Source organism: Allostella sp., assembly GCF_041913585.1.
Classification (GTDB): Bacteria; Pseudomonadota; Alphaproteobacteria; order ATCC43930; family Allostellaceae; genus Allostella.
The window spans coordinates 1-54776 of the sequence record NZ_JAYSFE010000001.1; the positions used below are offsets into that span (position 1 = coordinate 1).

Here is a 54776-nt window from a genome sequence, read left to right on the forward strand (position 1 = left end):
CGTCGTGCAGCCGGCGGATCTCGAAGCGCATCTCCTCGCGCAGGTTGGCGTCGAGATTGGAGAGCGGCTCGTCGAGCAGCAGCACCGACGGCTTGACGACGATCGCGCGGGCGAGCGCCACGCGCTGCTGCTGGCCGCCCGACAGCTCCGCCGGGTAGCGCCCGGCCAAGTGCCCCATCTGCACCACGTCGAGGATCTCGCCGACGCGGCGCCGCACCTCCTCGGCCGGCAGCTTGCGCAGCTTGAGGCCGAAGGCGACGTTCTCGGCGACCGTCATGTTCGGCCAGATGGCGTAGCTCTGGAAGATCATCGACATCCGCCGCCGCTCGGGCGGCAGGGCGGCGCCCGGCTGCGACACCACCTCGCCGTCGAGCTCGATGCTGCCGGCGGTCGGCTCGATGAAGCCCGCGATCATCCGCAGGGTCGTCGTCTTGCCGCAGCCGGAGGGACCGAGCAGCGACACGAACTCGCCCTCCTCGAGGGCGAGATCGACGCCGTCGACGACGGTCGTCCGGCCGAACGCCTTGCCGAGCCGGTTCAGGACCAGACGGGGCATGTTCATTCCCTCCGCAGCATGAAGTCGCGTCCCACCAGCTTCATGCCGACGCCGACGAGCGCAAGGGTAATCACCATCATCAGCCCGCCGAGCGCCGCCACGACCTCGAAGTTGCCGGCCTCGCTGAGGTCGTAGATGAGGACCGCCATGGTCAGGGTCTTCGGTCCGACCAGGAAGACGGCCGCCGAGAGCTCGCGGGCGGAGACGATGAAGACGAGCAGCCAGCCGCCGAGCAGGCTCTTGCGGATGAGCGGCGCGGTGATCCGGGCGATGGTCCGGATGCGGCCGGCGCCGAGGATGCGCGCCGCCTCCTCCATCTCGGGATGGACGGTGCGGATGGCGGCGGTCGAGTTGGCGTAGGCGATCGGCAGGAAGCGGGCGGTGAAGGCCAGCACGATGATGAGCGCGGTGCCGTAGAGGGCGAGCGGCGGCGAGGCATAGGCGGCATAGAAGCCGATCGCCATGACGATGCCGGGAATGACGAAGGGCGCCATGGCGAGGAAGCCCAGCGCGCCGGCGAACGGGACGAGACGGCGGCCGGCGATGTAGGCGACGAGCAGCGCCAGGGCGACCGCGAAGGTCGCCGCGAGCCCGGAGAACAGGATGGTGTTCCAGATCGACTGGATCGCCATCTCGTGCCGGAACAGCAGGTACTCGTAGTTCCTGAGCGTCAGGTTGTCCCAGCGGAAGCCCCGGCCCCAGCCCTTGGCGAAGGACGCCTGCACCAGCACCAGCATCGGCATCGCCACCGCCAGCAGGCCGACGAAGGCGCACCATCCGAAGAGCGCCCAGCGCCAGCGGCCGAGCCGGATCGGCCGGCGCTCGCCGCCCTTGCCGGTCTGCGACACGAAGCCCTTGCGGCTGAGCAGCAGGCGCTGCGCCAGGATCATGACGACGGTGACGAGGAGCAGCGGCATGGCATAGGCCGACGCCACCTCGACCCGGACCGGATACTCGAAGAACTGCCAGAGCTGGGTGGTGACGACGTTGATGCGGGCCGGGATGCCGATGATGGCCGGCGTGCCGAAGAGCGCGATCGTCTCCAGGAAGACGACGATGGTGCCGCCGAGGATGGCGGGCCAGACCAGCGGCAGGGTGATCTTCCAGGTGGTCGCCAGGTTGCCGGCGCCCAGGATGTTGGCCGCGTCCTCCATCTCCGACGACACGAGATCGAGGGCGGATTTCACGAAGATGAAGATGAGCGGGAACGAGTGCAGCGCAATGACGATCGCCAGCCCGGGAAAGCTGTAGACGTTGACGAGCGGCGTCTCCAGACCGGTGAGCCAACGCCACGCCTGGTTGACGAAGCCGGCATTGGGCCCGGCCAGCAGGATCCAGCCGATGGCACCGAGGAAGGGCGGCAGGATGAAGGCCCCGAGCACGGCGATCCACACCACCCACTTGCCCGGCATGTCGGTGCGCGACACCGCCCAGGCGAGCGGCACCGCCAGGGCCATCGATACGGCGGCCGCCAGGAGGCCGAGCAGCAGCGAGTTGGCCAGCGCGTCGAGGTAGCGGGCGCGGCCGTAGGCGGTGAAGTAGTTGGCGAAGGTGAAGGCGCCGGTGCCGCGCGTCTCGAAGCTGACGACGAGGAGCTTGCCCATCGGGTAGGCGACGAGGACCAGCAGCACCGCCGCCAGCCCGATCCACAGCAGGCTGGCGGGCTCCAGGCTCCGCAAGCGGCTGGCGAAGGTGAGCGGCCGGCCGGCGGCGGCCGTGGCGATGCTGTCGGTCATGGACGGTCCGCGTCGTCTGCGGGTGGACGGGCCGGCGCCCGCGGGGTGCGCGGATGCCGGCCCGAAGGACTCAGACGCCGAAGATGTCGCGCCAGGCTTCGCGCATCTCCGGCACGCCGGTCTCCGCCTCTTCCATGGTCGGCATGATGAGCTTGATCTCGTTGAGCGGGCGCCCGCCGACCGGCGGCGCCACCTCCGGCCGCAGCGATTCGTTGAAGAACCGGGTGATGACCCGCGAGTATTCGGGGCCGGTCGCGAACTCCATGAAGAGCTTGGCGGCGTTGGGGTGCGGGCAGTTGGCGATGATCGCCGTCGGCGCCGGCGTCGCCACCGTGCCGTCGGTCGGATAGATCAGCTTCAGGGGGTTCCCGCGCGAGATGCTGAGCAGGGTGGTGGCGGACGGGATCGCGATCCCGACGGCGCGCTCGCCGCCGTTCATCAAGGTCACCGGGTCCATGCTGGAGCGGCCGATCTGCGGCTTGTTCTTCTCCAGCTTCTTCAGGTAGTCGATCCCATAGAGCTTCTTCATCATCAGGGCCCAGATCCCGATGGCGCCGCTGTAGCCCGGATGGCCGATCGCGATCTGGTCCTTCCACTTGGGATCGAGCAGGTCGGTCCAACTCTTCGGCGCCTCGGCCTCGCTCACCTTCTGGGTGTTGAAGCCCATCAGGTAGAGGCCGAAATAGCAGGTCTGGAACATGTCGTCGGCATCGCCGCGCCGCGCCGCGTCGATCATGCCGTCGGCGTTCTTCGGCCGATACTTGGTCAGCAGCCCTTCCTTCTTGAGGAAGGCATAGTGGCCGGAATCGGTCGAGCTGAAGATGTCGCACTGCACGGTGCGGGCGCGGAAATCCTGCGACAGGCGCTGGAAGGCGACCTGCGAGGTGCTGCGGATGACGTTGGCCTTGAGGCCCGGATAGCGCTCGCCGAAGGCCTTGCCCACCGCCTCGCCCGGCTCGGCGCTGAGCTGGCCGGAATACCAGGTGACCTCGCCTTCCTTCTTCGCCGCCTCGTAGAGCTGCTTCTCGTGCGCGCTCATCTCCTGGGCCCGGGCGGGATGCCCGCCAAGCGCGCCGAGCGCGCCGATGGCGGCGCCGGCCTGCAACAGTCCCCGTCTGGTGATGGTGGTCATGGTGGCGCTCCTCCTGTCTCGGGTGACGGGCGGATGCCGTTGCGACCCCCCGCGAAGGGAGCACGGTCGGCACCTCTGCCCGGGTGCTAGCGCCCCCGGAACACGGGGCGGCGCTTTTCCATGAAGGCGCGGCGGCCCTCCTTGTAGTCCTCGCTGTCGAAGCAGGCGCGCTCCAGCGCCGCGTTGCCGGCCACGTCGCGGCGCGACGGGTCGAGCAGCGCCTGATCGATCATGGTCTTGGCGGCGCGGATGGTGAGCGGCGCGTTCTGGGCGATCTCGGCCGCAATCCCGGTCACGGTCGCTTCCAGCGCCTCGGGCTCGACCACCTCGTTGACGAGGCCCATGGCGAGCGCCTGATCGGCCGAGTAGAGGCGCGCCAGGAACATCACGTGCTTGGCCCAGGACGGACCGACGAGCTGGGTCAGCCGGTCGAGCGATTCCTGGGCGTAGGAGACGCCGAGCCGCGCCGCCGGGATGCCGAACCGGCTGTCGGCGGAGGCGATGCGCAGGTCGGCCCGCATCGCCATCGCCATGCCGCCGCCGACGCAGTAGCCGCGGATCATCGCGACCAGCGGCACCTGCAGCGCCTTGAGCGCGCGGCCGGCCGCCGCCGAACGGGCGTGGTAGGCCTCCTCCGCGGCGGCGTCGGCCCGCACCTTCTCGAATTCGCTGATGTCGGCGCCCGCCGTGAAGGCCTGGTCGCCGGCGCCGCGCATGACGACGACCCGGATGTCGGGATCGGCCGCGAAGGCCGTGCCCGCCGCAGCGATGCCGTCCCACATCTCCTGCGAGATGGCGTTGCGCCGCTCGGGCTGGTTGAAGATCAGCCAGCCGACGCCGTCGCGGCAGAGGGCGATGATCTTCTCGGTCGGAAGGGCGATGCGCGTGCCGCCGTCCATCTCAGGGATGCCTCCTGCTGCCGGTGCCGGGCCGGGTTTCAGACGACGCCCTCGGCGCGCAGGCGCGCCACCGCGTCCCGGTCGTAGCCGAGCCCGGCCAGGACCTCGTCGGTGTGCTGGCCGGCGTCCGGGGTCGGCCGGCGGATGCGATCCTCGAGCCCGTCCAGGTTGATCGGCGTGCCGACGATCCGCTGCGGACCGAGCCGCGGATGCTCGACCGGGCGGGCCAGCCCGAGATGCCGGACCTGCGGGTCGTCGAACGTCTGGTCGATGGTGTTGATCGGGCCGCAGGGAATGCCGGCCTCGTCGAGCACGGCGATCCAGTGCAGGCTGGGCTGCTCGCGCGTCACCGCGGCGATCGCGTCGTTGATCGCCTTGCGGTCCTTCGACCGGCCTTCGCCGGTGTTCCAGCCCGGCCGGTCCTTCCATTCCGGCCGGCCGAGCGCGTCGCAGAAGCGGCCCCACAGGCGCGGCGAGGAGGCGGCGATGGTGATCGGACGGTCGGCCGTCGGGAAGACGCCGGTCGGGATCGCCGTCGGATGGTCGTTGCCGGCGGGCTTGGCGACCTCGCCGGCGAGCAGCCAGCGCGACGCCTGGAAATCGAGCATGAAGACCTGCGCCTCCAGCAGGCTGGTGTGGACCCACCGGCCCTCGCCCGTCTCCTCGCGCTGGAAGAGCGCCATCATGACCGCCAGGGCCAGCAGGTTGCCCGCCGTCAGGTCGGCGATCGGGATGCCGACGCGCAGCGGCCCCTGTCCCGGCTCGCCGGTGATCGACATCAGGCCGCCCATGCCCTGCGCGATCTGGTCGACGCCGGCGCGGTGGCCGTAGGGCCCGTCCTGCCCGAAGCCCGAGATCGAGGCATAGACGATCCGCCGGTTGACCCGGCGCACGCTCTCGTAGTCGACGCCGAGGCGGAACTTCACCTGGGCGCGCATGTTCTCGACGATCACGTCGGCGTCCCGCGCCAGTTCGAGGAAGATCGCCTTGCCGCGCTCCGACTTCAGGTCGAGCTCGATCGCGCGCTTGTTGCGGTGGAGGTTCTGGAAGTCGAAGCCGTCGCGGGCGCCGATCTCGCCGACCGACTTGCCCGGCGGCTCGATCCGCACGACGTCGGCCCCCCAGTCGGCGAGGTGGCGGACGCAGGTCGGACCGGCGCGGGCGACCGTCAGGTCGAGCACCTTCAGCCGTCGCAGGGGCAGCCCGGCATCGACCCGGCCTTCGCCGGCGAGGCTCGCCTCGTCCATCGTCCCTCCTTCGCCGACCGCTGCAGAAGCGGCGCCGGGCCTGCCGTCTGTCGACAATCGAAGAGGGCTGTCCCCGGCCGTCTTCCTGTGGTTTCGGCTTCGTATTCTGTTAGCCTATCAGCCGTGTCGAACGATTGTAAACAATCCGTCCGCGCGATTGCGCCGGCCGGCAGCCTCGCCGCCGACGCGGGTGTCGCCGGCCGCGAGGGCGTCGCCGTGGCGACCGCCGCCCGGGTGCGGCAGGCGCTCGAGGCGATGATCCTGGGCGGCGAGATCGCGCCCGGCGAGCGGCTCAACGAGATCGCCCTGTCGCGCCGGTTGGGGGTGAGCCGCAGCCCGGTGCGCGAGGCCGCCCGCGCCCTGGAGCGCAGCGGGCTCGTCACCGTCATCCTTAACCGCGGTGCCTTCGTCCGCGAACTCGCGGTCGAGGAGGCGATCGACACCTACGAGGTGGCGACGCTCCTCTTCGCCCAGGCGGCCCGGCGGCTGGCGCCGGCGGCGACCGCCTCCCAGGCCCTGGAACTGATCGGGCTGGTCGAGGCGATGGAACGGGCGATCGCCGCCGTCGACCGGGAAGCCTTCTTCGAGCGCAACAGCCACCTCCACCGGCGGGTCGTCGAGATGGCCCCGAACCGCGAGATCGAGCGCGCCTATCTCGACTACACCAAGCGGCTGCGCCTGCTCCGCCGGCGGTCCTTCGAGCCGGCCGAGAACATGGCCGAGTCCAACGCCGAGCATCGGCGCCTCGTCGATGCGATCCTCGCCGGGGACGGGGAGTCCGCCCGCGCCCGCGCCGAGGAGCACGGGCGTGCCGGCCGGCGCCGCTTTCTTGCGGCCATCGCCTACCACCAGCCGGCCGCCCCCTCCCGCACCGGTTGAGGCGGAAATGCCCGCCGCGCCTTGCCTTTGCCGCATTCGGCTGGCTTGATCCCCGGCCGCACCGCCCGGCACCGCCGGGCCCGAATCCGTGCCGCACCGCCGAGGACTCGATGCGCAACTTCCTCCTGCCCTCCGGACGCCGCTCCGTTCTGGCGATGGCCTTCGCCGCCCTGGTGGCGGGCGCCGCCTTCCCCTGGACCGCCTTCGCCCAGGTCGCCGCCGCCCGCCTGACCCCGGAGCAGCAGGCCGACATCGCCCGCGTCGAGACCTACCTCTCCGGCGTGCGCACGCTGCAGGCCCGGTTCGTCCAGGTCGCCTCGAACGGCGCCTATGCCGAAGGCACGTTCTACCTCTCCCGACCCGGCAAGCTGCGCTTCCAGTACGACCCGCCGACGCCGCTGCTCATCGTCTCCGACGGAACGGTCGTCTACTCCTACGACACCGCCCTCAAGCAGACGACGCAGATCCCGGTCAACCTGACGCCGCTGTGGTTCCTTCTGCGCGAGCGCATCGCGCTGTCGGGCGACGTGACGGTGACGAAGTACGACCGCCAGGCCGGCGTGCTGCGCATCGCGCTGGTGCAGACCAAGGATCCCGGCGCCGGCTCGGTCGAACTCGCCTTCCAGTCCGAGCCGCTGGCACTCCGGCAATGGACGGTCACCGACGCCCAGGGCATCACCACCAACATCGCGCTGGCCGAGACGCGCCAGGACGTGCGGCTCGACGGCAAGCTGTTCGTGTTCGACGAGAACATGCCGCAGGGGGTCCAGCAGCACCAGTGATCGCGCCCGCGGGCGGTCGCGCCCGCCGCTCCGTCGCGCCGACGGTGGCCATCGCCTTCGTCGGCATGGTGGTCCTGGCCGAAACCGCCGGGCCGTCCGCGGCGCGCGCGGACATCGCGCCCTGCGACCGGCTGGCCGGGCTGCCGCAGCCCTGGCTCGGCCACGGCGAGACGCCGCCGCCGCGCGCCGGCCCGTCCTTCGCCCGCATCGAGGCCGAGCCCGCCGTCACCGCGTGCCGGAGGGCCGTCGACGAGCGACCCGACCATGTCCGCGCCCGTTTCCAGCTCGGCCGGGCGCTCGACAAGGCCCAGCGCTGGGACGAGGCGGTGCAGCACTACCGGCGCGCCGCCGAGGAATCCTACGCCCCGGCACAGGCGAGCCTCGGACTGCTCTACGAAGACGGGCGCGGCGTGCCGGAAGATCCGGTGACGGCAATGCGCTGGTACCGCCTGGCGGCGATCCAGAGCTATCCGCCGGCCGACACCGCGATCGGCCTGCTGCATCTGGAAGGCCGGGGGACGCGCCGCGACGAACGGGAGGCGGCGCGCTGGTTCCGGCAGAGCGCCGAGCGTGGCGACCCGGTGGGCCAGCTCATGCTGGGCCGGCTGTTCCAGCAGGGCCGGGGTGTCGTCCTCGACGAGGTCGCGGCGGCCGACTGGATCGGCCGCGCCGCCCGCCAGGGCGACGCCGAGGCGGAAACCGCCTTCGCCTTCCTCCTGCAGGAGGGACGGGGCGTCCGCGCCGACCCGGCGGAGGCCGCCCGCTGGTTCCGCCGGGCGGCCCTGCAGGGCGATGTCGCCGCGCAGAGCCAGCTCGGCTGGATCCACGAACAGGGGCTGGGCGTCGCCGTCGACGAGGCGGAGGCGGCCCGCTGGTACCAGCAGGCGGCGCGGCGCGGCGCCGCCGACGCCCAGCGCAACCTCGCCTGGCTCTACCAGCAGGGGCGTGGGGTGGCCCAGGACCTGGGACAGGCCGCGCGCTGGTACGAGGCCGCGGCGGCCCAGGGCGACGCGCGCGCCCAGGTAGCGCTGGCGTGGCTCTACGAGCAGGGCATGGGGGTGCCGGTCGACGAGGCGGCCGCCGAGCGGCTCTATCGCGCCTCGGCCCGCCAGGGCTTCTGGCAGGGCCAGAACGGACTCGCCTGGTTCCTCGCCATCCGCGGCCGCGACCTCCCGGAGGCCCTGCGCCAGGCGCGGGCCGCGGCAGCCCAGCAACCGGGGTCCGGGGACGCGCTCGACACGCTCGGCTATGCGCTCTTCCGCAGCGGCCGGCTTGCCGAGGCACAGGCGACGCTGGAGCGGGCGGCCGGCATGGAGGCGGTCGAGCCCGCCCGCATCCGCGAGCATCTGGGCGACGTCTACGCTGCCCAGGGCCGCCGGGACGATGCCCGGCGGGAATGGGAGAAGGCGGTCGCCGCCCGGCCGGCGGCGACCCAGCTCCTGCGGCTGCAGGAGAAGCTGCGGACGCGCTGACCCCGCGCCCGCTACTGCCGCAGCATCCAGCGCGACCAGCGCTCCTTCACCGCCTGGCCGTTGTCGGCCCACCAGGCGAGGTCCGTCCAGAACTGCCGCGACAGGTTGTCCGGGCTCGTCGGCAGGAACGGGATCATCTTGGGGTCGGTGAAGCGCGTCGCGTCGAGATTGAGCCCGGGATAGCCGATGACATTGGCGTAGCGGCCCTGCGGCTCGGCCTCGGCGGCCAGCGCCAGGAACTTCTGGCCCCAGTAGGCGTCCTTGGCGCCGCGCGGAATGCCGAACGCCGACTCCTTGATGGCGCCGCCGGTCCACTCGATGGCGAGCGGCGCACCCTGGACGATGGGGGCCTGATAGCGGCCGTTCCAGGCGGTGCCGATCACGGCCTCGCCGTCGATCAGGATCTGCGCCGACTGGGCGCCGGTCGTCCACCAGACCGCGACGTCCTTCTTGAGCTGGTCGAGCTTGCGGAAGGCCCGGTCGACGTCGAGCGGATAGAGCTTGTCGGCCGGCACGCCGTCGGCGAGCAGCGCGAACTCGAGGTTGTCGACCGGCGAGTTCTGCATCGTCCGCGGGCCGGGGAAGCGCCGGACGTCCCAGAAGTCGGCCCAGTTGCGCGGCCGCGCCCCTTCCTTGAAGACGTCGGAACGGTAGCCCATCACGGTCGAATAGACCGACTTGGGAAAGACGTACTCGCGCTTGCGCAGGTGTTCGGGGAAACGCGAGAGGTCGATGATGCCGAGGTCGAGCCGTTCCAGCAGGCCGGAGCGCTCGGCGCGGATCGCGTCCTCGCCGCCGATCTCGGTCACGGTCCACTCGACGTTGCCGGACTGGACCATCGCCCGCAGCTTGCCGGCATCGACCGGGCTCGTGTTCACGACCTTGATGCCGTAGCGCTTTTCGAACGCGTCGTAGAAGAACTGGCGCATGGCGCTCTGCATGGCGCCGCCGGAATCGTTGACGACGATGCGCGCCGGCTTCGGCGGCTCGGGGGTCTGCGCCCAGCCGGGGGCCGCCGTGGCCGCCAGCAACAGGGTGGCGATGATGCAGCGGGTCGTCATGCCGGTCCTCCTCGGGTTCGCGTGGGCCTCGGAATCGGGTGCTACCGCCAGCGCGCCTCCACCCGGTCCCAGCTCCCCGCCCGCGGGTCGGCGGCGGGATCGGCGAGCAGGCGCTTGGCGATCTTGTCGGACGGCGTCTTCGGGAACGCGTCGCGATAGGCGAGATAGCGGGGCACCTTGAAGGGCGCGAGATTGGCGCGGCAGTGCGCCAGGATCTGCTCGGGCGGCGCCGCGTCGGGCCGGAGGCCGGGCCGCAGCACGACGTAGGCCAGGACCTCCTCGCCGCGGACCGGATCGGGCACCGGCACGGCCGCCGCCTCGGCGACGGCCGCGTGGCCGGTCAGCACCGACTCCACCTCCCGGGCGGCGATGTTCTCGCCGGCCCGGCGGATCATGTCCTTGATGCGCCCGACGATGAAGAAATAGCCGCGCTCGTCCTGGCGGAAGAGGTCGCCGGTGCGGAACCAGCCGTCGCGGATCGCCGCCGCCGTCGCCTCGGGCTTCTTGTAGTAGCCGGCGAGGATCCCGGGCCCGCGGATCTCGAGCTCGCCGACGGCACCCGGCGGCAGCGGCCGGCCCGCCTCGTCGACGATGCGCGCCTCGCGGAAGGGCGAGGGCATGCCGCAGGAGCCCGACCCGACCATGTCCGTCGCCTCGATCGGCATGAACATGCCGGACCCGATCTCGGTCATGCCGTAGGCCTCGCGCGCGACCAGGTCGAAGCGCTCCTCGAGAGCCGCGTGCTCGGCCGGCGGCAGGCCGTAGACGTTGACCCGCACCAGTTCGTGGTCGCGGTCGCGGCGATCGGGCGGCTGCTTGGCGACGACCGCCGGCAGCAGCGTGAACTGGATGCGGTGCTCGCGCACCCAGCCCATGAAGCGGGACGCGCTCTGGCGCCGGGCGACGAAGAGCGTCGCCCGCTGCCACAGCGCCATCACCAGCAGCCATTGCGGGTCCATGTAGAAGAAGGGCGTCGACGCGAGCAGCCGGCGGTAGATCCGCCCGTCGCGCCGGGCGTTCACCAGCCCGGCCGTCAGCCAGTAGCGCTGCGTCAGCATGCAGCCCTTGGGCAGCCCGGTCGTGCCGGACGTGTACTGGATGTTGAGGAGGTCGTCGGGCGCGGGGACGGCGGACGGCGGCCCGGCGGGCGACCCCGCCGCGACCAGGCCCTCCCAGGACGGATGGCCGGCCGGTGCGTCGCCGACGACGACGATGCGCTCCGGCGCCAGCCCCGGCGGCGGCGGGTCGAAGGCCGCCAGCAGCGCCCGGTCGACCACCGCCCAGGCGACGTCACCGTCCGCGGCGACGTAGGCGATCTCGCGCGGGGTGTAGGCGAGGTTCATCGGCACCATGACGGCGCCGAGGCGCGCCAGCGCCAGCCAGGTGACGGGGAAGGCCGCCCGATTGGGCAGCATGACCGCGACATGCGTGCCATGGCGGATGCCGGCCCGGGCGAGCCCGTCGGCGAGCCGGCCGGCCCGGTCCCGGAGCTCGGCGAACGTCAGTCGCTCGCCGTCTTCGAAGAAGTCGAGCGCAACGCGCTCGGGCGCATCGGCGGCAGCGGCCTCGACCAGGGGCCAGAGACCGTGCGGCAGCGGCTCCGCCTCGATCGCCCGTCGGCGTTCCGCCAGCGGCGGCACCGGCTCGCCGAGCACGGCAGCGCGGCTCATCCGTTCAGGCCCTTGCGCGCGTGGCCCGAGAGCTCGGGCGGGGTCAGCCGCTGGTGCTCGATCGGGGTGACGGTCGTGCCGGTCGCGCGGGCCGCCAGGATCGGCGGATCGAGCACCGCGCCGTGCGAGGTCGCCGTGCCGATGCCGTAGGTGCGGGCGACGACATGCGCCTCGTAGGACCGGCGCCGGGACGTCCGGCCCACGGCCAGCAGCCGCGCCGTCACGCGCACGAAGTCGCCGTGATAGACCGGGGCGAGGAACTCGACATTGTCGAAGGCGCGCATCAGCCCGCCGTCGCCGTCGAGGAGATAGGCGAGCTTGGTCCCCGCCATCCCGAACAGCTCGACGATCGTCCCGAGCGAGACGACGCCGTCGGCGTAGTGGCTGTCGACGCGCACCTCCACCTCCGCCACGAACCGGTCGAGTCCCGATGGGTTCATCCTGCCTCGCGATGAAACGTTTGTTGTTTGAAAGCGTGCGATGAAACGTTTGTGCCGTCAACCGGCAAGCCGGGCGCCCGTCTCCGGCGCATTCCGCCGGCGGCTCACCCGTCCTCGCCGTCCTGCCAGTAGACGCCGAACTCCTCGCGCCGGCGGAACTCCGCCTCGACCTTGTCGACCAGCGGCTGGCCGCCGTTGCGCACCAGGAAGGCGACCAGCGCCTCCAGCACCGCCAGGGTCGGGATCATCGTCTGATAGAAGCTGGCCCCGGCGGTCGGAACGAGGAACACCTGGTCCGCATCGCCGGCGATCGGCGACCACGGCCCGTCCGTCAGCGCGAGCAGCTGGGCCCCCGCGCGCCGGGCATGGCGGACCAGCCGCACCGCATCGCGGGCATAGGGCTCGTAGCTGATGGCGACCAGCAGGTCGTCCGGGCCGATGCCGTCGAGGGCGTCGATCAGGGTGCCGTAGCCGCCCGCCAGCAGCACCGCGTCGCGCCGGAAGGTCCGCAGCACGTAGTGGAAATAGAGGGCGGCGGCATGGTTCGCCCGCAGGCCCAGGACATAGACCGTCCGCGCCGCGGCGACGCGCCGGGCGGCGGCCTCGACCGCGGCACCCGGGATCGTCTGCGACAGTTCCGCCAGCTGGGCGGCGTGGAGGTCGCAGGCCGCCCGCCAGACGGACTGGGCGCCGCCGCGGCGCGGACGTTCCTGCAGCCGCCGCGCGCCCGACGAGTAGCGCGCCGCGGCACTGTGCAGCCCGTCGCGCATGACGTCGCGGAACGCCTTGTAGCTGGCGAAGCCGAGCTGGCCCGCCAGCCGCACCAGGGTCGCCGGGCTGACCCCGGCCCGCCCCGCCAGCTCGCGCAGCGGATAGAGGGCGATCGAGGCCGGCTCCTTCAGCACGAAGCGGGCGGCCGTGCGAAGCTGCGGCGGCAGGTCGGCGGCGATCGCCTCCAGTCGGTCCTGGACCGCGGCGGCGTCCGTCACCGCGCCCGCTCCGTCCGGACCGCGTAGCGCGGCGCCGGCGCGCCCATCCCGGCGATCTCCAGCGCCATCTTGTCGAGCAGCGCCCGGGCAAAGTCGGCGCGGTCGCGCGCCGCCATGACGAAGGCGCCGGGTCCGCCGATCACGTCGCGCTCGTAGTATTCGACGAGCCACGGCCGCCCGTCGGGCCCGACCCGGTCGTTTTCGAGCACGGCGAGCGCGTTCACGGTGATGCCGGCCGCCACCGCCGCGTCACGGGCGGCCGGCGCCGGCAGCCGGCTGCGCATGTCCGCATTGTCCCCGGAGATGTCGATCACGCGGCGGCTCGGCTGACAGCCGCAGCCGGCGAAGAGATGCGTCGCATGGTCGAGCGCGTCGCCGATGGCGTTGTAGCTCTGCGGCGACCGTGGCGCCGCGGTGATCGCCGCGGCCAGCGCCTCCGCCGACCGCCGGTCGGCGACCATCGTCCAGCCGACGACCGTCTCGGGCCGCCCCGGCGACCCCCACTCCACATAGGCGACGGCGATCCGCCCGAGCGGGCCGTCGGCGATGGCCTGGAGGATCCGGGGGTTGGTGAGGGCGGCGGCGATGCCCTCCCGCTGCAGCCGGAACTCCGCCTCGTCGATGCTGCCGGAGGAGTCGGCGGCGAGCACGAGCGCGGTGTCGACCGGCTGATCGGCCCGGACGGCCGGCGCCTGGAGCAGGGCGGCCGCCATGGCCAGCGCGGCCCATCGATCGATCGAGAACTGCATGGAATGGCTCCCCAGGCTGGCCCGTTCCGTGCAATGATACCGTCATTCCCGGGTGCCGGCGGTTCGCTATTCGCCGGCGTGTCCGCTTTCTGGTGCCCACTTTCCGGTGATCGAGATCGGCGCATGACCCTGCCTGCCAGTCCGCCCATCGTCGGCATTCCGTCCTGCATCCGCTTCGTCCGCTACGCCAGCTTCCATTGCGTCAACGAGCGCTACGTCGACGTCATGACCTGGGTCGGCACGCTGCCGCTGCTGATCCCGGCCGCCGGCCCGTCGATCGACCTGCACGAGGTGCTGCGGCGGCTGGACGGGCTCCTGCTGACCGGCAGCCCGTCCAACGTCGAGCCGCACCTCTACGAAGGCGGCGAGAGCGAGACGCCCGACCTGCACGATCCCAAGCGCGACGCCACGACCCTGCCACTGATCCGCACCGCCATCGCCGAAGGCGTGCCGGTGCTGGCGATCTGCCGCGGCATCCAGGAACTGAACGTCGCCCTCGGCGGCAGCCTGACCCAGCGGGTGCAGACCCTGCCCGGCCGCTTCGACCACCGCTCGATCCGGTCGCCCGACATGGACCGCAACTACGGGCCCGCCCACGCGATCCGGCTGGAAGCCGGGGGGCTGCTGCACGGCCTGCTCGGCGTCGAGGAGTTCGTGGTCAATTCCCTGCACCAGCAGGCGATCGACCGCGTGGCCGCGCCCCTCCGGGTCGAGGCGACGGCGCCCGACGGCACCATCGAGGCGGTGTCGATGCCGTCCGCGCCCGGATTCGTGCTCGGCGTGCAGTGGCATCCCGAATACAAGCCGCAGGAAAACCCCTACAGCGTCCATATCTTCCAGGCGTTCGCGGACGCGGTCCATGCCCGCGCCCGGCGTCGCGTGCCGATCTCCGCCCGCGCCGCCTGAGCTTCGGCAGATGCGGGCAGGAGCGGCCGCCGAGTCGCGAGGTCATGCCGCGTTTGCATGACAGATTTGCAAGAGTCGCGTTGGACGCCCGGCCGCCAGTCCGCAATAAATAGCCGTGTAACGCGATCCTCTCTCCCTGTTGGTCGCGACACGGCGAAGGGCGCGGCGCCCCCCCTGCCACGCCCTACCTCCTCGCCCCCCGAACGCCCGGCCGCCCCCGGCCGGGCGTTCTTGCGTCCGGGCCATCGCGCGCCCCCGTCCGGCCGATGCCAGTCCTGCGAATAGAGGGTCACCCGCCGATCCCGGCCGAGCCCGGCAAGACGCTGCTGCAGGCGGCCCTGGCGGCCGGCATCGCGCTTCCCCACGGCTGCCGGTCCGGCCTCTGCGGCGCCTGTCGCGTGGCCCTCCTCGATGGCGAGATCGACCATGATCCCCACGCGCCGGCCGCACTGACCGCGGCCGAGCGGGCGCGCGGACTGATCCTCGCCTGCCGCGCCCGGCCGCGCGGCGATGTCCGCCTCGCCCTGCCCGACGCACGCCCCGAGCCGCCGCCACGACCGCGGCGCTTCGTCACCCGGGTCCTGGCCGCCGACCGCCTCGGCCCGCAGGTGCTGGGGCTGGCGCTGGTACCGCCCCCCGGCGGGCTCGCCTTCCGCGCCGGCCAGTACGCGACGCTCTCCTTCGCCGGGGCCGCGCCGCGCGACTTCTCGTTCGCCGGCCTGCCGGGAGACCCGGCGCTCGTCTTCCACCTGCGCCAGTCCCGACGTCCCGGCACCGCCGAGACCGCGGGCCGGCTGCGGCCCGGCGATGCGGTCACGGTCGAAGCCCCCTTCGGCACCGCCTATTTCCGGCCCGCCGACCCGGCGCCGCTGCTGCTCGTGGCCGCCGGCACCGGCCTCGCCCCCATGCTCTCGGTCGCCCGGGCGGCGCTGGCCGCCGACCCCGATCGCCCGGTCACCCTCTTCCGCCCGGCACCGCCGCCGGGCGACCGCTACGGCGTCGACGACCTCGCCCGGCTCGCGACCGGCCACGCCCGGTGCGCGCTCCGCGAGACCGACCCCGCGGCCCTGGTGGCGGCCGTCGTCGCGGCCGCCACCGGGCGGCCGACGATCCATGCCGCCGGGCCGCCCGAGATGGTCGCGGCGCTCCGCCATGGGCTCGATGCCGCCGGCCGGCGGCCGGCCGCCCTCCGGGCCGACTCCTTCACTGCCGTCGGCTGAGCCGAGCGCCCTTGCAGTGCCCGGCGGAGTGGGCGAAAAGACCGCCGCCCCGCCCGAACCCGGAGACCGACCGATGCGAGCTTCCCGCAGCCTCGACGCGCGCGACCGCCTGATCGTGGCCCTCGACCTGCCGAGCGTCCCCGAGGCCGAGGCGATGGTGCGCCGCATCGGGCCGGCCGCCCGCTTCTACAAGGTCGGGCTGCAGCTCCTCTTCGCCGGCGGGATCGACCTCGTGCGGCGTCTCGTCGGGGAGGGCCACCAGGTCTTCATCGACGCCAAGTTTCTCGACATCCCGGAGACCGTGCGCAAGGCGGTCGAGAGCGTGGCCCGGCTCGGCGCCACGTTCCTGACGCTCCATGCCGACCCGAGAACCTGTCGCGCCGCGATCGAGGGACGCGGCGATTCCGACCTCCGGCTGCTCTTCGTCACGGTGCTGACCAGCGTCGGCGACGAGGACCTGCGGCGCGAGGGCTATGCGCGCGGCCTGGCGGAACTGGTCCTCGACCGCACCGACGCCGTGCTGGCGGCCGGCGGCGACGGCGTCGTCGCCTCGGGCGCGGAGGCGGCCGCGATCCGGGCCCGCGCCGGCGATCGCCTCGTCATCGTCACCCCCGGCATCCGGCCGGCGGGCAGCGCCGCGCAGGACCAGAAGCGGGTCGCGACGCCGGCGGGTGCCATCGCCGCCGGCGCCGACTACCTGGTCGTCGGCCGGCCGATCACGGCCGCGCCCGACCCCGCCGCCGCCGCCGAGGCGATCGTCCGCGAGATCCGCGCGGCGTGAGCGCCTGCGGGCGCCGCTGGCGTCCGCCCGCATCTGCCCTTAGATTGCGGCGCCCGCGAATTTGCGGTGCCGACGCCGCCGCCCGCACGCCCCGAGGAGTTCCATGGCCTCCTACGCCATCCCGCTCTGGACCCAGCCCGCCCTGCCGATCGTCGGCACCAGCGACCTCTTCCCGGTCCGCCGCATCTACTGCGTCGGCCGCAACTACGCCGCCCATGCGCGCGAGATGGGCCACAATCCCGACCGCGAGGAGCCGTTCTTCTTCATGAAGCCGGCCGACGCGCTGCTGCCGAGCGGCAGCGTCATGCCCTACCCGCCGGCGACCAAGGACATGCACCACGAGATCGAGATGGTCGTGGCGCTGAAGAGCGGCGGCGCGAACATCCCGGTCGAGGACGCGCTCGGCCATGTCTACGGCTATGCCGTCGGGCTCGACATGACGCGCCGCGACCTCCAGGGCATCGCCAAGACCGCCGGCCGGCCCTGGGACATGGGCAAGGGCTTCGACCACTCCGCCCCCTGCACCGCGCTCGTCCGCGCCGCCCAGATCGGCCACCCCGACAAGGGCGCGATCTGGCTCAAGGTCAACGGCGTCGAGCGCCAGCGCGGCGACCTCGCCGACATGATCTGGAACGTGCCCGAGACGATTGCCTACCTGTCGACGCTGGTGACGCTGGCGGCCGGCGACCTCATCTTCAGCGGCACGCCGGAGGGCGTGAAGGCCGTCGTCCGCGGCGACCGCCTCGAAGGACACGTCGACGGCGTCGGCGACCTCGACATCACCATCGGCTGACGGGCGGCCGGCCTCCCCGATGGCGCTCACCGTCGCGACCTGGAACATCAACTCGGTCCGCCTGCGGCTCGACCTGGTGCTGCGCTTCCTCGCGGAGCAGCGTCCCGACGTGCTCTGCCTGCAGGAGACCAAGGCGATCGACGACGCGTTCCCTGCCAAGGCCTTCGCCGAGGCGGGGTATCGCCACCGCATCATCCGCGGCATGAAGAGCTACAACGGGGTGGCGATCCTGTCGAAGCTGCCGCTGGAAAACGTCGGCGGCCATGTCTGGTGCGGCAAGGACGACTGCCGGCACGTCTTCGCGACGCTGCCGGGGGGCATCGAGCTCCACAATTTCTACATCCCCGCCGGCGGCGACGTGCCCGACCCGGACGAGAACCCGAAGTTCGCCCACAAGCTGGCCTTCCTCGACGAGGCCCGCGACTGGATCCGGCGGGAGCGCCAGGGCGGTCGGCCGATGATCCTGGTCGGCGACCTCAACATCGCGCCGCTCGAGCACGACGTGTGGTCGCACAAGCAGCTGCTCGACGTCGTCAGCCACACCCCGATCGAGGTCGAGAAGCTGACGGCGATGCAGGAGGCGGGCGACTGGGTCGACGCCGTCCGCCACTTCGTCCCGGCCGACCGCAAGCTCTATTCCTGGTGGAGCTACCGCGCGCGCGACTGGGACGCCGCCGACAAGGGCCGGCGCCTCGACCATGTCTGGGTGACGCCGCAACTCGCGGGCGGCCTGCGCGAGGCCGCCATCCTGCGCGCCGCCCGTGGCTGGACGCAGCCCTCCGACCATGTCCCGGTGGTCGTCACCCTCGATCCGGGCGTCGCATGACGAGCCAGCATCGCTATCCGGCCGAGGCCCTCTGGGCCGACTATGCCCGCGCCGGCGCCGGGCTGCTGGCGACGCTCGGCCCCCTGCTGCTGGTTCCGGTGGCAGGCTGGATCGCCGGCGTGCTGGCGGCCCTGGCGCTCCTCTTCGCGATCTTCGCCTGGCGGACCCTGGAACGGCAGCGGACGCGGGTCGCGGTGGACGATGCGGCGATCGAAATGACGGGGCCGTCGCGCCGCCGGATCCCCTGGCACAGCCTGACCGAGGCGCGGCTGCGCTACTACTCGACCAAGCGCGACCGCTCGGGCGGGTGGATGCATCTCCGCCTGGAAGGGCCGTCCGGCTCGCTGCGGATCGACTCGACGATCGAGGATTTCGGACGGATCGCCGAGCGGGCATCGGCCGCCGTGCGCGCGCTCGACCTGCCGGTCGACGAGGTGACGCGGGCGAACTTCCGCGCGCTCGGCGCCCCGGTCGACGACCTGCCGGCGGACGGAGCGCCGCCCGTCGACGCCCTGCCCGCCGACCGATAGGTCGCGACGGCAGAACCGATCGGCCGCTCGCAGCGACCGACCGGGATCGAAACTGCACGCCGCGGAGCCCGCCGCCATGCTCATTCACGCCTCGATCCCCGCCCGTGACCCTGCCGGCGCCGCCGCCGCCATCGCCCGCATGTGGAATGCCGAAGCGATGCCGTTCCCGCCCGTCCCGGGCGCCTGGATCGTCTTCGCCGGCGACGACCGCGGCACCCAGATCGAGATCTATCCGGCCGAGGTCGCGCTGGTCCCGGGACCGGCCGAGGTCGCGGGCACGCCGGCCGATCCCAGCCAGCCGACCGGCGTCCACATCGCGATCGCCGTTCCGCACGAGGCCCGCGACGTCATCGCCATCGCCGCCGGGATGGGATGGACCGCGCGGGTCTGCAATCGCGGCGGCTTCTTCGACGTCGTCGAGGTCTGGATCGACGACCGCTTCATGATCGAGGCGCTGACCCCCGCCATGCAGCGCGCCTATGTCGACGCCATGACCCCCGCCAACTGGAAGCGCGTCTTCCAGCTCGACGCGGCAGCCTAGAACGCCAGCGTCATCCCCTCGCGCGCGACCAGGGTCCCGGGCCGCCGCCGCCGGGCGGCGCCGGCGATCGCGTCCATCGCCGCGTCGTCGCGACCCGGATCGTGATGGAAGAGCGCGACCTGCCCGACCGACGCGGCGTCGGCGATGCGGAGCGCCTCCTGCCAGGTCGAGTGGCCCCAGCCGACACGGCCGGCGAATTCCGCATCGTCGTAGGTGGCGTCGTAGATCATCAGGTCCGCGCCCTGGACGAGCTCGACGACGGTCCGGTCGATGGCCCCCGGCCGGTGTTCGAGATCGGTGACATAGGCGACCGCACGGCCGGCATGTTCGATCCGGTAGCCGGTCGCGCCGTCGGGATGGGGCAGGGGCGCCGTGCGCACCACGATCCCCGGCCGCGGCCGGAGCACGGCACCGGCCAGGAAGTCGTGGAAGGCGAGGTCGGCGGCCAGGACCTCGACCGGCACCGGGAAGAGCGGCGGCGCCATGAGGCGGCGCAGGGCGCCCTCGAGCGTCAGGCCGGGCAGCAGGTGGCCGGCCCAGAGCGCCACCGGCCGGCCCGGCATCATCGCCGGCGCGAAGAACGGCAACCCCACCACATGGTCGAGGTGGGTGTGGCTGAACAGGATGTCGAGCGGCGCCGGCGGTTCCGCGGCGAGGACACGGCCGAGCGGCCGGATCCCGGTGCCGGCATCGAGGATCAGCCGGTGCGGGCCGCAGCGGACCTCGACGCAGGCCGTGTTGCCGCCGTAGCGCGCCGTCTCCGGGCCGGCGCAGGCGATCGAGCCGCGCACGCCCCAGAAGGTCACTCGGATCGCCGGTTCATCCATCGCCCTGGGACGGCATCGTAGCAGCCCGCCGGCCGCCGGCAATCGCGGCAGTTGCACCGGGGACGCCCCTTCTAGACACTCCCGGCCGGCCATGTCGGACCGCCCCACCAACTGGACCGGAGTGCTCTTCGGTCTCGCCATCGCGATCGTCGCCGCGTTCCAGCAGTTCAAGCTGCCGCCGGTGCTGCCGCTGATGATCGAACGCTACGGCTACGACCGCGTGCTGGCCGGCGGATTCATGTCGGTCTTCGCGCTGGCGGGTCTCGTCCTGTCGTGGAATCTCGGGCGCTGGATGCAGCGCCACGGGGCGCTGCCCTTCCTCGTCGGCGCCTTCGGCCTGACGCTGGCCGGAACCGCCCTCACGCTCGCGCGGCCGGAGGACGGCATCACCGTGCTCGCAGCCCGGACGCTGGAGGGCATCGGCTTCGCGGTGCTGGCCATCGCCGGGCCGACCTTCGCCACGGTCAATGCCGGGCCGCGCCACCTGCCGATCGCCGCAGCCCTGACCGCGACCTGGATTCCGATCGGCCAGGTGCTGGCGGGGGCCGTCGCGGTGCCGTTCCTCGCCACCGGCCGCTGGGAACCCCTGTGGTGGGTGGCGATCGCGGTCGCGCTGGCGGCGATCGCCTGGACGCTCGTGCTGCATCGTTCGGGACGGGTCGACCTCGGCGCGCGCCCGGGCGCGGCGTCGGCCGCACCGCCGTCGGCCGGAGAGCAGCGCGCGATCCTGCTGGTCGCCATCGTCTTCATGCTGTGGTCGGCCCAGTACATCGGCACCATGACCTGGCTGCCGCAGCTCCTCATCGACCATTACGGGCTCGGTCAGGAGGGCGCCGTCATCGCCTATACCCTGCCCGTGGTGGTGGTCGGCGGGTTCAACCTCGTCGGCGGCTGGGCGCTCCGCGCCGGGACGGCGCCGACCACGGTCATCCTCGTCGGGCTCTCCGCCCAGGCCCTGGTCTGGGTCGTCATGCCGTGGCTCGGCGCCGACGCGACGGGGGCGGCCGGCCTCCTCTTCTACGCCATGGGCGCCGGCATCACGCCGACCTGCCTCTTCGCCCTGCCGGGCATGATCCTCGGCCCGGGCCGGGCCGGCGCGCATGCCTTCGGCGTGCTGATGGCCGGCCGCAACCTCGGCGTCATCGCCGGGCCGGTCGCCTATGCCCAGGCCTTCGCGCTCTTCGGGGACTGGAACAGCGTCGCCCGCTTCGTCGCCGTGCTCGCCCTGCTGCCGATCGCCGCCGTCCTGCCGCTGATCGCGGCGCGGCGCGGCTACGGCACGAGGCGGTAGCCGCCGGGGTCGGTCACCAGGATCTCGGCCTTCTGCGGGTCGCGCTCGATCTTCTGCCGCAGCCGGTAGACGTGGGTCTCCAGCGTGTGCGTGGTGACCCCGGCATTGTATCCCCAGACCTCGTGCAGAAGCTGGTCGCGCCCGATCGCGCGGTCGCCGGCACGGAAGAGATACTTGAGGATCGCCGTCTCCTTCTCGGTCAGGCGGATCTTCTTCTTGCCGCTCGCGTCCGTCATCAGCTTGGCGCTCGGCCGGAACGTGTAGGGCCCGACCTGGAAGACGGCGTCCTCGCTCTGCTCGTGCTGACGGAGCTGGGCACGGATGCGCGCCAGCAGCACCCCCAGCCGGAACGGCTTGGTCACGTAGTCGTTGGCACCGGCGTCGAGGCCGAGGATCGTGTCCGCCTCGCTGTCCGCCCCGGTCAGCATGATGACCGGGCAGCGGACGCCGTTGCGGCGCATCAGGCGGCAGGCGTCGCGTCCGTCCATGTCGGGCAGGCCGACATCGAGCAGGATGAGGTCGAACGGCTCGGCCTTGGCGCGCTCCAGCCCCTTGGCCGCGCTGTCCGCTTCGGTCGCCTGGAATTCCTCGTAGAGGGTGAGCTGCTCGGCCAGCGAACTCCGCAGGGCATCGTCGTCGTCGACGAGGAGGAGTCGCTTGCCGGGTTTCTGGTTCGTCATCGCTTCCGGTCGCTCCGCGGCCATGTGCCGGACCCTACCACGCCCGGCCGCGCCGCGTCATTCCGGGCCGGGCATCCGTCGGCGCAGCGTCCGGAACAGGTCGTGGCCGGGATCGGCGAAGGCATCGAGGACGGTGAAATGGTTGCGTCCGGGAACGTCGACCGCCGCCACCTCCAGCCCGCCCGCGCGCCACGCGTCCACCAGCGCCGCCTGCTGGCGATGGAACTCCGCCGTCTCGGCCCCGCCGACGGCGCAGAGGAGCGGCGGCGCGGCGGCCGGCGGATGCAGGGCCGGGCTGTGCCGCCGCGCCATGTCGGCATCCATCCCGAGCACCGCATTGAGGTAGGAGAGCCGGATCGGCTCCAGTTCGTAGAGGCCGCTGATGGCGAGCCCGCCCGCCATCGGCGGCAGGGCGAAGCCGAACGACCGCCAGTCGGTCGCCAGCATCGCCGCGGTCAGGTGGCCGCCGGCGGAGTGGCCCGAAATCCAGATCGAGTCGCGGTCGCCGCCGTGGCGGCCGATCCGCGCGGCGGTCCAGGCGACGGCGCGGCGGCAGGCGTCGACGATCTCGTCCATGGTCGCCGACGGAGCCAGGGGATAGTTGACCAGCACGGTGACGACCCCGGCAGCGACCCACGGCTCGGCCAGGAAGACGAAATCCTTCTTGTCGCGCCACTGCCAGTAGCCGCCGTGGAGGAAGACCAGGACGGGCGCCGGCCGGCCGTCCTCGTCCGGCCGGTAGATGTCGAGGGTTTCCAGCGCGCCGTCGCCATAGGCGATGTCGAGGTCGGCGCGCAGCCGCGTCGATGCGGCGGCGCCGGCGACATCCCAGCGCTGAATCACGGAGGGGTGATCCGGAACCGCCGCCCGAGCGTTATACTGTTCGTCCAGTGCGGCTTGGTCGTATCCGAGGTACACGGCCATTTCCGTCTCCGATCGCGAGCCATCGTCCGGCTCGGCGCCCGCCGGCCCGCGAAAGAATCAACGAGCACCCGGGTCGAACGCACCAGACGCCCCATCGTAACCCCATCCTGCTACAGGTACGCCATGCCGCTCAGCAGAGTCCGCCTGTCCGACGTCGCCGCCGCTGTCCATGGGCAGGGCAGCGTGGCCGTCGACCGCGCCGTCGCCGATTTCCGCCGTGGCGAGCCGATCGTCATCCGCGACGGCGACCGCGCCGTCCTGGCGCTCGCCGTCGAGGCGCTCACCGAGGATCGCCTTTCGCGCTTCGTGCGCCTGTCCGGTTCGAGCCCCAGCTTGGCCATGACCGGTCGCCGGGCGATCCTGCTCGGGCTCGGCAGCAGCGAGGCGGGCGTCGTCCGGGTGGCGCTGTCGGGCACGCCCACCGCCCAGTCCCTGCGCGACCTCGTCGACCCGCTGGCGAAACCCGGCGTCGCGCCGACCGTGGTGGCGGTGACCGCGGCGCGGCCGACCGACGGCGATTCCGCGGCGGTCGCGCTCGCCAAGATCGCCCGGCTGCTGCCGGCGGCGGTCACCGCCGCGGCCGGGCTGGTCGACGACCGGACGCTCGAGGACTGGGCCCGTCTGGAGGGGCTGCTGGTGGTCGAGGCCGGTCCGGTCCTGAGCTACCCGACGGACATGGCGCGGCGCCTGTCGCGGGTGGGCGAGGCCCGCGTGCCGTTGGCCGGCGCCGAGAACACGCGCATCGTCGCCTTCCGGCCGTCGGACGGCGGCCTGGAGCATATCGCGATCATCGTCGGCACCCCCGATCCGCGGCAGCCGGCGCTGGCCCGCATCCACTCCGAATGCTTCACCGGCGACCTGCTCGGCAGCCTGCGTTGCGACTGCGGCGACCAGTTGCGGGGCGCCATCCGCGAGATCGCCGAGCAGGGGGCCGGGGTGCTGCTGTACCTCGCCCAGGAGGGGCGCGGCATCGGCCTGGTCAACAAGCTGCGGGCCTACCAGCTCCAGGACGAGGGGTTCGACACCGTCGACGCCAACCTGCAGCTCGGGTTCGATGCCGACGAGCGCGTCTATGCGCCGGCGGCGGAGATGCTGCGCCAGCTCGGTTTCTCCAGCGTCCGCCTGATGACCAACAACCCGCTCAAGGTCGAGGCGCTGCGCCATTGCGGGGTCGACGTCGTCGAGCGGGTCCCGCACGTCTTTCCCAGCAACGACCACAACGCGGACTATCTGCGCACCAAGGCCGTCAAGAGCGGGCACATGCTGTGAGCGGCGACTGGACGGTCGGATCGGACGGCGACCGGGCCTGGCTCGCCGCCGACGGCCGGCGCTTCGCCTGCGCGATCGGTCGCGGCGGCATCCGCACGGACAAGCGGGAGGGGGACGGGGCGACGCCGGTCGGCCGCTTTCCGCTTCGCCGCCTGCTCTACCGACCGGACCGGCTGCCGCGGCCGGCGACGGGCCTGCCCGTGGTCGCGATCGGCCGCGACGACGGCTGGTGCGACGATCCCGGCCATGCCGACTACAATTGCCCGATCCGCCTGCCGCACCCGGCCCGGCACGAGCGCCTGTGGCGCGACGACCCGCTCTACGACCTCGTGGTCGTCATCGGCCACAACGACATGCCGGTCGTGGCCGGCGCCGGCAGCGCGGTGTTCGTCCACGTCGCCCGGGACGGCTACGCGCCGACCGAAGGCTGCGTGGCGCTGACGGCCGCCGACCTGCTGCACTTGCTGGCCCGGGCCACGACCGACACGCGCCTCGTCGTCGAGGCTCCCTGAAGGTCAGGCGGGCGGGGCCGACCGCGCGCCGAAGATCGCCGAACCGACCCGGACCATGGTGGCGCCGAAGCGGATCGCCGTCGGATAGTCGCCGCTCATGCCCATGCTGAGGCGCTCCAGGCCGTTGCGGCGCGCGATCTCGCGCAGCAGGGCAAAGTGGAGGGCGGGGGGCTCGTCCGCCGGCGGGATGCACATGAGGCCCGAGACCGGCAGGGACCACTCGTCCCGGCAGCGAACGAGGAACGCGTCCACCGCCTCCGGCGCGACGCCCGCCTTTTGCGGTTCCCGGCCGGTGTTCACCTGCAGGAGCAGCGCCGGCAGCCGGGCGCCCTTGTCGCGCGCCTTCACCAGCGCCACGGCCAGGCTCTCGCGATCGAGGGTCTGCAGGACGTCGACGAGCCCGATCACGTCCTTGACCTTGTTGGTCTGGAGCGGGCCGATCAGGTGCAGCCGGATGTCCGGCCACCGCGCCTTGAGGTCCGGCCACTTCGCGGCCGCCTCCTGCACCCGGTTCTCGCCGAACACCCGCTGGCCGCCCCGGATCGCCTCGATCATGTTCTCGGCGCCATAGGTCTTGCCGACCGCGACCAGTTCCACCGAGGCCGGATCCCGGCCGGCGGCGCGGGCGGCCTCGGCGATCGTCCGGCGGACGGCGGCCAGCCGGGCTGCGATCGAATCGGGAACGTCGTCCGCGGCGTGGACGGGGGCGGGTTCGGCCAAATCTTGCCTCCTCGGGAGCGGCTCAAGGGGTCCGGGCCTCGCCTTGACCCCGGCGACGACGGCCCCCACGATCGGTGCGGGACGGCCGGATAGTAGCACCGGGGCCGGAAAGGATCACCCGAAGCCATGAAGCTCAACCTCGGCTGCGGCAATCGCAAGCTCGACGGATACCTCAATGTCGACAACTCGCCCCATTGCGAGCCGGACCTGCTGCTCGACCTGGAGCGCCTGCCCTGGCCGTTCGAGACCGCGAGCGCCCAGGAGATCCTGCTGATCCATGTCCTCGAGCATCTGGGGCAGACGCCGGCGACCTATCTCGGGATCATCAAGGAACTGTACCGCGTCAGCGCGCCCGGCGCCGTCGTGCGCATCACCGTGCCGCACCCGCGCCACGACGATTTCGTGACCGATCCGACGCATGTCCGGCCGATCACCGTGGCCGGGCTCGAGATGTTCTCCAAGGTCAAGAACCGGGAATGGCAGGCGAAGGGGTGGGCGACGACACCGCTCGCGCTCATGCTCGACGTCGACTTCGAGATCGTGTCGGCCAACGCCCAGCCGGAGGAGCCCTGGCTCGGCCGCCTGCGGCGGCGCGAGATCACCTCGCAGGATCTCTCCTTCGCGGCCCGCTCCTACTGGAACGTCATCCGCGCGACCGACATCGTGCTCCGCGCCGTCAAGTGATGGCCGATCCCGCCCGCGCGGGCCGTACCCGCACGCCGCTGCTGTCGTTTCGGGCGGCGAGCCCGTTCCGCTTCCATCAGGCCGGCACCGATCCCGAGACCGAGCAGGCCGGCCGCGGCGGCGAGGTCTGCTACACCTCGCTCGGCCAGTTCGCGCGCAACGTCGTCGGGCGCCATCCGCAGCAGTTCCGGACCATGGCGGGAACCGTATCCCTGCCATGCCTGCCGCGCGAGGCCTGGCCGACCTTCGACTTCGCGCGCCGGCGGGTCCTGTTCCTGCTGCCGAGCCAGGCGCTCGGGTCCAACGTCTGCACGCTCCTCTTCCTGTCGGCCTTGCGCGCCCGCTTCCGTCCGCGCGGCCTCGGCGTCTTCTGCGCCGGCTCGGCCGCCGACATCTACCGCACGGTCCCGGGCATCGAGCTCTTCACGCTGTGGCTGGGCGCGCGCGATCTCGCGCGCTACGACGCCGTCGTCGATCTCGGCCATCTGGAGTCGCGCCGCGACATCGACATCTGGCCGGTCGACATGGAGGGCGAACTCCTGGAGGCGTTCGGGCTGCCGCCGTCGCCCGACTATCCGGCCGAGGCGCGGCCGATCCCGGCCGGGCGCCCACCCCGCATTGCCGTCATGCCGCTGTCGTCGACGCCGATGCGAACCTTGCCGCCGGCCGTGACGTCCGAACTCCTCCGGGCGCTGGCGGGCCGCGGCGAGGTCACGCTCTGCCTCAACGACAACCAGCACCAGGGACGCCTCTACCGCCGCGCCCTCGACCTGCCGGCCGCGCTGCCCGTCGTCGATGCCTACCCGACGGTGGGCGGCCTGCTCCGCGGCATCCGCGATTTCGACTATGCGGTCCTGGCCGACAGCGGACCCGCCCACATGACCAAGCTCTTCGCGCTGCCGGGCCTGGCGATCTACAGCTCGGCACCGCCCGCCGTCCTGCAAGGCCGGTTCCGCAACCTCGCTGCCTGGACCGTGCCCTATGTCGGGCCGGACTGTGCGGCACCCTGCGGGCTGGCCAAGCTGCGCATCGCGGCCGATGGCCGCGTCGGCTGCATGGGGTCGCTGCGCCTGCCGCTCGAACGGCTGCCGCGCACCGCGCAGGCCGCCGATCCGGCCGCGGTCGAACGCCTGCTGCTGGCGGAGCCGATTCCCTGCATGGCGCGGATGCGCGAGATGGCGACGACGATCGCCGATCTCGCGGTCGCCGATCTCGACCGCCGTCTCGCCGGCCCGCGTTCGTAGAACGGGACCCCGAAACGCAGAACGGAGGGCCTTTCGGCCCTCCGTCCCGCGAAACTCTCCTTGTGGGAGAGGATCAGAAGCTGACGGTCGTGCCGAGCACGAAGGCCCAGCTGTCGCCGTCGGCCGACGGACGCGAACGATCCGCCTCGAGGCCGTACCACTGCACCGACGCACGGAGATCCATGCCCGGGCCGTAGGTGTAGCGGCCGCCGACGAGGACGCGCTGCATCTTGTCGTCGTCCAGGCCCGGCTGCTCGCGCTCGGAGTTCAGGTAGGACGCACCGACCACGAACGGACCGACGCCGTAGGTGACGCCGCCGCCCCAGGCGCGGGACTTGTTGTCGCCGCGGAGGCCGTTGTCGTCTTCCCAGTAGCCGCCGCCGACCTCGAAGCCGGCGAAGCCGACCTTGGCATAGGCGCCCCAGGTCTCGCGATCGTCGTAGCCCGAGCAGGCCGCGGAGACGACGCAGCCCGACAGCGAGCCACGCTCATACGAGCCGCTGACCGCGAGGCTGACCGGACCGAACTTGTTGGTGTAGTTCACACCGACCGCGATCACGTCTTCCCAGCGGGCCGCGCTGGTGTCGGACTGCTTGTTCGACGGCATGCCGGCGAACGAACCGCCCTTGGCGCGGACCTGACCGGCAGTCGCCTCTTCCGAGTTGTCCGGCGTGTACGACACACCGACCTGGAAGCCGGCGAAGCGCGGCGAGATGTAGGTGAACTTCTCCGAGTCGCCGGAGATGTTGACCAGCCACGCCTCGGTGGAGCGGTTCAGCGCGCCCGAGCCGAGGCCGTTGATGATGCGGTAGTTCGGGTCGAGACCGTCGAAGTTGCCGTCGACGGAGGGCGGGCCGACCGAGAGCAGGTAGCCGGCCGAGTTCTCCGAACCCAGGATCAGCTTACCCCAGCCGCCTTCGAAGTACAGGTAGCTCTCGTCGATCTGGTCCGAGCAGACCTCGGCTTCGAGCTCGACCTGGGCGCCGACCGTGAGGCCGTTGTCCAGCTTCACCGAGCCGGTGAAGTGGATTTCGGCTTCGCGCTTGAGGTCGAATTCGCGACGGTTCTGGCCGTACTCGCCGACGCCGTCCGGCTGGCTGACATAGACGCCGTAGGCCTGGAAGTAGCCACCGATCCCGAGCCGCAGCGGCTGCGGCTGCTTCCCCGGGGCAGCCGACTGCGCCATCGCCGGAACGGCGAGGACGCCAGCGGCGATCAGGGCGGTGCTGCCCAACAACACCTTTTTCATAAGTCCCCCTTCACGTTCGAACCTGTATGCGAGCAATTCGCTTTAGACCGCAGAACGGCTCCACGACGGCAATCTGAGAGAAAGCCCGGAGTACCGTCAAGGCGAAGGTGGTTCGCCTGTGTCGCCCCGTCCCACCTGTGGCAGATTTGCACCAGCGACCCCCGCATGCCGGAGGGGCAGCGCCGACCGTCACTATATATAGAGTGCGGCCGGCTGCGGAGCGGTGTCGAGCGCAAGCCCGTCGAATCGTCCGCGTGCCGGCACCCGGTTCGGAACGGGCCGAGCCGGAATGGCGATCGGCCCGTTGCCGTTTTGACGGCCAGGAAGCGTGGTGCTAGACGGTTCCCTCGGAAGAGGGGCCTGGAACGGCGTCCGCCCGGGGTCGGTGCCCGCGGTCTCGCCAATGGAAGGACAGTTCGGCCACATGATCGCTGCCCGCAAGATCTCCCGCTCGGCCCGGGTCGCCCTGGCCGGCATGGCGCTGGTGACGCTCGCCGCCTGCGGCACCGACGGGCCGAAGACCGAAGCCGCCTATCCGACCCGCCGCACCGGCGCGTCGGACATCACCTACAGCAACCAGCCGCGCGAGACGATCTGGGGCGACGGCAGCGGCCTCTGGCTGTTCGGCTCCACGCGCCGCGCCGAGCCCGGCAGCGAAGGCGGTGGCGGCGGCATCGGCGTCAACACCTTCCTGTGGCGGGCCTCGCTCGACACCCTCTCCTTCATGCCGATGGCCCAGGCCGATCCGTTCGGCGGCGTCATCATCACCGACTGGTACTCGGCGCCGCAGGCCCCGGACGAGCGGATGAAGGTCAACGTCTTCATTCTCGACCGGACCCTGCGCGCCGACGGCGTCCGCGTCGCCGTGTTCCGACAGCGCCGCGACGGCCTGGGCAACTGGGTCGACGCGCCCGTCGATCCCAAGACCGGGCCCGATCTCGAGGACGCCATCCTGACCCGGGCCCGCCAGATGCGGCTCGGCATGGCCGCCCAGTAGCCGGCAGGAACCCGGCGGCCGGCTTGCGGGCCGGCGTCCCGTTCGACAGAATGCCGCGCCTTTTTTGACTTGGGACCCCGCCCGGGCGGGGCGTCCATTCCGCCCGCTCGGGCGAACCTCGGCAGGAAAAGCAGCGACCCCATGTCCCGCTACAACGTCCGCGAGAACGAAGACCGGTGGCGCGCCGCCTGGGCCGACCAGCGCACCTTCGCCGTCACCGAAGATGCCGGCAAGCCGAAATACTACGTCCTGGAGATGTTCCCCTATCCCTCGGGACGCCTCCATGTCGGCCATGTCCGCAACTACACGATGGGCGACGTGCTGGCCCGCTACAAGCGCGCCCGGGGCTTCAACGTGCTGCACCCGATGGGCTGGGACGCCTTCGGCCTGCCGGCGGAGAACGCGGCCATCGCCAGCAAGGTCCATCCCGCCGCCTGGACCTACGAGAACATCGCGGTGATGCGCGACCAGTTGCGCCGGATGGGGATCGGCTACGACTGGGACCGCGAGATCGCCACCTGCCACCCGGAATACTACCGGCACGAGCAGAAGATGTTCCTCGATTTCCTCGAGGCGGGTCTCGCCTACCGCAAGGAGTCGTGGGTCAACTGGGATCCGGTCGAGAACACCGTGCTGGCCAACGAGCAGGTGATCGACGGCAAGGGCTGGCGCTCGGGCGCGCCGGTCGAGCGGCGGCGCCTGTCGCAGTGGTTCTTCCGCATCACCGAGTTCGCCGACGACCTGCTCGACGCCATCCGCCGCCTCGACCGCTGGCCGGACCGCGTGCGGCTGATGCAGGAGAACTGGATCGGGCGGTCCGAGGGCGCCCGCTTCCGCTTCCGCCTGGCCGGACGGGACGACGGCATCGAGGTCTATTCGACCCGGCCCGACACGCTCTTCGGCGCGTCCTTCGTCGCCGTCTCGCCGAACCACCCGCTGGCCGAGGAACTGGCCCGGTCCAACCCCGCGCTCGCCGCCTTCATCCAGGAATGCAGCCGGCTCGGCACCAGCGAGGCCGTCATCGAGGCGGCCGAGAAGCTCGGCTTCGACACCGGCCTCCAGGCGGTCCATCCCTTCGACCCCGACTGGCGGGTCCCGGTCTACGTCGCCAACTTCGTCCTGATGGAGTACGGGACGGGGGCGATCTTCGGCTGTCCCTCCGGCGACCAGCGCGACCTCGACTTCGCCCGCAAGTACGGGCTGCCGGTGATCCCGGTCGTGCTGCCGCCCGGCGCCGACCCGGCGTCCTTCGCCATCGCCGACGAGGCCTATACCGGCGACGGGACGCTCTACAACTCGCGCTTCCTCGACGGGCTTCCCGTCGACGACGCCAAGCGCCGCGCCATCGACGAACTGGAGCGGCTCGGCGCCGGCGCCGGCGAGGTGCAGTTCCGGCTGCGCGACTGGGGCGTGTCGCGCCAGCGCTACTGGGGCTGCCCGATCCCCGTCGTCCATTGCGAGGATTGCGGCATCGTCCCGGTACCGGAAGCCGACCTGCCGGTGCGCCTGCCCGACGACGTCACCTTCGATCGCCCGGGCAATCCGCTCGACCACCATCCGACCTGGAAGCACGTCGCCTGCCCGTCCTGCGGCAAGCCCGCGCGGCGCGAGACCGACACTTTCGACACCTTCGTCGAATCCTCCTGGTACTTCCTGCGCTTCTGCTCGGCGCGCGACGGTGCGGCCTTCGACCGCAAGGCGGTCGAGTACTGGATGCCGGTCGACCAGTATATCGGCGGCGTCGAGCACGCCGTCCTGCACCTGCTCTATTCGCGCTTCTTCATGCGCGCGCTCTCGCGCTGCGGCTATGCCGACATGGCCGAGCCCTTCGCCGGGCTCTTCACCCAAGGCATGGTCTGCCACGAGACCTACCAGGACCCCGAGGGCAAGTGGCTCTTCCCGGAGGATATCCGCCGCACCGAGGGCGGCGCCGTCGTCACCGTCGACGGCGGCCGGCCGGTCACCGTCGGCCGCTCCGAGAAGATGAGCAAGTCGAAGAAGAACGTGGTCGGCCTCGAAGCCATCGTCGAGGGCTACGGCGCCGATACCGCGCGGCTCTTCCTGCTGTCCGACAGCCCGCCGGAGCGCGACCTGGAATGGACCGACGGCGGCGCCGAGGGCGTGTGGCGCTTCATCAACCGCGTCTGGCGGCTGGTGACCGAGCCGGCCGTCGCCCTGCCGCCGGCAGGCGCCGCCCGTCCCGACCGGCTCGACCCGGCGGCCGACGCCGTGCTCCGCCTGGTCCACAAGACGATCCATGCGGTGACCGAGGACCTGGAGGGCTTCCGCTTCAACAAGGCCGTCGCCCGCATCCGGGAACTGGTCAACGGCCTGGCCGACCTCGCGCCGGACGCTGCCGGCGCCGCCTGGGTGCTGCGCCAGGGCTGCGAGGCCACCGCCCAGCTCCTCTCGCCGATGACGCCCCATCTCGCGGAGGCGCTCTGGGAGGAACTCGGGCACCGCGTCCTGCTGGTCGACACGCCCTGGCCGCAGGCGGATGCTGCGCTGCTGGTCGACGACATGGTAACCTTGGCCGTGCAGGTGAACGGCAAGCTCCGCGCCACCCTCGACATGCCGCGCGATGCCGATCGCGCCGCGGTCGAGGCCGCCGCGCTCGGGCTGGCGGCCGTCCATCGCGCCGCCGAGGGCAGGTCGCCGAGGAAGGTCGTCGTTGTACCGAACCGGATCGTCAATGTGGTGGTCTAGGGGGCTCGCGTTCGCGGCCCTCCTGCTGGCCGGCGCCTGCGGATTCGAGCCGCTCAACGCGCCGCGCGGCGCCGGCTCCGTGCCGACGGAGCTGGCGACCGTCCAGATCGCCAACATCGCCGACCGGTCCGGCCAGTATCTCCGCAACTACCTGCGCGACGAGATCAACCCCTATGGGGTGCCGGGGAACCCGCGCTACCGGCTCGACGTCAAGCTCGCCGAGCAGCGCGCCGACATCGGGCTGCGCCGCGACGACATCCGCACGCGCACGAACCTGACGCTCGAGGCCGAATACCGCCTGGTGTCGCTCGCCGACGGCAAGACCGTCCTCCAGGGACGCAGCCGGACGCTGTCGAGCTTCGACATCCTCATCAACGACTACGCCAACGTCGTCTCCGAGCAGGAAGCCCGCCAGCAGGCGCTGCGCCAGATCGGCGCCGACATCCGGACGCGGCTGGCCCTCCATTTCCGCCGCAACGATCCGACGGGCTGACCGCAGCCGGGAAAGCGCGGCCCGGTGAAGATCCCCTCCGCCCGGCTCGACGCCTTCTGCCGGCGTCCCGACGCCGCCATCCGCGCGGTCCTCGTCTACGGACCCGATGCCGGCCTGGTGCGCGAGCGGGCCGCCCTGCTCGGCCGCAGCGCCGTGCCCGATCCCGACGATCCCTTCCGGGTGTCCGTCCTCACCGGCGCCGCCGTGGTCGCCGATCCGCCGCGGCTCGCCGAGGAGGCGGCCGCGCTCTCCCTCATCGGCGGCCGCCGCCTGGTCCGGGTGCGCGAGGCGACCGACGCCACCGCCCCGGCGCTCGAGCGGGTCCTGCGGGACGGCGCCAGCGGCGACACGCTGATCGTCGTCGAGGCCGGCGAACTGCGGGCGGGCAGCCCCCTGCGCAAGCTCTTCGAGGGCGCTTCCGCGGCCGCCGCCGTGCCGTGCTACGTCGACGAGGGCGCGGCGCTCGAGCGGGTCCTGCGCGAGACCCTGGCGCAGTACCGGGTGGCGCTCGACGGCGAGGCTGCGCACTGGCTCGCGGCCCATCTCGGCGGCGACCGCGGCGTCCTGCGCGGCGAAGCGGAGAAGCTGGCGCTCTTCGTCGGCGATGGCGGCCGCGTCTCGGTCGAGGACTGCATCGCCGTGGTCGGCGACAGCGCCGAGATCGCCATCGACGCCGTCGTCGCCGCGACCGCCGGCGGCGACCGCCGGCGCCTGGAGCGGCTCCTCGACCGCGTGTTCGCCGAGGGCGAGGCGCCCATCCGCGTGCTGCGCGCGCTGCAGCGCCATTTCCTCCGCCTGCTCGGGCTGGCCGCCGCCGTCGAGGCCGGGGCGCGGCCGCAGGAGGCGGTCGACGCCCTGCGGCCGAAGCCGCACTTCAAGGAGGCGCCGCTGCTCGCCGTCCAGGCCCAGCGATGGACCCGGCGCCGCGTCGCCCACGCCATCGCGCGCCTCGCCGACGCCGAGGCCGACTGCAAGCGGGCCGCCTTCCCCGCCGACCTCGTGTGCCGGCGGGCGCTCGACGATCTCGCCCGTCTGGGCGAGCGCCGTTAGCTACCCGCCGAGGCGCTTCAGCACGTCGTCGAGCTGGTCGAGCGTGCGGTAGTGAAGGACGACCCGGCCGCCGCGCTCGCCATGCTCGATCGCGACCCGCAGCCCGAGCTGCTGTTCCAGGGTCCGTTCGAGCGCCCGCGTGTCCGCATCCGGCTCGGGCGGCGGACGCCGCGGCGCCGTCTGCTTGGCGCCTTGCGCCAGCTTCTCCGCCTGGCGGACGTTCAGCCCCTGTTCGACGATCCGGCGCGCCAGCGCCGCCGCGTCGGCCGCGCCGACGAGCGCGCGCGCGTGGCCCGCGGTCAGCGCGCCCTCCTGCACCAGCTCGCGCACCGCGGCCGGCAGCTGCAGCAGGCGGAGGGTGTTGGCGATGTGGCTGCGGCTCTTGCCGACCGAGCGCGCCAGATCCTCCTGGCGATGGCCGAACTCGTCGATCAGCCGCTGGTAGCCCTCGGCCTCTTCCAGCGCCGTCAGGTCCTGGCGCTGGACGTTCTCGACCAGCGCGATCTCCAGGGCGGCACGATCGTCGAGCTCGCGCACCAGCACCGGGACGCTGTGCAGGCCCGCCGCCTGGGCCGCCCGCCAGCGCCGCTCCCCGGCGACGATCTCCCACCCGTCCTCGCCGTGGCGGCGCACCAGGATCGGCTGGAGAATCCCCTGCTCCCGCACCGATTCGACCAGGGCCGCCATCGCCGCCTCGTCGAACTGGCGGCGCGGCTGGAACCGGCCCGGCCGCAGGTGCTCGATCGGGACCGCCCGGGTGGCGCCGGGCGACGGCGCCGGCTCCGCCGGTACGGGCGGGCTCTCCCCCAGGAGGGCCGACAGCCCGCGGCCCAGGGGCTTGCGCTTCATCGCGTCGCGGCTCATGCGGCATCCCTCTCGTAGCGTTCCAGGAGTTCGCGGGCGAGCTGGATGTAGGCCTGGGCCCCCGCCGAGCGCCAATCGTAGAGCATCACGGGCAGCCCGTGCGACGGGGCTTCGGAAATCCGCACGTTGCGGGGGATCACCGTTTCGAACACGGTGTCGCCGAGGTTGGCCCGGACATCCTCGGCCACGACCTCGGAAAGGTTGTTGCGGCGATCGAACATCGTCAGGACGACGCCCCGGATGCGCAGGTCCGGGTTCCGGCTGCGCCGGATCCGGTCGACGGTGTGCAGCAGGTGGCTCAACCCTTCGAGCGCCAGGAACTCGCACTGCAACGGCACCAGGACCTCGTCCGCCGCGACCAGCGCATTGACCGTCAGCATCCCCAGCGACGGCGGACAGTCGATGAGGACGAACTCGGCCTCGGCCGCACCGTCGAAGAGCGCGTCGCGCAGGCGCTGGTCGCGCCGCTCGCCCTCCAGCAGTTCGACCTCGGCCCCGACCAGGTCGCGGGTGGCGGGCACCAGCGTCAGGTTCGGCACCTGGGTCGCCATGGTCGCGCCGTCCAGGGTCTCCTCGCCGGTCAGCACGTCGTAGATGCTGGGCTGGCGGTCGGCCGGCTCGACGCCGAGCCCCGTCGAGGCGTTGCCCTGCGGATCGAAGTCGATCACCAGCACGCGGTGTCCGGCGGCGGCGAGCGCCGTTGCGAGATTGATGACGGTGGTGGTCTTGCCGACCCCGCCCTTCTGGTTGGCGACCGCGACGACGCGGCGGATGGATGCGGGCGCGCTACTGGACACGGACGATCTTCTCCAGGCGGAGGATACAGCCATCGGGATCGGCGGCGCTCGGGCGCTGGCCGAGTTCGAAGGACCAGGACCGCCGCGCCTCGGCGATCTCGGCGCCGGCGGTCCGGCCCTTGAGGAAGATCGCCCAGCCCCCGGGACGGCGGTGCCGGTCGGCGAGCTCCAGGAGCTTCGCCAGCGGGGCGCAGGCGCGCGCCGTCACCACCTCCGCCCCGATCGGCGGCAAGGCTTCGATCCGGCCCTCGCAGATGCGGACGGACGTGCCGGTCTCCCGTGCCGCGGTGCGCAGGAACGCGCATTTCCGCTGGTCGGATTCGAGCAACGCGACATTGGCGTGGCCGAGGATGGCGAGGACCATGCCGGGCAGCCCCGCCCCCGATCCGAGGTCGGCGATCGGACCCGTCACCGCCTTGAGGTCGGGCGAAAGCTGGGCGCTGTCGAGGACATGGCGGCGCCAGGGGTCGGCCAGCGTCGCGGCCGACACCAGGTTGATGCGGGGCGACCAGCGGGCCAGGAGGTCGACATAGACCTGCAGCCGCTCCAGTGTTTCATGTGAAACAGCGATGGCGGCGGCAAACCCGGACGGAGTCAGCGCCGCGGTCACGCGACGCGGCGCTCCCCGCGCCGGACATGCTTCAGCAAGGCCACCAGCGCCGCCGGCGTCACCCCTTCGACCCGTGCCGCCTGTCCCAGCGTGGCGGGTCGGACGCGGCCCAGCTTCTCCCGCACCTCGGCCGACAGGCTGCCCAATGCCGCATAGTCGAGATCGTCCGGCAGCAGCAGGGCCTCGTCCTTGCGGAACGAGCGGATGTCGGCCTCCTGGCGCTCGACATAGCCGGCGTAGCGGGCGTCGATCTCGATCTGCTCCACCGCCTCCGCCGTGAGGGTGCCGAGTTCCGGCCAGATGCGGGCGAGGTCGGCGATGGCGATGTCGGGATAGCGCAGCAAGTCCGTGACCGATCGCGCGACCCCGTCCTGGTTGACCTGGAAGCCGGCGCGCCCGAGCGCCGCCGGCGTCGCCGACAGTCGCCGCGCCAGCGCCCGCCCTGCCTCGAGATCGCGCATCTTGCGCGCGAAGGCCGCCGCCCGTGCCGCCCCGACGCAGCCGGCCGCCGTCCCGAGCGCCGTCAGTCGCTGGTCGGCGTTGTCGGCCCGCAGCACCAGCCGGTACTCGGCCCGCGAGGTGAACATGCGGTAGGGTTCGCTGGCGCCGCGGGTGACGAGGTCGTCGATCATCACGCCGATATAGGCGTCCGCCCGGTCGAGGGTGACCGCGGGTGCCTGACCCGCCAGGGCGGCGGCGTTGATGCCGGCCATCAGGCCCTGGGCGGCCGCCTCCTCGTACCCGGTCGTGCCGTTGATCTGGCCCGCCAGGAAGAGCCCCGGCACCCGCCGGGTCTCCAGCGTCGCCCGCAGCTCGCGCGGGTCGACGAAGTCGTACTCGATGGCATAGCCCGGGCGCAGGATCCGCGCCCGGCCGAGGCCGGGGATCGCCGCGATCATTGCCGCCTGGACGTCCTCCGGCAGCGAGGTCGAGATGCCGTTGGGATAGATCGTGTCGTCCTCGAGCCCTTCGGGCTCGAGGAAGATCTGGTGCCGGTCGCGCTCGGCGAACCGCACCACCTTGTCCTCGATCGACGGGCAGTAGCGCGGGCCCACGCCCTCGATCTGCCCGGAATAGAGCGGTGCCCGGTGCAGGTTGCCGCGGATCGCGGCATGGGCCTCCGGGGTCGTCCAGGTGATGTGGCAGGGCACCTGCGGGGTGGTGATCCGGTCGGTCAGGAACGAAAAGGGCGGCGCCGGCGAGTCGCCCGGCTGGGCTTCCAGCCCCGCCCAGTCGATGGTCCGCCCGTCGAGGCGCGGCGGCGTGCCGGTCTTCAGCCGACCGAGGCGGAACCCGGCGCGCTCCAACGTCCGGGCAAGCCCGATCGCCGGCGCCTCGCCGACGCGGCCGGCGGGAACCCGGCGATCGCCGACATGGATCATTCCGCGCAGGAACGTGCCCGTGGTCAGGATCACCGCCCCCGCCCGGACCTCCCGGCCGGATGCGGCGACCACTCCGGCAGCGCACCCGGCCCGATCGAGAATGAGGTCCTCGGCGGATTCGGCCGCGATCTCGAGCCCGGCCTGTTCGGCCAGCAGCGATTGCATCGTCTGCCGGTAGAGCCTGCGGTCGGCCTGGGCGCGCGGTCCGCGGACGGCCGGCCCCTTGCTGCGGTTCAGGATGCGGAACTGGATTCCCGCCCGGTCGATGCAGCGCGCCATCAGCCCGTCGAGGGCGTCGATCTCGCGGACGAGATGGCCCTTCGCCAGGCCGCCGATCGCCGGATTGCACGACATCTCGCCGATGGTGTCGCGGCGATGGGTCATCAACAGCGTGCGTGCGCCCATCCGGGCGGCGGCGGCCGCGGCTTCGCACCCGGCATGGCCGCCGCCGATGACGACGACGTCGTAACTGTTCTGCGGCTCCGGCATGGCGCCGCACTCTATGGATCGGTGCCCCGTTCGCCAAGCAAAAGCGCCGACCGACCGCCGGGCCGGCGCTGTTTCACATGAAACATCACTTGCCGATGCAGAATTCCCGGAAGACGCGATCCAGGACCTCCTCGACGTCGATCCGGCCGACCGCTTCGCCCAGGGTCCGCGCCGCCAGCCGGAGTTCCTCCGCCAGCAATTCCGGCAGGGCCACCGTCATGGTCGCCCGCAGGTGCCGGATGCAGCCCTCGACCGCCGCGCGGTGGCGCGCCCGCGTCGGCGACAGCCCGGCCGCTGGAAAGGTTGCCGCGATCCCGCCGGCGATCGCCGCCGCCAGTTCGGCCATCCCCTCCCCCGATCGCGCCGACACACGGACATGCGGCACCGGCCCGAGATCGACCGGGCGATCGGACAGATCGCGCTTGTTGAGGACGACGATCGCGCGCGGGTCGACGAGACCGGCGACCGCCGCATCGGACGCCCGGTCCGCGAGGTCGACGACGAGCAGCCGCAGGTCCGCCGCGTCGGCCCGCGCCCGGGCGCGCCGCACCCCCTCCGCTTCGACGGCGTCGGCCGTCGGCCGCAGCCCGGCCGTGTCGGAGAACACGACCGGCCAGCCATCGAGGTCGATCGCCGCCTCGACGACGTCGCGGGTGGTGCCGGCGACCGGATGCACGATCGCCGCGGCGCGACCGACCAGCGCGTTCAGCAGGCTGGACTTGCCGGCGTTCGGAGCGCCGGCGAGCACGACATGGATGCCGTCCCGCAGGCGTTCGCCGCGACCGCCATCTCCGAGATGCCGGGCCATCGCCGCGGCGAGGCTGGCCGCCTCGGCCGGGATCGCCTCCAGCAGCCCGCCCGGCAGATCCTCGTCGGGAAAGTCGATCGCCGCCTCGGCGCGCGCCATCATCGCGACGATCCGCTCCCGCCAGCCCTCGTAGAGCCGGCCGAGCTCGCCGTCGAGCTGCCGCATGGCCTGCCGGCGCTGCGCCTCGGTCTCGGCCGCCACCAGGTCGGCGATCGCCTCGGCCTGGGTCAGGTCGAGCTTCCCGTTCGCGAACGCACGACGGCTGAACTCGCCGGGCAGCGCCGGCCGGGCGCCGGCCGCGGCGAGCGCCGCGGCCAGGGCGTTCCACACCGCCCGCCCGCCATGGACGTGCAGTTCCGCCACGTCCTCGCCGGTGAAGCTCGTCGGCGCCGGAAACCACAGCAGCAGCCCGTCGTCGATCACCGGATCGATCCCGAATCGCCGGCGAACGGCCGTCCGGGGCGGTGGCACCGCCCTTCCGGTAAGTGCGCTTATTATCGCTCCCGCCAGCGGTCCTGAAACACGCACCATCGCCACGCCGGACCGGAAATTTCCGGTCGTAAGCGCGAATATCGTATCGCCATGCCGGTAACCGGTCAGCTGCGCGGTTCCGTCTGGTCGGGAGCCAGCATGAGGCGCTCGACGCGACCGCCCTCGATCAGGTGCGTCTGCAGGATCTCGTCGATGTCGGCGTTGCTGTGCGCGGTGTACCAGACGCCCTCGGGATAGACGACGATCGTCGGCCCGAGCTCGCAACGGTCGAGGCAGCCGGCCGAGTTGATCCGGGTGTCGGCGAGGCCGAGTTCCTTCGCCCGCGCCTTCATGTAGTTGCGCAGGCGCTCGCCGCCGCGCGCCTTGCAGGAGCCGCGGGGATGCCCCTCCGGCCGCTCGTTGGTGCAGGCGAAGACGTGGCAGCGATAGAAGGGCGGCGGATCGGCGATCGTCATATCGGGCGTCTCGCGTTCGCATTCGGGGAGGCGGGCCACGAACGGGGGCGGAATGCGGTTGAGCCCCACGGGTCGCTCTCCCACATTATCGGGACCATACCCCTCCGGCGCAACGCGCCGGCCGCCATCCGGCCGACGATCCGGGCCGAGGAGAATGCCCCGATGCCCCAGAACCGCCTCGCCGCAGAGACCAGCCCCTACCTGCGCCAGCACATGGACAACCCGGTGGCGTGGGAGCCCTGGGACGCGGACGCCCTCGATCGCGCCCGCCGCGAGCGCCGGCCGATCCTGCTCTCCGTCGGCTATGCCGCCTGCCACTGGTGCCACGTCATGGCCCACGAATCCTTCGAGGATCCCGAGACGGCCCGGGTGATGAACCGCCACTTCGTCAACATCAAGGTCGATCGCGAGGAGCGGCCGGACATCGACCAGATCTACCAGCACGCGCTGGCGCTCACGGGCGAGAGCGGCGGCTGGCCGCTCACCATGTTCCTGACCCCCGACGGCGAGCCCTTCTGGGGTGGAACCTACTTCCCGCCGACCGCCCGCTACGGCCGCCCCGCCTTTCGCGACGTGCTGACCGCCGTCGCCGACACGTTCGCCCGCGATCCCGAGAAGGTCGCCAAGAACGTCACCGCACTCCGCGACGGCCTCGCCCAGCTCTCGCGCACCCAGCCCGGCTCCGGCATCCCCCTGGCGACGATCGACCAGGTGGCGCGGCGGCTGGCGCGCGAGATCGATCCCTTCCACGGCGGCATCGGCGACGCGCCGAAGTTTCCCCAGCCCTTCGTGATCCAGCTCCTGTGGCGGGCCTGGAGGCGCCAGCGCCAGCAGCCGTTCCGCAACGCGGTCCTGCTGACCCTCGACCACATGAGCCAGGGCGGCATCTACGACCATCTCGGCGGCGGCTATTCGCGCTACTCCGTCGATGCCGTCTGGCTGGTGCCCCATTTCGAGAAGATGCTCTACGACAACGCCCAGCTGATCGACCTGCTGACGCTCGTCTGGCAGGAGACGCGCCGGCCGCTCTACGCGGCCCGGGTGCGCGAGACCGTCGACTGGATGCTGCGCGAGATGCGGGTCGAGGATGCCGCCTTCGCCGCCGCGCTCGACGCCGACAGCGAGGGGGTCGAGGGCAAGTTCTATGTCTGGGACGAAGCCGAGGTCGATCGCGTCCTCGGCCCCGACGCCGGCCGCTTCAAGAGCGTCTACGACGTCACCCCCGACGGCAACTGGGAAGGCCACACCATCCTCAACCGCCGGCGCCACATGGACTGGCTCAGCGACGAAGAGGAGCAGCTCGCCGACTGCCGCCGACGCCTGCTCGCCGCCCGGGCGGCGCGCGTCCGCCCGGGGCGCGACGACAAGGTGCTGGCCGACTGGAACGGCATGGCGATCGCGGCGCTCGCCAATGCCGGCCTCGTCTTCGACGAGCCCTCCTGGATCGAGGCGGCGCGACGCGCCTACGACTTCGTCGCCCGGCGCCTGCTGGCCGCGGCCGACGGGCGGCGGACCCATTCCTGGTGCGACGGCCGGGCCCGGCATCCGGCGACGCTCGACGATCATGCCCACCTCGCCCGGGCGGCGCTGGCGCTCCACGAGGCGACCGGCGAGCCGGCCTGGATCGACGCCGCCCGCCGGCATGTCGCCGATGCCGACCGTCACCATTGGGACCCGGCCGAGCCCGGCTACTTCTTCGCCGCGACCGACACGCGCGACCTCGTCGCCGCGGTCAAACATGCCAACGACCATGCCGTTCCGTCGGGCAATGCCGTCATGGTCGATGTTCTGGCCCGTCTCCATGCGCTGACCGGCGAGGCGCGCTTCCGCGGCCGGGCCGAGGCCGTGGTCGGTGCCTTCTCCGGTGCCGTCGCGCGCAACTTCTTTCCGCTCGCATCGCTCCTGAACGCGGCCGCGTTCCTCGAGCGGCCGCTGCAGATCGTGCTGACCGGCGCTGCCGGCGAGGCGCGCGCCCGCCTGCGCCGGGCCGTCCTCGACGTGTCCCTGCCGGATCGCGTTCTGACGATCGTCGAGCCCGGCACGGCGCTGCCGGCGGATCATCCGGCCCACCGCAAGGCCGCGCCGGCCGGCGCGGCGGCGGCCTTCGTCTGCGCGGGCCCGGTCTGCTCGCTGCCGATCGCCGATCCGGACGAGCTCCGCGCCGACCTGGAGCGGCGCTGATGCCGGCCCGCCGCATCCGCTCGGTCGCGACCCCGGTCGGGCGCTTCCAGATCGTCGAGGAGGACGGCGCCATCGTCGCCAGCGGCTGGCGCGGCAGCGTCGGCGCCGACCGGTCGCCGCTTCTCGACGAGGCGGCACGGCAGCTGGACGCGTACTTCGCGCGCACGCGCCGCGACTTCGAGCTGCCGCTCCGACCGTCCGGCACGCCGTTCGAACGCGCCGTCTGGGAAGGCATGTGCGCCATCCCCTACGGCGAGACCCGGACCTATGCCGACCTCGCACGGGTGGCCGGCGGCGTCGCCCGCGCCGTCGGCCAGGCCTGCGGCAGCAACCCCATTCCGATCTTCATCCCCTGCCACCGGGTGACGGGCAGCCATGGCCTCGGCGGCTTCAGCGGCGGCGAGGGCCGGATGACCAAGCGGCGCCTGCTCGGCCTCGAGGGCGCGCTCCTCGATCTCTAGATCCCGCGGACGAGGTAGGCCGCATCGCCGCCATAGCTCGCAAGCTTGCGCCGCAGATCGCGGGACGGGTGCGGCGGCGGTCCGAATCCCTGGGCCATCCAGTAGGGCGTCGAGCCGCCGACGGCCACCAGCGCCAGGTGCATCAGGCCCCGGGCCGCGGCGAGGCCGATCAGGCGACCGACCAGGGCCGATCCGAGACCCTTGCCCCGCGCCGCCGGCAGCAGGGCGACGTCGTGGAGATAGAGGCAGTCGGGGCGCGCCGGGAGGGCGCCCAGCAGGCTGTCGAGCGCCGGCGGCGCTCCGAGGCGTCCTGGATGGGCGATCGCGTAGCCGACCATCTCGGTCCCGTCCCAGGCGGCGAAGCATCCCGCCGCGAAGAGCGCCAGCCGCTCCGCCGGGACCTCGGGCCGCTCCGGGTAGGCGGGATGAACGATCGCGGCGATCCGTTCGACGGCGTCCAGGTCGGAGGGCCGGAGCGGCCGCCACCCGGCGCCGCGGGGCGCCGGCTCAGCGACTCCGCCCGATGACATGCGCCAGCCGCTTCGTTAGGGTTCCGGTCCCTTTCGGGACCCAATGCAGGATCGGAGGATTGCCCATGCCCGACATCTCCATCGACGCCATCGGTGGCGGTTCCTTCACCGGCTACCTGTCGCTGCCGAAGGGCAACCGCGGCCCCGGCGTCGTCGTCATCCAGGAAGTGTTCGGCGTCAACCAGGTGATGCGGGAGATTTCGGACGAGATCGCCGCGCTCGGCTATGTCGCGCTCTGTCCCGACCTCTTCTGGCGCCAGGAGCCCGGCGTCCAGATCACCGACAAGACCGATGCCGAATGGCAGAAGGCCTTCCAGCTCTTCGGCGGCTTCGACGTCGACAAGGGCGTCGGCGACCTCATCGCGACGATGAACCATCTCCGCGCCCGTCCGGAATGCACCGGCAAGGTCGGCACCGTCGGCTATTGCCTCGGCGGCAAGCTCGCCTATCTCATGGCGGCCCGCTCCGATGCCGACTGCAACGTCTCCTATTACGGCGTCGGTCTCGATGCGCTCCTCGGCGAGGCCAAGTCGATCTCCAGGCCGCTCCTGATGCACGTTGCAGAGAAGGACAAGTTCGTGCCGCCCGAAGCCCAGGCCAAGGTCAAGGTCGGCCTGGCGGGCCATCCGCACGTCACTCTCCATTCCTATCCGAACGTCGACCACGCCTTCGCGCGCATCGGCGGGCAGCATTACGACCGGGCGGCGGCCGACCTCGCCAACGGGCGCACCCGCGACTTCTTCAAGACCCATCTCGGCTGAGTGCCGGGCGAACGTTCGGAGGACATCACCATGGCGCATGCGATCCGCTTCCACGAGACGGGCGGGCCCGAAGTCCTGAAGTGGGAAGAGGTCCCGGTCGGCGAGCCTGGCCCCGGCCAGATCCGAGTGCGCAACAGCGCGGTCGGCCTCAACTACATCGACACCTATCACCGCAGCGGCCTCTACAAGGTGCCGCTGCCGTCCGGCATCGGCCTCGAGGGCGCGGGCACCGTGACCGCGGTCGGGCCCGACGTCGCCGGCATCAAGGTCGGCGACCGGGTCGGCTATGGTTCGGGACCGCTCGGCGCCTACTCGACCGAGCGCCTCACCGCCGCCGACCGCTGCATCGTGCTGCCGGACGGCCTGTCGGACGAAACCGCGGCCGCGATCATGCTCAAGGGCATGACCGCTCGCTACCTGCTGCGCCGGACCTACCGCGTCGGCGCCGGCGAGACGATCCTGGTCCATGCCGCCGCCGGCGGGGTCGGTCTCATCATGTGCCAGTGGGCCAAGCACCTGGGCGCCACGGTCATCGGCACGGTCGGCTCGGACGAGAAGGCGGCGCTGGCCAAGGCCCATGGCTGCGACCACCCGATCGTCTACACCCGCGAGAACTTCACCGCGCGGGTGAAGGAGATCACCGGCGGCAAGGGCGTTCCCGTCGTCTATGACAGCGTCGGCAAGGACACCTTCATGGGATCGCTCGACTGCCTGCAGCCGCTCGGCACCATGGTCACCTTCGGCAACGCCTCGGGCCCGGTCACCGGGCTCGACACCGGGGTCCTCGCCGCCAAGGGCTCGCTCTTCCTCACCCGGCCGACGCTGATGACCTACACCGCCAAGCGTTCGGACCTCGAGGAGACCGCGAAGGATCTCTTCGACGTCGTGCTGCGGGGCGCGGTCAGGATCGAGATCGCCCAGCGCTATGCGCTGAAGGATGCCGCCCAGGCCCACCGCGACCTCGAGAGCCGCAAGACCACCGGCTCCACCCTCCTGATGCCGTGATCCTGCCGGCATAGTCCCTGCAACCGGGACGGCGGCGATCCCAGCGATCGCCGCCGTCGCCGTTTCCTGACAGTGCATTCCATGACCGATCCCATGTTCCTGCTGACGCTGGCCCTTGCGGCCGGCATCGTCGGCGCCGTCGCCGGCTTCCTCGCCGGCCTGCTCGGCGTCGGCGGCGGCATCGTCATCGTGCCGATGCTCTACATCGCCCTTGGCCTGCTCGAGGTCGACGAGTCCGTCCGCATGCACACGGCCGTCGCGACCTCGCTCGCCACCCTCATCCCGACGGCCTGGAACTCGATGCGCTCGCACCGCGCCAAGGGCGCGGTGGACGACGCCTTCCTGAAGTCGTGGGGACCGTGGATCCTGGCCGGGGCCGCGGTCGGCATCCTGATCGGCGGCGGCGCCAGGCCCGCCGTGCTCACCGGCGTCTTCGGCATCGTCGCGTTGGTGGTCGCGCTCCACATGGCGCTGGTCAGCGGCGAGACGCGGATCGCCGACCATATCCCGACCGGGCTCGGCCGCATCCCGATGGCGCTCGGCATCGGCGGCTTCTCCGCCATCATGGGGATCGGCGGCGGCACCCTCGCAGTGCCGACACTGACGCTCTTCAACTACCCGATCCGCCGTGCCATCGGCACCTCGTCGGCGGTCGGCCTCATCGTCGGGATTCCGGGCGCGATCGGCTTCGTCGTCGCCGGCTGGGGGGAGCCGGACCGACTGCCCTGGTCGCTCGGCTATGTCAGCCTGGTCGGGTTCGCCCTGCTGGCGCCGACCCAGACCCTGATGGCGCCGGTCGGTGCCCGTCTCGCCCACGCCATCCCGCAGGCGGCGATGCGGCGGGTCTTCGCCGCCTTCCTCGCCATCGTCTCGGCCCGCATGCTGTGGAGCGCGTTCGGCTGAGCGCGCTCCACAGCACGCTCAGGTGTTCATCTGGTCGAAGAAGTCGTTGTTCGTCTTGGAGTGCTTCAGCTTGTCGACGAGGAACTCGATGGCGTCGACGACGCCCATCGGCATCAGGATGCGGCGCAGCACCCACATCTTCTGCAGCACCTTCTTGTCGACGAGCAGTTCTTCCTTGCGGGTGCCCGACTTGGTGATGTCGATCGCAGGGAAGGTGCGCTTGTCGGAGATCTTGCGGTCGAGGATGATCTCCGAATTTCCGGTGCCCTTGAACTCTTCGAAGATGACCTCGTCCATGCGGCTGCCGGTGTCGATCAGCGCCGTGGCGACGATGGTGAGCGAACCGCCCTCCTCGATGTTGCGGGCGGCGCCGAAGAACCGCTTGGGACGCTGCAGCGCATTGGCGTCGACGCCGCCCGTCAGCACCTTGCCCGAGGACGGCACGATGGTGTTGTAGGCGCGCGCGAGGCGGGTGATCGAATCGAGCAGGATGACGACGTCGCGCTTGTGCTCGACCAGGCGCTTGGCCTTCTCGATCACCATCTCCGCCACCTGGACATGGCGGATCGCCGGCTCGTCGAAGGTCGAACTGATGACCTCGCCCTTCACCGAGCGGGCCATGTCGGTCACTTCCTCCGGCCGCTCGTCGATCAGCAGGACGATGAGGTAGACCTCGGGATGGTTGCGCGAGATGGCGTGCGCGACATTCTGCAGCATCACCGTCTTGCCCGTCCGGGGCGGCGCGACGATCAGGCCGCGCTGCCCCTTGCCGAGCGGGGCGATGAGGTCGATGACGCGGGTCGTGTATTCCTTGCGCGTCGGATCCTCGATCTCCAGCTTCAGCCGCTCGTCGGGATAGAGCGGCGTCAGGTTGTCGAAGTTGATGCGGTGCCGGACCTTCTCCGGCTCCTCGAAGTTGATGGCGTTGACCTTGAGGAGCGCGAAGTACCGCTCGCCGTCCTTCGGCGCGCGGATCTGCCCCTCGACGGTGTCGCCGGTGCGCAGGCCGAAGCGCCGCACCTGACTCGGGCTGACATAGATGTCGTCCGGCCCGGGCAGGTAGTTCGCCTCCGGCGAGCGCAGGAAGCCGAAGCCGTCCTGCAGCACCTCGAGCACGCCGTCGCCGTAGATCGCAACGTCGTTGTCCGCCAACTGCTTCAGGATCGCGAACATCATGTCCTGGCGACGCAGGCTGCTCGCGTTCTCGATCTGCAGTTCTTCGGCATAAGCCAGAAGATCGGCGGGTGACTTGCGCTTGAGTTCTTGCAGGTTCATCCGGGGAACCCTGGACGGTGATGAAGTAAAGGGACCCGTCTTCCTGCCTCATATGCGCCGGACTTCGGCTGGGTTGCCGGCCGGGCCGCAGCCGTTGTCGGCCGCTTGTTCGATGGCAGGGAGTGGGGTGAAGAGACGCCGGACGAGCGGCGCTGCCGGCTAGTTAGCCAGACATGGGAAAGAAGTCAAACGCAAACAAGCCCTTGCGTATGGAATGTGCGTCCTCAGAAGGGTCGGACGACGACCAGCACGACGATGGCGATCATGAGGAGCGTCGGCACCTCGTTCTGCATCCGGAAGAATCGCGCCGGCCGCCGGTTGCGGTCCTGGTCGAACTCCTTCCGCCAGCTCGCCTGCCGGTGGTGGTGCCAGGTCAGAACGGCGACCAGAGCGAGCTTCGCGTAGATCCACCCGGCCTGCCAGTCGACGATGCCGGGCGTGAACAGCACGGCGGCGCCGAACAGATAGGCGGCGATCATCGCCGGGTTCATGATCGCCCGCAGCAGCCGGCGCTCCATGACCTTGAAGGTCTCGGACTGGGCCGATCCCGGCTCTGCGGCACAGTGATAGACGAAGAGCCGCGGCAGATAGAGCAGGCCGGCCATCCAGGCGATGACGGCGATGATGTGGAGCGCCTTCGTCCAGGGATAGACGGCGATCAGGAGGTCGCTCACGGCGACACCTCGACGGCGATGGGACAGCCGCCATGAGCGGCGGGACAGAGACGCCGCCCCTCGGGCGGGACCCATCCGGGCGACCGTCCCGCCGCATCCCGGACGAGATCGGCCAACCCGGCGACGAAGGCGGCCCGCACGCCGACCGTGGGCACGCGCACGTAGGTCCGGACGCCGGCCTCGTCCGCCAGCTCGCGATACTCGATGTCGAGTTCGACCAGGGTCTCGGAATGCTCCGAGACGAAGGCGATCGGCACGACCACGATCCCCAGCCCGTCGGCGCCGGCACGGCGGATCTCGTCCTCGGTCGAGGGCCCGATCCAGGCCAGCGGACCGACCCGGCTCTGGTAGCACACGACCCACTCTCCGGCGCCGAGGCCGGCGCGTTCGGCGACCATGGCGGCGGTCCGTTCGACCTGCCACTGGTATGGGTCGCCCGCCGCGACGATCTTCTCCGGCAGCCCGTGGGCGGAGAACAGCACCCGGCTCGGGCCCGATTCGCGCGCCATCGCCAGACCCTCGCGGACGAGTTCCGCCTCCGCCGCGACCAGTCCGCGTTCGAGCGGATAGCAGCACACGGACGAGGTCGGCGCCCGTATCGCCGCCCGGCGCGCCGCCCGGGCCCAGTCGGCCAACGACGACGCCGTCGTCGTGGTCGAGAATTGCGGGTAGAGCGGCAGCAGCACGACCCGGTCGGGTGCGAAGGCTGCGACCGCCCGGGCCGTCTCGGCCGCGAACGGATGCCAGTAGCGCATCGCGACGAAGACACGGACCTCTCCGAGGTCGGCCAGCGCCGTCTCCAGCGCCCGGGCCTGGGCCTCGGTGTTGGCCAGCAGCGGCGAGCCGCCGCCGAGCCGCGCGTAGTTCTCCCGGGCGATCGGCGCGCGGCGCCGGGCGATGACGCGCGCCAGCAGCCAGCGAAGTGGCCCGGGCACGCGGATGATGGCGGGATCGCTGAAGAGGTTGACGAGGAACGGCTGCACCGCGGCCGGCCCATCCGGGCCGCCGAGGTTGAAGAGGACGACCGCGAGCCGTGCCATCGCGTCAGGCCTCCCCACGCAGCACGGCGACGGCCCGGGCGACATGCTCGGGCGGCGTCTCCGGGACGATGCCGTGGCCGAGGTTGAAGACGAACGGGTGGCCCGCCATCGCGCTCCGGATCCGGCGCACCTGCGCGTCGAGGCCGGAACCGCCGGCGACCAGCCATCGCGGATCGAGATTCCCCTGCAGGCAGACGTCCGGCATCGCGGACCTCGCCCATTCGAGCGGCACCGCGGTGTCGAGACCGACCGCATCGACCCCTGATCCGCTCGCATAGGAGGGGATCGAAGCCCCCGCGCCGCGCGGAAATCCGATCACCGGCACGTCCGGATGGCTGTCGCGGATTGCCGTCACGATCCGGGCGGTGGGCGCGGTCGACCAGCGCTCGAAGGCATCGGGCGGGAGGGCACCGGCCCAGGAATCGAAGATCTGCAGCGCTTCGGCGCCGGCGTCGGCCTGGGCGCGGAGATAGTGGATGGTGGCGTCGACGAGGCGGTCGATCAGGCGGTCGAAACGCTCCGGCGCGCGAAAGGCCCAGTCCTTGGTCCGGGCAAAGTCCCGGCTCGAGCCGCCCTCGACCATGTAGGTCGCCACCGTCCATGGCGCGCCGGCGAAGCCGATCAGGGTGACCGCCGGCGGAAGTGCGGCCTTGACGCGCCGGACCGTCTCCAGGATCGGCGCGATGCGAGCCGAAAACCGACCGGCGGCGAACTCCGGCAGCGGGTCGTCGGGGCCGGTCGGCGTCAGTACCGGTCCCTCGCCCTGGCGGAACGCGACCGCGATGCCGAGGCCATGGGGGACGATCAGGATGTCCGAGAAGAGAATGGCCCCGTCCATGGCATAGCGGCGGATCGGTTGCAGCGTCACCTCGGCCGCGCGGACCGGATCGAGGCAGAGGTCCATGAAACTGCCGGCCTGGCTGCGGAGGGCCCGGTACTCGGGCAGGTAGCGACCTGCCTGGCGCATGAACCAGACCGGCGGCCGGTCCGGAACCGTGCCGTTCAGCGTGTCGAGCAGTGGTTTGCCGGTGCGTTTCATCCCCGTCCCCCGTTCCCTCCTACCTTCTAGAGCGAATCTCTTGAAGTGGTAGATGTTGTGGTGACGCGGTGGATGGTGGGGATTACCGAAGCCCGCACCCCGTCCCGAACTTGTCCACAGATTGCGACCGGCGACCCCGCGAGGAGTCGACAACCCGGCACGGACCCGCTCGAACAACCGCAAGCGCGGCGATTCCGCAAAGGGTGAAACCTGGGGATTGCCTCGCGGCGGCGACGGACGCCCCCGGCATTCCGGCCGCGTGGCGGAATCGATGGGACCCGCGCGAAGCGGCGAATGCTTCCCGCGAGGCGGGCATGCCGCGGCCGATGCCGAGGACGACGCTGGATTGTCCACAGCGCCGCAAAAACCGGGTAGGGTCGCCAGCCGTGGGCAAGACCTTCCATCTCCATCTGGTGTCGGACGCGACCGGCGAGACCGTGCACGGCCTGGCACGCGCCTGCGTGTCGCAGTTCGAGGACGTCGAACCGGTCGAGCACACCTGGTCGATGGTCCGGACGCGGGCCCAGGTCGAGCGGGTGATCGCCGGCATCGAGGCCAATCCCGGGGTCGTCCTCTTCACCCTGGTCGACGAGGCGCTGCGCGGGCTGCTCCAGGGCGCCTGCCGCCGGCTTCAGGTGCCGACGATCCCGATCCTCGATCCCATCATCGGCGCCTTCGCCAGCTATCTCGGGCGGCGCAGCCGCGGCCAGCCGGGGCGGCAACACGCGCTCGATGCCGAGTATTTCAACCGCATCGACGCGATGACCTTCGCGCTCGTCCATGACGACGGGCAGGGGCTGTGGAATCTCGATGCTGCCGACGTCGTGCTGACCGGCGTCTCGCGGACGTCCAAGACGCCGACCGCGATCTATCTCGCCAATCGCGGCATCAAGGTCGCCAACGTTCCGATCGTGCCGGGCGTGCCGCCGCCGGAGGAACTGTTCCAGGTCACGCGCCCGCTCGTCGTCGGCCTGACGAAGGATCCCGAAAGCCTGGTCGAGATTCGCCGCCAGCGGCTGCGCATGATCCAGGACCACGAGGGCGGCGACTATGTCGACCTCGAATCCGTGCGCCAGGAGATCGCCTTCGTCCGCCGCATGTGCAGCCAGCACCGGTGGCCGGTGATCGACGTCAGCCGCCGCTCGATCGAGGAAACCGCCGCCGCCATCATGCAGCTTCTGGCGCGTCGCCAGGGCACCCCCGCACCGTGACGCCGGGACCCGGCGCCGCGCCGCGGGCCAGCGGACTGATCCTCGCTTCAAGCAGCCGCACGCGGGCCATGCTGCTCGAAGCGGCCGGCGTGGCGTTCGAAATCGTCTCCTCCGCCGTCGACGAGGAGGAGATCAAGCGCAGCCTGCGCGGGGCCGGAGCGGACGCGGCCAGCGCGGCCGACGCCCTGGCGCTGGCGAAGGCCCGGCGCGTCTCGCAGCGGTATCCGGGCGCGCTGGTCGTCGGCGCCGACCAGATCCTCGAATGCGGCGGCCAGTGGTTCGACAAGCCGGCGGACATGGACCATGCGCGGGCGCATCTGGTGGCGCTGCGGGGGCGGACCCATGTGCTGGCGACCGGCGTCTGCGTCGTGCGCGACGGCGAGCGGCTCTGGCATGAGCGGGCCCGGCCGGCGCTGACGATGCGGGAATTCAGCGATCGGTTTCTCGATCACTACCTCGCCCTGGAGGGAACGGCCGTTCTGTCCTCGGTCGGGGCCTACCGGCTCGAGGGGCCGGGCGCCCAGCTCTTCGCCGCGATCGCGGGCGACCATTTCTCGATCCTCGGGCTGCCGCTGCTGCCGCTGCTCGACTTCCTGCGTCAACACGGGGTTCTGGAACGATGATGCTGACCGGCAAGGCGCGGCTCGCGGGGGTGATGGGCTGGCCGGTATCGCATTCGCGGTCGCCGCGCCTGCACGGGTACTGGCTCCAGCAATACGGGATCGACGGCGCCTACGTCCCCCTCGCGGTCCGGCCAGAGCGGGTGCAGGAGGCCGTGCGGGCGCTGCCGGTGCTCGGCTTCGCCGGCTGCAACCTGACGGTCCCGCACAAGGAGCTGGTGCTGCCGGCGCTCGACCGGATCGACGACCTGGCCCGGCGGATCGGGGCGGTGAACACCGTCGTCGTCTCCGCGGATGGCGCGCTCGAGGGCACGAACACCGATGCCTTCGGGTTCCTGGAGAGCCTGCGCGAGGCGGCACCGGAATGGTCGGCTGCCGCCGGCCCGGCCGCGATCGTCGGCGCCGGCGGCGCGGTGCGCGCGATCGTGGCGGCACTGCAGGACGTGGGCGTCCGCGACATCCGCATCGCCAACCGGACGCGGGCGCGGGCGGAGGCGCTGGCGGCCGACCTCGGCGGAATCACCGTCGTCGACTGGGCGGACCGTCGCGCCGCCCTCGACGGCGTCGGCCTGCTGGTCAACGGCACGACCCAGGGCATGACCGGCGAGCCGCCGCTCGATCTCGATCTCACCCTGCTGCCGCGCTCGGCGGTGGTCGCGGACATCGTCTATGTTCCGCTCGTCACGCCGCTGCTGGCGGCGGCGGCGGCACGCGGCAACCGCACGGTCGACGGCCTCGGCATGCTGCTGCACCAGGCCCGGCCCGGCTTCGAGCGCTGGTTCGGCCGGGCGCCGGAGGTGACCGCCGACCTGCGGCGGATCGTCCTGGGGTAGCCGGCTTGATCGTCCTCGGCCTCACCGGCTCGATCGGCATGGGCAAGTCGACGGCGGCCGCGATGTTCCGCCGCATGGGAGTGCCGATCCACGACGCCGACGCGGCGGTGCACCGGCTGCTCGCCGCCGGCGGGGCGGCGGTGGCGCCGATCGGCGCGGCCTTTCCGGGCGTCGTCCGCGACGGCGCCGTCGACCGTCTCGCGCTCGGCCGGATCGTGTTCGCCGATGCCGCCGCGCTGCGCCGCCTCGAGGCGATCGTGCATCCGCTCGTCCGCCGGTCGTCGCGGACCTTCCTGACGCGCCATCGCCGGCGGCGGACTGCGGTGGTGGTGCTCGACATCCCGCTGCTTTTCGAGAAGGGCAACGAACGGTACTGCGACCGGGTCGTGGTGGTGTCGGCGCCGTCCTTCCTGCAGCGGCAGCGGGTGCTGCGGCGACCGGGCATGACGGAGGCGCGATTCCGCGGAATCCTCGCCCAGCAGACGCCCGATGCCGAGAAGCGGCGACGCGCCGACTGGGTGGTGCCGACCGGCCTCGGCCGCGGATTCACCTGGCGGCGGCTGGCGGCTATCCTGCGCCGGACCTCGGCCGCCGGCGGCCGGATGCGACGGAGGCGGCCGCATGCGTGAGATCGTGCTCGATACCGAAACGACGGGCCTCGATCCGCGGGACGGCCACCGGCTGATCGAGGTCGCCTGCCTGGAACTGCACCACGGCGTGCGCACCGGGGCCGAGTACGTGTCGCGGATCAATCCGGAGCGCGCGGTCGATCCGGATGCCTATGCCGTGCACGGCATCTCGGATGCCGATCTCGTCGGCGCGCCGGTCTTCGCCGAGATGTGTGCCGACTTTCTCGATTTCATCGGCGACGATCCGCTGGTCATCCACAACGCCGAATTCGACCTCCGCTTCGTGAACGCGGAGCTGGCGCGGATCGGCCACCCGCCGATCCCGCCGACCCGTGCGGTCGATACCCTGACCATGGCGCGCCGCCGCTTTCCCGGCGCGCCGGCGAGCCTGGACGCGCTGTGCCGTCGCTTCGGGATCGACACCAGCGCCCGCGTCCGGCACGGCGCCCGGCTCGATGCGGAACTGCTGGCCGAAGTCTACCTGGAGCTGACCGGCGGTCGCCAGAAGGGCCTGGGGCTGACGGCCGAGACGACGATGGTGGTCGAGCGTCGCGTCGCGGTGGTGCGCGTGCCGCGCGCACCCCGTCCCCATGCCCCGACCGGGGCGGAGGCGGAGGCGCACGCGGCCTTCCTGAGGAAGATCAAGGGCGCGCTCTGGCTGGCGTGACGGACGGGGTGCCTTGCCCGCCGCCGGTTCAGGCGTGCGCGCTGCCGTTGCCGGGCCCGGCCTGCTGCTGCTGGGCTTCCTGCTGGCGACGGTAGAGGTCGGCGAAGTCGATCGGATTGAGGAGCAGCGGCGGGAACCCGCCTTCCCGCGTCGCGTCGCCGATGATCTGGCGGGCGAACGGGAAGAGCATGCGCGGAATCTCGATCAGCAGCACCGCGCCGTAATGTTCCTGCGGCAGGTCGGGGCCCAGCGTCACCACCGCGCCGTACTCGAGCTCGACGACGAAGGCGTTCTTCTCGTTGACGGTGGCCGTGGCCGAGACCGACAGCACGACCTCGAAGATGCTCTCGGCGAGGCTGCGGACCTTGACGTCGACCTTGACCTCGATCTGCGGCGGCTCGCGCAGCTCCGCCATGATCTGCGGCGCGTTCGGATTCTCGAACGACAGGTCGCGGATGTACTGGGCATTGATGGCGACGGGGGCGCCCGTTGCGGCGGCTGGATTCTGGTCGGTCATGGTCCCTCGGGGATGCGCGGCGGGGGCGCACTAGCACGGATCGTCCGGTCCGGCCAAGCCGCGCACGACTATTCGAACACGGTCGGCGCCGGAGCGTTGGGGTCGAATGGCACGACCGCGCCGTTGCCGACGCGCTTGCCCGTCAGGCCGCGGATGAACCCCCAGTGGGTAACCACCGCGACGTGCCGCCAGTCCTCGCGGGCTGCCATCGCGGCGCGGAAGCGCGCGCAGCGGTCGAGCAGCCGGTGCTCCGGCTCCTCCATCTCCGGCCACCAGCGCTCGTCGAGATGATCGAGGCCGAGATGCGGCCATCGGGCCTTGAGCTGGCTGGTCATCGAGCCGACGTCGCAGGCATAGGCCGCGCGCTCGCCGACGATGGGGTCCACCGTCAGCGGCAGCCCGAGGACGCCGCGGATGATCTCGGCGGTCTCGATCGCCCGGGTGTAGGGGCTGGCGACCAGCCGACGCACCGGCATGGCGGCGAGCGCTTCGGCGGCCAGCGCTGCCTGGCGGCGGCCCTCGTCCGTCAGCCGCGGATCGTGGATGCCGGGATCGACCCGCGTCACCGAAAAGGCCGCGTTGAACTCCGACTGGCCGTGTCGCACCAGGATCATCGTCGCATCCGTCTCGTCAAAGGGGGCCACTGCGCAGGGTCCGGCCCGGCGGGATCGGTTGCGC

The 54776-nt window shown here is 71.8% G+C and carries 58 protein-coding genes (1 of these 58 running past the window's edge); 29 read left to right on the forward strand and 29 right to left on the reverse strand.

The window, feature by feature from the left end:
* From ACE3Q3_RS00005 to ACE3Q3_RS00025, 5 genes are all read right to left on the reverse strand, one after another.
* On the reverse strand, positions 1-556 hold a 556-nt coding region (locus tag ACE3Q3_RS00005), incomplete at its 3' end, for an ABC transporter ATP-binding protein (RefSeq protein WP_374439898.1).
* A gap of 2 nt (positions 557-558) precedes the next feature.
* On the reverse strand, positions 559-2292 hold the full coding sequence (locus ACE3Q3_RS00010) for an ABC transporter permease (protein ID WP_374439901.1): 1734 nt from the start codon (positions 2290-2292) through the stop codon (positions 559-561).
* Between the two features lie 70 nt (positions 2293-2362).
* On the reverse strand, positions 2363-3424 hold the full coding sequence (locus ACE3Q3_RS00015; RefSeq protein WP_374439905.1) for an ABC transporter substrate-binding protein: 1062 nt from the start codon (positions 3422-3424) through the stop codon (positions 2363-2365).
* Between the two features lie 86 nt (positions 3425-3510).
* Positions 3511-4323, reverse strand: coding sequence for an enoyl-CoA hydratase (locus ACE3Q3_RS00020; protein ID WP_374439908.1), 813 nt, complete (start codon positions 4321-4323; stop codon positions 3511-3513).
* A gap of 38 nt (positions 4324-4361) precedes the next feature.
* Entirely contained in the window at positions 4362-5570 is a 1209-nt protein-coding gene (locus tag ACE3Q3_RS00025) for a CaiB/BaiF CoA transferase family protein (protein WP_374439911.1), read from the reverse strand.
* Positions 5571-5786: 216 nt separating this feature from the next.
* Here ACE3Q3_RS00025 and ACE3Q3_RS00030 point away from each other — a divergent pair, with 216 nt between their 5' ends.
* From ACE3Q3_RS00030 to ACE3Q3_RS00040, 3 genes are all read left to right on the forward strand, one after another.
* Entirely contained in the window at positions 5787-6449 is a 663-nt protein-coding gene (locus ACE3Q3_RS00030; protein ID WP_374439914.1) for a GntR family transcriptional regulator, read from the forward strand.
* A 110-nt stretch (positions 6450-6559) separates the two neighbouring features.
* Complete coding sequence (locus ACE3Q3_RS00035; protein ID WP_374439917.1) at positions 6560-7231, forward strand: outer membrane lipoprotein carrier protein LolA; 672 nt, start codon at positions 6560-6562, stop codon at positions 7229-7231.
* Positions 7228-8703, forward strand: a complete 1476-nt coding sequence (locus tag ACE3Q3_RS00040) for a tetratricopeptide repeat protein (RefSeq protein WP_374439920.1) — start codon at positions 7228-7230, stop codon at positions 8701-8703. The genes ACE3Q3_RS00035 and ACE3Q3_RS00040 overlap by 4 nt, the downstream gene beginning before the upstream one ends.
* An 11-nt stretch (positions 8704-8714) precedes the next feature.
* On the opposite strand, the gene ACE3Q3_RS00045 is transcribed toward ACE3Q3_RS00040, so the two are convergent.
* The 5 genes from ACE3Q3_RS00045 to ACE3Q3_RS00065 form a co-directional block, all read right to left on the reverse strand.
* Positions 8715-9764, reverse strand: a complete 1050-nt coding sequence (locus tag ACE3Q3_RS00045) for an ABC transporter substrate-binding protein (protein ID WP_374439923.1) — start codon at positions 9762-9764, stop codon at positions 8715-8717.
* A gap of 41 nt (positions 9765-9805) precedes the next feature.
* Positions 9806-11434, reverse strand: coding sequence for a class I adenylate-forming enzyme family protein (locus ACE3Q3_RS00050; protein ID WP_374439926.1), 1629 nt, complete (start codon positions 11432-11434; stop codon positions 9806-9808).
* Positions 11431-11874 (reverse strand): hotdog fold domain-containing protein, encoded by a 444-nt coding sequence (locus tag ACE3Q3_RS00055; RefSeq protein ID WP_374439929.1) that lies wholly within the window; start codon positions 11872-11874, stop codon positions 11431-11433. The genes ACE3Q3_RS00050 and ACE3Q3_RS00055 overlap by 4 nt, the downstream gene beginning before the upstream one ends.
* Before the next feature lie 104 nt (positions 11875-11978).
* Positions 11979-12863 carry a MurR/RpiR family transcriptional regulator gene (locus tag ACE3Q3_RS00060; RefSeq protein ID WP_374439932.1) on the reverse strand — a complete coding sequence of 295 codons (885 nt, stop codon included), beginning with the start codon at positions 12861-12863 and terminating at the stop codon, positions 11979-11981.
* Complete coding sequence (locus ACE3Q3_RS00065) at positions 12860-13612, reverse strand: DUF1194 domain-containing protein (RefSeq protein WP_374439935.1); 753 nt, start codon at positions 13610-13612, stop codon at positions 12860-12862. Before ACE3Q3_RS00065 ends, ACE3Q3_RS00060 begins: the two co-directional genes overlap by 4 nt.
* Positions 13613-13735: 123 nt before the next feature.
* On the opposite strand from ACE3Q3_RS00065, the gene ACE3Q3_RS00070 reads away from it, so the two are divergent.
* The 7 genes from ACE3Q3_RS00070 to ACE3Q3_RS00100 all read left to right on the forward strand — a co-directional run bounded on the left by ACE3Q3_RS00070 (position 13736) and on the right by ACE3Q3_RS00100 (position 19209).
* Positions 13736-14518 (forward strand): gamma-glutamyl-gamma-aminobutyrate hydrolase family protein, encoded by a 783-nt coding sequence (locus tag ACE3Q3_RS00070; protein ID WP_374439938.1) that lies wholly within the window; start codon positions 13736-13738, stop codon positions 14516-14518.
* 266 nt (positions 14519-14784) lie between these two features.
* The gene (locus tag ACE3Q3_RS00075; protein WP_374439941.1) at positions 14785-15738 is read left to right on the forward strand and encodes a 2Fe-2S iron-sulfur cluster-binding protein; all 954 of its coding nucleotides are present in this window, start codon (positions 14785-14787) and stop codon (positions 15736-15738) included.
* A gap of 73 nt (positions 15739-15811) precedes the next feature.
* Positions 15812-16519 carry an orotidine-5'-phosphate decarboxylase gene (gene pyrF / locus ACE3Q3_RS00080; protein WP_374439944.1) on the forward strand — a complete coding sequence of 236 codons (708 nt, stop codon included), beginning with the start codon at positions 15812-15814 and terminating at the stop codon, positions 16517-16519.
* Positions 16520-16622: 103 nt separating this feature from the next.
* Entirely contained in the window at positions 16623-17312 is a 690-nt protein-coding gene (locus tag ACE3Q3_RS00085; RefSeq protein ID WP_374439947.1) for a fumarylacetoacetate hydrolase family protein, read from the forward strand.
* A gap of 19 nt (positions 17313-17331) precedes the next feature.
* Entirely contained in the window at positions 17332-18138 is an 807-nt protein-coding gene (gene xth, locus ACE3Q3_RS00090) for an exodeoxyribonuclease III (RefSeq protein WP_374439950.1), read from the forward strand.
* Positions 18135-18668: a hypothetical protein gene (locus ACE3Q3_RS00095; protein ID WP_374439953.1), complete on the forward strand. Its 534-nt coding sequence runs from the start codon at positions 18135-18137 to the stop codon at positions 18666-18668. The genes xth and ACE3Q3_RS00095 overlap by 4 nt, the downstream gene beginning before the upstream one ends.
* A 76-nt stretch (positions 18669-18744) precedes the next feature.
* On the forward strand, positions 18745-19209 hold the full coding sequence (locus ACE3Q3_RS00100; RefSeq protein ID WP_374439955.1) for a hypothetical protein: 465 nt from the start codon (positions 18745-18747) through the stop codon (positions 19207-19209).
* Here ACE3Q3_RS00100 and ACE3Q3_RS00105 read toward each other — a convergent pair.
* Positions 19206-20015 (reverse strand): MBL fold metallo-hydrolase, encoded by an 810-nt coding sequence (locus ACE3Q3_RS00105; protein WP_374439958.1) that lies wholly within the window; start codon positions 20013-20015, stop codon positions 19206-19208. The two genes, ACE3Q3_RS00100 and ACE3Q3_RS00105, sit on opposite strands and share 4 nt — an antisense overlap.
* A 112-nt stretch (positions 20016-20127) precedes the next feature.
* On the opposite strand from ACE3Q3_RS00105, the gene ACE3Q3_RS00110 reads away from it, so the two are divergent.
* Positions 20128-21327, forward strand: coding sequence for an MFS transporter (locus ACE3Q3_RS00110; protein ID WP_374439961.1), 1200 nt, complete (start codon positions 20128-20130; stop codon positions 21325-21327).
* Here ACE3Q3_RS00110 and ACE3Q3_RS00115 read toward each other — a convergent pair.
* On the reverse strand, positions 21309-22007 hold the full coding sequence (locus ACE3Q3_RS00115) for a response regulator transcription factor (protein ID WP_374439964.1): 699 nt from the start codon (positions 22005-22007) through the stop codon (positions 21309-21311). The two genes, ACE3Q3_RS00110 and ACE3Q3_RS00115, sit on opposite strands and share 19 nt — an antisense overlap.
* 57 nt (positions 22008-22064) lie before the next feature.
* On the reverse strand, positions 22065-22850 hold the full coding sequence (locus ACE3Q3_RS00120; RefSeq protein WP_374439966.1) for an alpha/beta hydrolase: 786 nt from the start codon (positions 22848-22850) through the stop codon (positions 22065-22067).
* A gap of 204 nt (positions 22851-23054) precedes the next feature.
* Here ACE3Q3_RS00120 and ribA point away from each other — a divergent pair, with 204 nt between their 5' ends.
* Complete coding sequence (gene ribA / locus ACE3Q3_RS00125; RefSeq protein ID WP_374439969.1) at positions 23055-24200, forward strand: GTP cyclohydrolase II; 1146 nt, start codon at positions 23055-23057, stop codon at positions 24198-24200.
* Positions 24197-24712 carry a L,D-transpeptidase gene (locus tag ACE3Q3_RS00130; protein ID WP_374439972.1) on the forward strand — a complete coding sequence of 172 codons (516 nt, stop codon included), beginning with the start codon at positions 24197-24199 and terminating at the stop codon, positions 24710-24712. Before ribA ends, ACE3Q3_RS00130 begins: the two co-directional genes overlap by 4 nt.
* Before the next feature lie 3 nt (positions 24713-24715).
* Here the strand turns inward: ACE3Q3_RS00130 and ACE3Q3_RS00135 are convergent, their stop codons facing one another.
* Positions 24716-25432 carry a YggS family pyridoxal phosphate-dependent enzyme gene (locus tag ACE3Q3_RS00135; protein WP_374439975.1) on the reverse strand — a complete coding sequence of 239 codons (717 nt, stop codon included), beginning with the start codon at positions 25430-25432 and terminating at the stop codon, positions 24716-24718.
* A gap of 126 nt (positions 25433-25558) precedes the next feature.
* On the opposite strand from ACE3Q3_RS00135, the gene ACE3Q3_RS00140 reads away from it, so the two are divergent.
* The gene (locus ACE3Q3_RS00140) at positions 25559-26116 is read left to right on the forward strand and encodes a hypothetical protein (protein WP_374439977.1); all 558 of its coding nucleotides are present in this window, start codon (positions 25559-25561) and stop codon (positions 26114-26116) included.
* Positions 26116-27360, forward strand: a complete 1245-nt coding sequence (locus ACE3Q3_RS00145) for a glycosyltransferase family 9 protein (RefSeq protein WP_374439980.1) — start codon at positions 26116-26118, stop codon at positions 27358-27360. Before ACE3Q3_RS00140 ends, ACE3Q3_RS00145 begins: the two co-directional genes overlap by 1 nt.
* A 73-nt stretch (positions 27361-27433) precedes the next feature.
* On the opposite strand, the gene ACE3Q3_RS00150 is transcribed toward ACE3Q3_RS00145, so the two are convergent.
* Positions 27434-28645: a porin gene (locus tag ACE3Q3_RS00150; protein WP_374439982.1), complete on the reverse strand. Its 1212-nt coding sequence runs from the start codon at positions 28643-28645 to the stop codon at positions 27434-27436.
* A 388-nt stretch (positions 28646-29033) separates the two neighbouring features.
* Between ACE3Q3_RS00150 and ACE3Q3_RS00155 the strand changes: the two genes are divergently transcribed.
* From ACE3Q3_RS00155 to holA, 4 genes are all read left to right on the forward strand, one after another.
* Positions 29034-29606, forward strand: coding sequence for a DUF3576 domain-containing protein (locus ACE3Q3_RS00155; RefSeq protein WP_374439985.1), 573 nt, complete (start codon positions 29034-29036; stop codon positions 29604-29606).
* 141 nt (positions 29607-29747) lie between these two features.
* Positions 29748-32312, forward strand: a complete 2565-nt coding sequence (gene leuS / locus ACE3Q3_RS00160; RefSeq protein ID WP_374439987.1) for a leucine--tRNA ligase — start codon at positions 29748-29750, stop codon at positions 32310-32312.
* Positions 32299-32805 (forward strand): LPS assembly lipoprotein LptE, encoded by a 507-nt coding sequence (lptE, locus tag ACE3Q3_RS00165; protein WP_374439990.1) that lies wholly within the window; start codon positions 32299-32301, stop codon positions 32803-32805. The genes leuS and lptE overlap by 14 nt, the downstream gene beginning before the upstream one ends.
* A 24-nt stretch (positions 32806-32829) precedes the next feature.
* Positions 32830-33855, forward strand: a complete 1026-nt coding sequence (holA, locus tag ACE3Q3_RS00170; RefSeq protein WP_374439993.1) for a DNA polymerase III subunit delta — start codon at positions 32830-32832, stop codon at positions 33853-33855.
* On the opposite strand, the gene ACE3Q3_RS00175 is transcribed toward holA, so the two are convergent.
* From ACE3Q3_RS00175 to ACE3Q3_RS00200, 6 genes are all read right to left on the reverse strand, one after another.
* Complete coding sequence (locus ACE3Q3_RS00175; protein ID WP_374439996.1) at positions 33856-34719, reverse strand: ParB/RepB/Spo0J family partition protein; 864 nt, start codon at positions 34717-34719, stop codon at positions 33856-33858.
* Entirely contained in the window at positions 34716-35516 is an 801-nt protein-coding gene (locus ACE3Q3_RS00180; RefSeq protein ID WP_374439999.1) for a ParA family protein, read from the reverse strand. Before ACE3Q3_RS00180 ends, ACE3Q3_RS00175 begins: the two co-directional genes overlap by 4 nt.
* On the reverse strand, positions 35506-36114 hold the full coding sequence (rsmG, locus tag ACE3Q3_RS00185; RefSeq protein ID WP_374440267.1) for a 16S rRNA (guanine(527)-N(7))-methyltransferase RsmG: 609 nt from the start codon (positions 36112-36114) through the stop codon (positions 35506-35508). The genes ACE3Q3_RS00180 and rsmG overlap by 11 nt, the downstream gene beginning before the upstream one ends.
* An 8-nt stretch (positions 36115-36122) precedes the next feature.
* Positions 36123-37997, reverse strand: a complete 1875-nt coding sequence (mnmG, locus tag ACE3Q3_RS00190) for a tRNA uridine-5-carboxymethylaminomethyl(34) synthesis enzyme MnmG (RefSeq protein ID WP_374440004.1) — start codon at positions 37995-37997, stop codon at positions 36123-36125.
* An 85-nt stretch (positions 37998-38082) separates the two neighbouring features.
* Positions 38083-39405: a tRNA uridine-5-carboxymethylaminomethyl(34) synthesis GTPase MnmE gene (mnmE, locus tag ACE3Q3_RS00195; RefSeq protein WP_374440269.1), complete on the reverse strand. Its 1323-nt coding sequence runs from the start codon at positions 39403-39405 to the stop codon at positions 38083-38085.
* On the reverse strand, positions 39402-39752 hold the full coding sequence (locus ACE3Q3_RS00200; RefSeq protein ID WP_374440007.1) for a ferredoxin: 351 nt from the start codon (positions 39750-39752) through the stop codon (positions 39402-39404). The genes mnmE and ACE3Q3_RS00200 overlap by 4 nt, the downstream gene beginning before the upstream one ends.
* 162 nt (positions 39753-39914) lie before the next feature.
* On the opposite strand from ACE3Q3_RS00200, the gene ACE3Q3_RS00205 reads away from it, so the two are divergent.
* Positions 39915-41933, forward strand: coding sequence for a thioredoxin domain-containing protein (locus ACE3Q3_RS00205; RefSeq protein ID WP_374440010.1), 2019 nt, complete (start codon positions 39915-39917; stop codon positions 41931-41933).
* A complete protein-coding gene (locus tag ACE3Q3_RS00210; protein WP_374440013.1) occupies positions 41933-42394 on the forward strand; it encodes a methylated-DNA--[protein]-cysteine S-methyltransferase in 462 nt (153 codons plus the stop codon). Before ACE3Q3_RS00205 ends, ACE3Q3_RS00210 begins: the two co-directional genes overlap by 1 nt.
* Here the strand turns inward: ACE3Q3_RS00210 and ACE3Q3_RS00215 are convergent.
* Positions 42391-42924, reverse strand: coding sequence for a GNAT family N-acetyltransferase (locus ACE3Q3_RS00215; RefSeq protein WP_374440016.1), 534 nt, complete (start codon positions 42922-42924; stop codon positions 42391-42393). The genes ACE3Q3_RS00210 and ACE3Q3_RS00215 overlap by 4 nt on opposite strands.
* 65 nt (positions 42925-42989) lie before the next feature.
* Here ACE3Q3_RS00215 and ACE3Q3_RS00220 point away from each other — a divergent pair, with 65 nt between their 5' ends.
* The 3 genes from ACE3Q3_RS00220 to ACE3Q3_RS00230 all read left to right on the forward strand — a co-directional run bounded on the left by ACE3Q3_RS00220 (position 42990) and on the right by ACE3Q3_RS00230 (position 45593).
* Positions 42990-43685, forward strand: coding sequence for a dienelactone hydrolase family protein (locus ACE3Q3_RS00220; protein WP_374440019.1), 696 nt, complete (start codon positions 42990-42992; stop codon positions 43683-43685).
* A gap of 30 nt (positions 43686-43715) precedes the next feature.
* Positions 43716-44690 (forward strand): quinone oxidoreductase, encoded by a 975-nt coding sequence (locus ACE3Q3_RS00225; RefSeq protein WP_374440022.1) that lies wholly within the window; start codon positions 43716-43718, stop codon positions 44688-44690.
* An 81-nt stretch (positions 44691-44771) separates the two neighbouring features.
* On the forward strand, positions 44772-45593 hold the full coding sequence (locus ACE3Q3_RS00230) for a sulfite exporter TauE/SafE family protein (protein ID WP_374440026.1): 822 nt from the start codon (positions 44772-44774) through the stop codon (positions 45591-45593).
* 18 nt (positions 45594-45611) lie between these two features.
* Here ACE3Q3_RS00230 and rho read toward each other — a convergent pair whose 3' ends face one another.
* The 4 genes from rho to hemE all read right to left on the reverse strand — a co-directional run bounded on the left by rho (position 45612) and on the right by hemE (position 49621).
* Positions 45612-46868, reverse strand: coding sequence for a transcription termination factor Rho (gene rho / locus ACE3Q3_RS00235; RefSeq protein WP_374440028.1), 1257 nt, complete (start codon positions 46866-46868; stop codon positions 45612-45614).
* A 224-nt stretch (positions 46869-47092) separates the two neighbouring features.
* The gene (gene hemJ, locus ACE3Q3_RS00240; protein ID WP_374440030.1) at positions 47093-47542 is read right to left on the reverse strand and encodes a protoporphyrinogen oxidase HemJ; all 450 of its coding nucleotides are present in this window, start codon (positions 47540-47542) and stop codon (positions 47093-47095) included.
* Complete coding sequence (gene hemH, locus ACE3Q3_RS00245; protein ID WP_374440032.1) at positions 47539-48582, reverse strand: ferrochelatase; 1044 nt, start codon at positions 48580-48582, stop codon at positions 47539-47541. The genes hemJ and hemH overlap by 4 nt, the downstream gene beginning before the upstream one ends.
* A 4-nt stretch (positions 48583-48586) precedes the next feature.
* Positions 48587-49621 carry a uroporphyrinogen decarboxylase gene (hemE, locus tag ACE3Q3_RS00250; protein WP_374440034.1) on the reverse strand — a complete coding sequence of 345 codons (1035 nt, stop codon included), beginning with the start codon at positions 49619-49621 and terminating at the stop codon, positions 48587-48589.
* A gap of 386 nt (positions 49622-50007) precedes the next feature.
* On the opposite strand from hemE, the gene ACE3Q3_RS00255 reads away from it, so the two are divergent.
* From ACE3Q3_RS00255 to dnaQ, 5 genes are all read left to right on the forward strand, one after another.
* A complete protein-coding gene (locus ACE3Q3_RS00255) occupies positions 50008-50832 on the forward strand; it encodes a pyruvate, water dikinase regulatory protein (protein WP_374440037.1) in 825 nt (274 codons plus the stop codon).
* Positions 50833-50900: 68 nt separating this feature from the next.
* A complete protein-coding gene (locus tag ACE3Q3_RS00260) occupies positions 50901-51455 on the forward strand; it encodes a nucleoside triphosphate pyrophosphatase (RefSeq protein WP_374440040.1) in 555 nt (184 codons plus the stop codon).
* A complete protein-coding gene (locus tag ACE3Q3_RS00265; RefSeq protein WP_374440042.1) occupies positions 51452-52285 on the forward strand; it encodes a shikimate dehydrogenase in 834 nt (277 codons plus the stop codon). The genes ACE3Q3_RS00260 and ACE3Q3_RS00265 overlap by 4 nt, the downstream gene beginning before the upstream one ends.
* 5 nt (positions 52286-52290) lie before the next feature.
* Complete coding sequence (gene coaE / locus ACE3Q3_RS00270) at positions 52291-52914, forward strand: dephospho-CoA kinase (RefSeq protein WP_374440045.1); 624 nt, start codon at positions 52291-52293, stop codon at positions 52912-52914.
* Positions 52907-53581, forward strand: a complete 675-nt coding sequence (gene dnaQ / locus ACE3Q3_RS00275; protein ID WP_374440048.1) for a DNA polymerase III subunit epsilon — start codon at positions 52907-52909, stop codon at positions 53579-53581. Before coaE ends, dnaQ begins: the two co-directional genes overlap by 8 nt.
* 28 nt (positions 53582-53609) lie before the next feature.
* Here the strand turns inward: dnaQ and secB are convergent, their stop codons facing one another.
* The 3 genes from secB to ACE3Q3_RS00290 all read right to left on the reverse strand — a co-directional run.
* Positions 53610-54098 carry a protein-export chaperone SecB gene (gene secB, locus ACE3Q3_RS00280; protein ID WP_374440050.1) on the reverse strand — a complete coding sequence of 163 codons (489 nt, stop codon included), beginning with the start codon at positions 54096-54098 and terminating at the stop codon, positions 53610-53612.
* A 68-nt stretch (positions 54099-54166) separates the two neighbouring features.
* A complete protein-coding gene (locus tag ACE3Q3_RS00285) occupies positions 54167-54712 on the reverse strand; it encodes a histidine phosphatase family protein (RefSeq protein ID WP_374440053.1) in 546 nt (181 codons plus the stop codon).
* Between the two features lie 16 nt (positions 54713-54728).
* Positions 54729-54776: the final stretch of an FxsA family protein gene (locus ACE3Q3_RS00290; protein ID WP_374440055.1), read on the reverse strand. Its footprint extends 459 nt past the window's final position; 48 of the gene's 507 nt are visible here — the last part of the coding sequence; its start codon lies off the right edge, out of view; the stop codon is at positions 54729-54731.

Excerpts from the sequence above, each read along its gene's own strand:
- ACE3Q3_RS00010 (WP_374439901.1), bottom strand. The coding sequence starts at position 2,292 with ATGACCGACAGCATCGCCACGGCCGCCGCCGGCCGGCCGCTCACCTTC.
- ACE3Q3_RS00015 (WP_374439905.1), bottom strand. The coding sequence starts at position 3,424 with ATGACCACCATCACCAGACGGGGACTGTTGCAGGCCGGCGCCGCCATC.
- ACE3Q3_RS00020 (WP_374439908.1), bottom strand. The coding sequence starts at position 4,323 with ATGGACGGCGGCACGCGCATCGCCCTTCCGACCGAGAAGATCATCGCC.
- ACE3Q3_RS00025 (WP_374439911.1), bottom strand. The coding sequence starts at position 5,570 with ATGGACGAGGCGAGCCTCGCCGGCGAAGGCCGGGTCGATGCCGGGCTG.
- ACE3Q3_RS00035 (WP_374439917.1), top strand. The coding sequence starts at position 6,560 with ATGCGCAACTTCCTCCTGCCCTCCGGACGCCGCTCCGTTCTGGCGATG.
- ACE3Q3_RS00045 (WP_374439923.1), bottom strand. The coding sequence starts at position 9,764 with ATGACGACCCGCTGCATCATCGCCACCCTGTTGCTGGCGGCCACGGCG.
- ACE3Q3_RS00050 (WP_374439926.1), bottom strand. The coding sequence starts at position 11,434 with ATGAGCCGCGCTGCCGTGCTCGGCGAGCCGGTGCCGCCGCTGGCGGAA.
- ACE3Q3_RS00055 (WP_374439929.1), bottom strand. The coding sequence starts at position 11,874 with ATGAACCCATCGGGACTCGACCGGTTCGTGGCGGAGGTGGAGGTGCGC.
- ACE3Q3_RS00065 (WP_374439935.1), bottom strand. The coding sequence starts at position 13,612 with ATGCAGTTCTCGATCGATCGATGGGCCGCGCTGGCCATGGCGGCCGCC.
- ACE3Q3_RS00070 (WP_374439938.1), top strand. The coding sequence starts at position 13,736 with ATGACCCTGCCTGCCAGTCCGCCCATCGTCGGCATTCCGTCCTGCATC.
- ACE3Q3_RS00075 (WP_374439941.1), top strand. The coding sequence starts at position 14,785 with ATGCCAGTCCTGCGAATAGAGGGTCACCCGCCGATCCCGGCCGAGCCC.
- pyrF (WP_374439944.1), top strand. The coding sequence starts at position 15,812 with ATGCGAGCTTCCCGCAGCCTCGACGCGCGCGACCGCCTGATCGTGGCC.
- ACE3Q3_RS00085 (WP_374439947.1), top strand. The coding sequence starts at position 16,623 with ATGGCCTCCTACGCCATCCCGCTCTGGACCCAGCCCGCCCTGCCGATC.
- xth (WP_374439950.1), top strand. The coding sequence starts at position 17,332 with ATGGCGCTCACCGTCGCGACCTGGAACATCAACTCGGTCCGCCTGCGG.
- ACE3Q3_RS00095 (WP_374439953.1), top strand. The coding sequence starts at position 18,135 with ATGACGAGCCAGCATCGCTATCCGGCCGAGGCCCTCTGGGCCGACTAT.
- ACE3Q3_RS00100 (WP_374439955.1), top strand. The coding sequence starts at position 18,745 with ATGCTCATTCACGCCTCGATCCCCGCCCGTGACCCTGCCGGCGCCGCC.
- ACE3Q3_RS00110 (WP_374439961.1), top strand. The coding sequence starts at position 20,128 with ATGTCGGACCGCCCCACCAACTGGACCGGAGTGCTCTTCGGTCTCGCC.
- ACE3Q3_RS00115 (WP_374439964.1), bottom strand. The coding sequence starts at position 22,007 with ATGACGAACCAGAAACCCGGCAAGCGACTCCTCCTCGTCGACGACGAC.
- ribA (WP_374439969.1), top strand. The coding sequence starts at position 23,055 with ATGCCGCTCAGCAGAGTCCGCCTGTCCGACGTCGCCGCCGCTGTCCAT.
- ACE3Q3_RS00140 (WP_374439977.1), top strand. The coding sequence starts at position 25,559 with ATGAAGCTCAACCTCGGCTGCGGCAATCGCAAGCTCGACGGATACCTC.
- ACE3Q3_RS00145 (WP_374439980.1), top strand. The coding sequence starts at position 26,116 with ATGGCCGATCCCGCCCGCGCGGGCCGTACCCGCACGCCGCTGCTGTCG.
- ACE3Q3_RS00155 (WP_374439985.1), top strand. The coding sequence starts at position 29,034 with ATGATCGCTGCCCGCAAGATCTCCCGCTCGGCCCGGGTCGCCCTGGCC.
- leuS (WP_374439987.1), top strand. The coding sequence starts at position 29,748 with ATGTCCCGCTACAACGTCCGCGAGAACGAAGACCGGTGGCGCGCCGCC.
- lptE (WP_374439990.1), top strand. The coding sequence starts at position 32,299 with ATGTGGTGGTCTAGGGGGCTCGCGTTCGCGGCCCTCCTGCTGGCCGGC.
- ACE3Q3_RS00175 (WP_374439996.1), bottom strand. The coding sequence starts at position 34,719 with ATGAGCCGCGACGCGATGAAGCGCAAGCCCCTGGGCCGCGGGCTGTCG.
- mnmG (WP_374440004.1), bottom strand. The coding sequence starts at position 37,997 with ATGCCGGAGCCGCAGAACAGTTACGACGTCGTCGTCATCGGCGGCGGC.
- ACE3Q3_RS00200 (WP_374440007.1), bottom strand. The coding sequence starts at position 39,752 with ATGACGATCGCCGATCCGCCGCCCTTCTATCGCTGCCACGTCTTCGCC.
- ACE3Q3_RS00205 (WP_374440010.1), top strand. The coding sequence starts at position 39,915 with ATGCCCCAGAACCGCCTCGCCGCAGAGACCAGCCCCTACCTGCGCCAG.
- ACE3Q3_RS00210 (WP_374440013.1), top strand. The coding sequence starts at position 41,933 with ATGCCGGCCCGCCGCATCCGCTCGGTCGCGACCCCGGTCGGGCGCTTC.
- ACE3Q3_RS00215 (WP_374440016.1), bottom strand. The coding sequence starts at position 42,924 with ATGTCATCGGGCGGAGTCGCTGAGCCGGCGCCCCGCGGCGCCGGGTGG.
- ACE3Q3_RS00220 (WP_374440019.1), top strand. The coding sequence starts at position 42,990 with ATGCCCGACATCTCCATCGACGCCATCGGTGGCGGTTCCTTCACCGGC.
- ACE3Q3_RS00225 (WP_374440022.1), top strand. The coding sequence starts at position 43,716 with ATGGCGCATGCGATCCGCTTCCACGAGACGGGCGGGCCCGAAGTCCTG.
- ACE3Q3_RS00230 (WP_374440026.1), top strand. The coding sequence starts at position 44,772 with ATGACCGATCCCATGTTCCTGCTGACGCTGGCCCTTGCGGCCGGCATC.
- rho (WP_374440028.1), bottom strand. The coding sequence starts at position 46,868 with ATGAACCTGCAAGAACTCAAGCGCAAGTCACCCGCCGATCTTCTGGCT.
- hemH (WP_374440032.1), bottom strand. The coding sequence starts at position 48,582 with ATGGCACGGCTCGCGGTCGTCCTCTTCAACCTCGGCGGCCCGGATGGG.
- hemE (WP_374440034.1), bottom strand. The coding sequence starts at position 49,621 with ATGAAACGCACCGGCAAACCACTGCTCGACACGCTGAACGGCACGGTT.
- ACE3Q3_RS00260 (WP_374440040.1), top strand. The coding sequence starts at position 50,901 with ATGCTGCTCGAAGCGGCCGGCGTGGCGTTCGAAATCGTCTCCTCCGCC.
- ACE3Q3_RS00265 (WP_374440042.1), top strand. The coding sequence starts at position 51,452 with ATGATGCTGACCGGCAAGGCGCGGCTCGCGGGGGTGATGGGCTGGCCG.
- dnaQ (WP_374440048.1), top strand. The coding sequence starts at position 52,907 with ATGCGTGAGATCGTGCTCGATACCGAAACGACGGGCCTCGATCCGCGG.
- secB (WP_374440050.1), bottom strand. The coding sequence starts at position 54,098 with ATGACCGACCAGAATCCAGCCGCCGCAACGGGCGCCCCCGTCGCCATC.
- ACE3Q3_RS00285 (WP_374440053.1), bottom strand. The coding sequence starts at position 54,712 with ATGATCCTGGTGCGACACGGCCAGTCGGAGTTCAACGCGGCCTTTTCG.